The organism is Kitasatospora xanthocidica (assembly GCF_014656195.1).
Taxonomy (GTDB): domain Bacteria; phylum Actinomycetota; class Actinomycetes; order Streptomycetales; family Streptomycetaceae; genus Kitasatospora; species Kitasatospora xanthocidica.
In genome coordinates this window covers 1-57,671 of the sequence record NZ_BNBY01000029.1, presented here as the reverse complement: position 1 = coordinate 57,671, position 57,671 = coordinate 1, and the positions used below count along the sequence as shown (strand labels likewise).

The 57,671-nt window shown below is 73.3% G+C and carries 34 protein-coding genes (1 of these 34 running past the window's edge); 17 read left to right on the top strand and 17 right to left on the bottom strand.

Annotated elements, in window-relative coordinates:
• From IE332_RS33415 to IE332_RS33385, 7 genes are all read right to left on the bottom strand, one after another.
• Positions 1–542: the 5' end (the start) of a beta-ketoacyl synthase N-terminal-like domain-containing protein gene (locus IE332_RS33415; RefSeq protein ID WP_229929110.1), read on the bottom strand. Its footprint begins 568 nt before the window's first position; the window shows 542 of its 1,110 coding nt (coding positions 1–542); it begins with the start codon at positions 540–542; its stop codon lies beyond the left edge, outside the window.
• Positions 539–1,525, bottom strand: coding sequence for a hotdog family protein (locus IE332_RS33410; protein ID WP_189923877.1), 987 nt, complete (start codon positions 1,523–1,525; stop codon positions 539–541). The genes IE332_RS33415 and IE332_RS33410 overlap by 4 nt, the downstream gene beginning before the upstream one ends.
• A gap of 32 nt (positions 1,526–1,557) precedes the next feature.
• Complete coding sequence (locus IE332_RS33405) at positions 1,558–2,406, bottom strand: alpha/beta fold hydrolase (protein ID WP_229929109.1); 849 nt, start codon at positions 2,404–2,406, stop codon at positions 1,558–1,560.
• Positions 2,406–3,644 carry a beta-ketoacyl-[acyl-carrier-protein] synthase family protein gene (locus IE332_RS33400; RefSeq protein WP_189923874.1) on the bottom strand — a complete coding sequence of 413 codons (1,239 nt, stop codon included), beginning with the start codon at positions 3,642–3,644 and terminating at the stop codon, positions 2,406–2,408. The genes IE332_RS33405 and IE332_RS33400 overlap by 1 nt, the downstream gene beginning before the upstream one ends.
• A 35-nt stretch (positions 3,645–3,679) precedes the next feature.
• A complete protein-coding gene (locus IE332_RS33395) occupies positions 3,680–3,946 on the bottom strand; it encodes an acyl carrier protein (protein ID WP_189923872.1) in 267 nt (88 codons plus the stop codon).
• 266 nt (positions 3,947–4,212) lie between these two features.
• The gene (locus IE332_RS33390; RefSeq protein ID WP_189923870.1) at positions 4,213–5,553 is read right to left on the bottom strand and encodes an alpha/beta hydrolase; all 1,341 of its coding nucleotides are present in this window, start codon (positions 5,551–5,553) and stop codon (positions 4,213–4,215) included.
• Between the two features lie 190 nt (positions 5,554–5,743).
• On the bottom strand, positions 5,744–6,562 hold the full coding sequence (locus IE332_RS33385) for a PaaX family transcriptional regulator (RefSeq protein ID WP_268256658.1): 819 nt from the start codon (positions 6,560–6,562) through the stop codon (positions 5,744–5,746).
• A 154-nt stretch (positions 6,563–6,716) separates the two neighbouring features.
• On the opposite strand from IE332_RS33385, the gene IE332_RS33380 reads away from it, so the two are divergent.
• The 8 genes from IE332_RS33380 to IE332_RS33345 all read left to right on the top strand — a co-directional run bounded on the left by IE332_RS33380 (position 6,717) and on the right by IE332_RS33345 (position 13,479).
• Positions 6,717–7,619, top strand: a complete 903-nt coding sequence (locus tag IE332_RS33380; RefSeq protein WP_189923868.1) for an SDR family oxidoreductase — start codon at positions 6,717–6,719, stop codon at positions 7,617–7,619.
• A 41-nt stretch (positions 7,620–7,660) separates the two neighbouring features.
• Entirely contained in the window at positions 7,661–8,533 is an 873-nt protein-coding gene (locus IE332_RS33375) for an amidohydrolase family protein (protein ID WP_189923966.1), read from the top strand.
• Between the two features lie 22 nt (positions 8,534–8,555).
• Entirely contained in the window at positions 8,556–10,049 is a 1,494-nt protein-coding gene (locus IE332_RS33370) for an acyl-CoA synthetase (protein WP_189923866.1), read from the top strand.
• Positions 10,050–10,078: 29 nt separating this feature from the next.
• On the top strand, positions 10,079–10,534 hold the full coding sequence (locus tag IE332_RS33365; RefSeq protein ID WP_189923863.1) for a MaoC family dehydratase: 456 nt from the start codon (positions 10,079–10,081) through the stop codon (positions 10,532–10,534).
• Positions 10,531–11,286 carry an IclR family transcriptional regulator gene (locus IE332_RS33360; protein ID WP_189923861.1) on the top strand — a complete coding sequence of 252 codons (756 nt, stop codon included), beginning with the start codon at positions 10,531–10,533 and terminating at the stop codon, positions 11,284–11,286. Before IE332_RS33365 ends, IE332_RS33360 begins: the two co-directional genes overlap by 4 nt.
• 81 nt (positions 11,287–11,367) lie before the next feature.
• Positions 11,368–12,378: an aromatic ring-hydroxylating dioxygenase subunit alpha gene (locus IE332_RS33355; RefSeq protein WP_189923859.1), complete on the top strand. Its 1,011-nt coding sequence runs from the start codon at positions 11,368–11,370 to the stop codon at positions 12,376–12,378.
• Positions 12,375–12,548 carry a hypothetical protein gene (locus IE332_RS33350; protein ID WP_189923857.1) on the top strand — a complete coding sequence of 58 codons (174 nt, stop codon included), beginning with the start codon at positions 12,375–12,377 and terminating at the stop codon, positions 12,546–12,548. Before IE332_RS33355 ends, IE332_RS33350 begins: the two co-directional genes overlap by 4 nt.
• The gene (locus IE332_RS33345) at positions 12,541–13,479 is read left to right on the top strand and encodes a PDR/VanB family oxidoreductase (protein WP_189923855.1); all 939 of its coding nucleotides are present in this window, start codon (positions 12,541–12,543) and stop codon (positions 13,477–13,479) included. Before IE332_RS33350 ends, IE332_RS33345 begins: the two co-directional genes overlap by 8 nt.
• Before the next feature lie 109 nt (positions 13,480–13,588).
• Here IE332_RS33345 and IE332_RS33340 read toward each other — a convergent pair whose 3' ends face one another.
• From IE332_RS33340 to IE332_RS33310, 8 genes are all read right to left on the bottom strand, one after another.
• Positions 13,589–15,913: a glycoside hydrolase family 44 protein gene (locus IE332_RS33340; protein WP_189923853.1), complete on the bottom strand. Its 2,325-nt coding sequence runs from the start codon at positions 15,911–15,913 to the stop codon at positions 13,589–13,591.
• A 569-nt stretch (positions 15,914–16,482) separates the two neighbouring features.
• Entirely contained in the window at positions 16,483–17,667 is a 1,185-nt protein-coding gene (locus tag IE332_RS33335) for a 4-hydroxybenzoate 3-monooxygenase (RefSeq protein ID WP_189923851.1), read from the bottom strand.
• Complete coding sequence (pcaDC, locus tag IE332_RS33330; RefSeq protein ID WP_189923849.1) at positions 17,667–18,824, bottom strand: bifunctional 3-oxoadipate enol-lactonase/4-carboxymuconolactone decarboxylase PcaDC; 1,158 nt, start codon at positions 18,822–18,824, stop codon at positions 17,667–17,669. Before pcaDC ends, IE332_RS33335 begins: the two co-directional genes overlap by 1 nt.
• A complete protein-coding gene (gene pcaB, locus IE332_RS33325; protein ID WP_229929108.1) occupies positions 18,821–20,209 on the bottom strand; it encodes a 3-carboxy-cis,cis-muconate cycloisomerase in 1,389 nt (462 codons plus the stop codon). Before pcaB ends, pcaDC begins: the two co-directional genes overlap by 4 nt.
• Positions 20,196–20,750 (bottom strand): protocatechuate 3,4-dioxygenase subunit alpha, encoded by a 555-nt coding sequence (pcaG, locus tag IE332_RS41440; RefSeq protein WP_229929107.1) that lies wholly within the window; start codon positions 20,748–20,750, stop codon positions 20,196–20,198. The genes pcaB and pcaG overlap by 14 nt, the downstream gene beginning before the upstream one ends.
• Positions 20,750–21,502 (bottom strand): protocatechuate 3,4-dioxygenase subunit beta, encoded by a 753-nt coding sequence (gene pcaH, locus IE332_RS33320; protein WP_189923845.1) that lies wholly within the window; start codon positions 21,500–21,502, stop codon positions 20,750–20,752. The genes pcaG and pcaH overlap by 1 nt, the downstream gene beginning before the upstream one ends.
• A gap of 9 nt (positions 21,503–21,511) precedes the next feature.
• Positions 21,512–22,204: a CoA transferase subunit B gene (locus IE332_RS33315; protein ID WP_308437645.1), complete on the bottom strand. Its 693-nt coding sequence runs from the start codon at positions 22,202–22,204 to the stop codon at positions 21,512–21,514.
• Positions 22,201–22,980, bottom strand: a complete 780-nt coding sequence (locus tag IE332_RS33310) for a CoA transferase subunit A (protein ID WP_189923843.1) — start codon at positions 22,978–22,980, stop codon at positions 22,201–22,203. Before IE332_RS33310 ends, IE332_RS33315 begins: the two co-directional genes overlap by 4 nt.
• Before the next feature lie 151 nt (positions 22,981–23,131).
• Between IE332_RS33310 and IE332_RS33305 the strand changes: the two genes are divergently transcribed.
• From IE332_RS33305 to IE332_RS33275, 7 genes are all read left to right on the top strand, one after another.
• Positions 23,132–24,835 (top strand): IclR family transcriptional regulator domain-containing protein, encoded by a 1,704-nt coding sequence (locus tag IE332_RS33305; protein ID WP_189923841.1) that lies wholly within the window; start codon positions 23,132–23,134, stop codon positions 24,833–24,835.
• A gap of 308 nt (positions 24,836–25,143) precedes the next feature.
• The gene (locus IE332_RS33300) at positions 25,144–26,715 is read left to right on the top strand and encodes a circularly permuted type 2 ATP-grasp protein (RefSeq protein WP_189923839.1); all 1,572 of its coding nucleotides are present in this window, start codon (positions 25,144–25,146) and stop codon (positions 26,713–26,715) included.
• Entirely contained in the window at positions 26,712–27,680 is a 969-nt protein-coding gene (locus tag IE332_RS33295; RefSeq protein ID WP_229929106.1) for an alpha-E domain-containing protein, read from the top strand. The genes IE332_RS33300 and IE332_RS33295 overlap by 4 nt, the downstream gene beginning before the upstream one ends.
• 5 nt (positions 27,681–27,685) lie before the next feature.
• Positions 27,686–28,528 carry a transglutaminase family protein gene (locus IE332_RS33290; RefSeq protein ID WP_189923837.1) on the top strand — a complete coding sequence of 281 codons (843 nt, stop codon included), beginning with the start codon at positions 27,686–27,688 and terminating at the stop codon, positions 28,526–28,528.
• A gap of 673 nt (positions 28,529–29,201) precedes the next feature.
• Entirely contained in the window at positions 29,202–31,847 is a 2,646-nt protein-coding gene (locus IE332_RS33285) for a LuxR C-terminal-related transcriptional regulator (protein WP_189923835.1), read from the top strand.
• A gap of 191 nt (positions 31,848–32,038) precedes the next feature.
• Entirely contained in the window at positions 32,039–36,739 is a 4,701-nt protein-coding gene (locus IE332_RS33280) for a type I polyketide synthase (protein WP_189923833.1), read from the top strand.
• 27 nt (positions 36,740–36,766) lie between these two features.
• The gene (locus IE332_RS33275; RefSeq protein WP_189923831.1) at positions 36,767–52,756 is read left to right on the top strand and encodes a type I polyketide synthase; all 15,990 of its coding nucleotides are present in this window, start codon (positions 36,767–36,769) and stop codon (positions 52,754–52,756) included.
• 219 nt (positions 52,757–52,975) lie between these two features.
• Here IE332_RS33275 and IE332_RS33270 read toward each other — a convergent pair whose 3' ends face one another.
• Positions 52,976–53,872 (bottom strand): sugar phosphate isomerase/epimerase family protein, encoded by an 897-nt coding sequence (locus IE332_RS33270; RefSeq protein WP_229929104.1) that lies wholly within the window; start codon positions 53,870–53,872, stop codon positions 52,976–52,978.
• Positions 53,869–54,531: an O-methyltransferase gene (locus IE332_RS33265; protein ID WP_189923822.1), complete on the bottom strand. Its 663-nt coding sequence runs from the start codon at positions 54,529–54,531 to the stop codon at positions 53,869–53,871. The genes IE332_RS33270 and IE332_RS33265 overlap by 4 nt, the downstream gene beginning before the upstream one ends.
• 278 nt (positions 54,532–54,809) lie before the next feature.
• On the opposite strand from IE332_RS33265, the gene IE332_RS33260 reads away from it, so the two are divergent.
• Together IE332_RS33260 and IE332_RS33255 are read left to right on the top strand one after the other, a co-directional pair.
• The gene (locus tag IE332_RS33260; RefSeq protein ID WP_373313906.1) at positions 54,810–55,718 is read left to right on the top strand and encodes a proline iminopeptidase-family hydrolase; all 909 of its coding nucleotides are present in this window, start codon (positions 54,810–54,812) and stop codon (positions 55,716–55,718) included.
• Positions 55,719–55,779: 61 nt separating this feature from the next.
• Positions 55,780–57,671: type I polyketide synthase (locus IE332_RS33255; protein ID WP_373313905.1), on the top strand; the 1,892-nt coding region annotated here is incomplete at its 3' end.

Genomic DNA, 57,671 nt, shown 5'->3' with positions numbered 1-57,671 from the left:
CCGGTCAGCCGGCCGCCGGCGATGGTGCTGTTGGGCCCCTTGATGCCGTGCCAGATGGCGCTCTGCCCGGCGGCCCGGTTCATCACCGTGTTGGGGAAGCGGGCCGGGTCGACGTGGTACGGCTTCTCCCCGGTCAGCGAGTCCCGGGTGAAGTCCATGATGCTCTGCACGCTGCCGTGCCCGGTGCCCAGCACCAGGCCGACCCGCTCCGGCCGCTCCAGCAGCCCGGGGCCGCACTCGGCGATGAGCCGGTCCACGGCGGTCACGGCCAGCGCCGTGACCCGGTCCATGGTCCTGGTCCCCTTGCGGCCGAGCGCCTCCGCCGCGCTGAACCCGGGCACCAGCCCGGCCCGCGCGTACGGGCCCGGGTACTGCTCGCGGTCCAGCTCGCCGACCGCGGTGCGGCCGGCCAGCACGCCGGCGCCGAACTCCGCGCGGTCCAGTCCGAAGGGTGTGACCGCCGACCAGGCGGTGAGCACCAGCTCGTCCCCCGCGGCCCCGACCGGGCCCGCCCCCGTGGTCGCGGGTGCCGCGGTCGTCACGCCGACCCCCGCCCGCTGATCCGGCCCGCCTTGCCGTTGATGCCGTTGAGGAGGCGGTCGTCGAAGTCCACCAGGGTCCAGTCGCGCCGGTTCTCGATCACGGCCCAGCCGTGGGTGATCTTCCCGGTGGCGGTCTTCACCAGCTCGCCGTCGCGCAGCACGTAGCAGTCCATCCGCGCGGTGTAGGTGAACCGCTTGAAGACGTTCTCGACGGTGTAGACGGTGTAGAGGGTCTCCTCCATCCGCGCCTCGTCGAGGATCTCGATGACGGAGTGCGGGACGACCGGGATCCAGTCCTGCTCGTCGAGCAGGGTCTTGATGGAGACGCCGCGGTCCTCCAGGAAGAGGTCCACGACCTCCTCCATCTGGCGCAGGTAGCCGGACATCTGCACGCGCTCGGTGAAGTGGCAGTAGAAGTAGGGCATCCGCCAGGCCCAGCCGAAGGAGTTGCTGCCGGCCGTCAGCGCGGCCAGCGGGTCCCCGTCGGCGTCGACCGTGACCGGCTCGACGGCCGCGGCCGTGGCCTTGGCACCGGCCGTGGCGCCGAGCCGGTCGACGACGAACGGCGCCAGCGCGGCGGGCGCCGGCTCGACGGCGTGGCCGCGCGGGTCCAGGCGCAGCTGGACGGCCACCTTGGAGACGACCGCCCGGACCGTCTCGCCGTCCCGCTCGACGGTCAGCTCGACGGTGAAACCGGCGCCGCGCTCGGTCACGCCGGTCGGGCGCACGGTGGCGGTGGCGAGGTCGTCGATGTGGAAGGCGGTGAGGATCTTGGTGTCGATCCGGGTGATGTCGGTGCCCAGGCCGAAGCGCTCGTAGAGCTCGCCGGCCGGGTGGCCCTGCTGGCGGAAGTGGTCGTACACCGCCTCCTCGACCATGTAGTTGACGTGCTTGAAGCCGATCCAGGTGCAGATGTTGGACCCCTCGTAGCGGGGCCGGATCTCGGTCCGGGTGACGGCGTCGGTGGTTGCGGGCTGGCTCATGTCGGCTCCGGGGCTCAAGGGGCTTGAGGGGCTCAAGAGGTGTGAAGGACGTCGGTGTCGCGCAGGACACCGGTGTCGTGCAGGAAGTCGGCGACCAACCGGGCGATCCGGTCCGGCTGTTCGACCATGGGGAAGTGCCGGCCGCCCTCGACCAGGTGGTAGCGCCCGTCGGGCAGCCGGTCGGCGAGCAGCCTGCCGTCCTCGGCGGGCGCGGCGATGTCCCGCTCACCGGACACCACCAGAACGGGGGCGCGGACGGCGTCGAGGTCCAGGAACGGCGAGCGCAGATAGGTCTCGAAGAACCTCATCCAGCCGTACGGGCCCACCTGGTCGCGCAGTTTGGCGGCCAGCCAGTCCCGGTGCGCCCGGGAGAACCGGCCGGTGTCGCCGACCTCCAGGGCCTCGGCGAAGGTCCGGTGGAACTCGTTGAGGCAGTAGCTGATGGTCCGCCAGTCGAAGTCGTCCGGGTTCGGCCGGTGGAAGGGGTTCATCAGGACGGTGGGCCGGGGGCGGATCCGCCCCCGGGCGAAGGCCTCGACCAGCAGGCAGGCCGAGAAGGAGTGGGCCACCAGGACGTCGAAGCGCTCGTCCACCGCCTCGTCCACGGCCTCGGCCAGCAGCTCCACCGGGTCCGCCCGGTGGCTCCAGCCGGCGTCCGCCATCGCGAGCCACGGCAGTTCCACGTCCCAGAGTTCCAGCCGGCCGGCCGCCTCGGTCAGCGGGCCGGCGAACCGGTCCCAGACCGAGGGCCGGCCGCCCAGTCCGTGCAGCAGCAGCGCCCGGACCGGGCCGCCGGAGCGGGCGGGGCCCGCCGGCTCCGCCGGTCCGCGCGGGCGCGGCCGGCCGGACCCGGTCGCCGCGCCCGTCGTCGCACCGGCCATCACTCCGGCCCGTAGCGACCGAGGATCAGCACGGCGTTGTTGCCGCCGAAGGCGAGGGCGTTGTTCTGCACCACCCGCACGTCGGCCGTGCGGGCGTGGTTGGGCACCGGGTCGAGGCCGCACTCCTCGTCGGTCTCCCGGTGGTTCACCGTCGGCGGGATGAAGCCCTCGGTGATGGCCAGCGCGCAGGCCGCCGAGGCGAGCGCACTGGCCGCGCCCATGGTGTGCCCGAGCATGCCCTTGACCGAGACGGTCGGCGGCGGCTCGGCGAAGACCTGACGGATCGCGCCCGCCTCCGTCACGTCGTTGGCCTTGGTGCCGGTGCCGTGCGCGGAGATGAAGTCGACCTGCCCGGGCTCCACCCCGGCGTTGCGGTGAGCCAGTTCGATGCACCGGGCCAGTGAGTCCCGGTCCGGCGCCACCGGGTGGTGCGCGTCGCAGTTGAGCCCGTACCCCAGCACCTCGGCGTAGATCCGGGCCCCGCGCCGCAGCGCCGACTCCAGGCTCTCCATCAGCAGGATCCCGGCGCCCTCACCGGTGAGGATGCCCTTGCGGTCCCGGTCGAAGGGCTGGCAGACCTCCGGGGCGATGGTGCCCAGGCGGTAGAACCCGGTGAAGGTCTTGCGGCAGATCGCGTCGGCACCGCCGGCCAGCACCACCTCGACCTCACCGGCCCGGATGGCGTCGTACCCGGAGCCGATCGCGTAGTTGCCGGCCGCGCAGGCGGTCGGAATGGTGACCGCCTCCGCGTCGACCAGCTCCAGCTCCCGGACCACGCTGGCGGACAGCAGCCCGGCCGTCGCCCGGCGGGCCACCACCGGGTCCAACGCCTCGGGCCCTTCGGCGAGCTGACGTTCGATCAGTTCGTCCAGGTCGCGCGACTCCCCGTCGGTGGTGCCCACCGACACCAGCACCCGGCGGTCCCGCAGGTCCGCGGGCGCCAGCCCGGCGTCGGCGGCGGCCATCCGCGCCGCCGCCACCGAGAACTGGGCGGCCCGGCCCAGCTCCTGCGGATCCACCGTCTTGATCCAGTCGGCGGGGTCGAAGTCCTCGATCCCGCAGCCGTTGGAGTACGCGAAGCCGGCCGTGTCGAAAGCGGTGATCGGCTTGACGGCGCTGCGGCCGGAACGCAGCCCCGCCAGGAACTCCGGCACCCCGATGCCGATGCTGGTGACCACCCCGAGCCCGGTGATCACCACCCGGTGCGGCGCCCTGCGCGCCTCGTCTACCTCGTCCACCCTGTGCCCCTCCGTCCGCGCCAGGCTTCCGTCGGTTACTTGGACGCGTCCTCGACCACGGCGACCACACCGTCCAGGTTGACCATGCGGGTCAGCTGCGACTGGTCGATCTCCACGTCGAAGGTGCGCTCCAGGGAGGAGAGGATCTCGATCGAGCCGAGCGAGTCGGCACCGTGCGCCTCCTTGAAGAGGCTGGTGTCGGTCATCTCCTCGGGCTCGATCTCCAGGATCTCGCAGACGATGTCCTTGATCTGCGCGCGCTGCTCGGCGGTGAGCTTCACGGCGCCGTCGGTGCTGGGCATGTCGCCTCCAGAAGGTGTTCGGTCAGCTTGTGCCAGCGATTCTGGCCACCCCTCCTGACGCCGTACTGACGCCCGGCTGACAGTGCCCCCCGACGGGGCGCCGCCAAGCGGCAGGAGCTCTTCGCCGCCGCCGGATCCTGCGGCCCTTCCGGCAGCTCGGCCGGGCGGTGCGAGTGACCAGCGGGGCTCGCCGCCGCGCGGGGCGCGTGTCTGGCGGGGAGGTGCGGGGGGGCACGACCGCCCCCCGGGAAACAGCGAGGCGAGCGTCAGCGGGTGACGAGCCGCGCGGGGCGGTAGTCGACGAAGGCCGTGGTGCCGGCGGGCCGGTCGGCGGTCAGAGCCGCGGCGCTGGTGTCGCCCCAGTGCCCGGTGTCGATCCGGCGGACCACGGCGTGCAGGCCGGCCAGGACCTCGTCGGGGGTGAAGTCGCAGTGCCCCTGGCGGGCGACGTAGGCCTGGCGCAGCAGCGCGCCGTCACCGGCGGCGCGGACCCGGGCCGCGAAGGCGTTCTCCTGCTCGACGGGGACCAGCTGGTCGGCGGTGGTGTGAATGTCGAGCAGCGGCACGTCCAGGCCCTGGCCCGCGGTGGAGGTCCGCTCCATCCAGCGGGTCGCGGCCGGGTCGGCCTGATGGGCGGGGGCGGCGTGGAGGGTGGAAAGGTCCTCGTCGAGGTCGAGACCGGCGGCCCGGTAGAGCGCGCGGACCTCGCCGTGGTGGGGTGAACTCGCCAGCAGGGACTTCCAGTTCAGTCCGGCGGTGGAACCGCTGTCACCGCCGGCGGCCTGCTCGATCGAGTAGCGGCCGGTGATGATGAAATTGAGCTGCCCGGAGGCCAGCCAGTCGTACTGCTGCGCCTCCTGGCCGGCCGGGTCGTCGGGGGCGGGCGGGTTCTTCCCCGGGGCCCAGGCCGGCAGGTTGAGGTAGGCCGCCGCCAGGGCGATGCGGGCGCGGCCTTGCGGGGTGGCCTGCGCGGCCTTGACGGCATCGGTGAGGGTGGTGGCGGTGGCGGCCGCCGCGGCCTGGCTGGGGTAGTCGGTGAGGCGCAGCCGGTCACCGGGCGCGAGCAGGGTGGCGAGGGCGGTCTCGCCGGCGAGCTGGTAGTTGTTCAGGTCGGCACCGCCCGCGACCAGTCCGCAGAGCCCGAGCGAGCCGGCCACCCGTCCGTGCGAGTCGCGGGCGATCTGGGCGTTGACCAGGCCGCCCATGGACAGGCCGACGGAGATCGTCCGGGTGGGGCGGCCGACGGCGGCGGTGAAGGCGTCGACGGTCTGGAACTGGTCGCGTTCCGCGCTGTCGAGGGCCCACCAGGACCCGTTCGGGTCGTAGGAGGAGCCGACGAGCGCGTAGCCCTCGGCGAGCAGTGCGGTGGCGGCGGCCGCGCTGGGGGCGTTCCCGGCCTGGGTGGGGCCGAAGCCGTGGCTGTACAGCAGCAGGGTGCCGTTCCAGTCGGCCGGGACGTCGGCGACCCAGGTGGCGCCGTCGGCGAGCGTGCCGGTGCGGTGGACGGGCGCGGTGTCGGCGTGGGCCACGACCGCGGGGGCGGCGGCGAGGGTGAGGGCGAGAGCGGTGCAGCCGGCGGCGAGCCGGCGCGAGAGGCGTGTGCCCATGGTGAGGTGATCCTTCTCGGGGGTGGGTTCGGAAGGAGCGGGGGAGGTGTGCCTCGGCGGGAGCGCCGGCGCGGGCCGAGGACTCGTTGAATGTAGGGCGATTTTTTGGCGACGGTCAAGACAGTGCCCAATCTTCGCCGACGGCGATCCCGTGCTTCGACATCACGGGAGAGCCCTCACGGGAGAGCCGTCACTGCGCCGGGATCGCGTCCAGGACCCGCTGGGCCTCCCCCCGCGCGGCGGCCGCACAGCGCTGGGCCAGGGCGTGGAACAGCTCCTCGGCGCGGATCGCCGGCCAGTCGGCGGGCAGGTGCTCCGCGGGCAGGTGCGGGTCCCGGCGGACCAGCTCCAGCCAGTCGGTGTGCAGCAGCAGCTGCCCGCCCAGCGGGTCGGGCCCGCCGGCCTCGGGCCCGCTCCAGCGCTCCAGGAAGGCGCGGTACTCGGCGGCGATCGCCGTGGTGTCGAAGGCCGACTCCACCACCTGCGCCACCTCCGTCGGTTCGAGGACCGTGCCGCGGAAGACCCGGAGGTGGGCGGCGAGGGAGAGGTCCTCCAGCAGCGCGGTGACGTCCACGACGCCCGGCGCGACCCAGAGGCCGCTCTGCAGCGGACCGAATCCGCCCCAGGTCAGCCGGGAGCGCAGATCGTGCCGCTCACGCCGCCAGGCTTCCGGCAGGGAGAAGCCGACCAGCGTCCACTGGCCGTCCCAGTCGCGGTTGACCGCGCCGGTGCGCCAGATCCGGTCGTGCCCGTCCTGCAGCACGGCGACGGCGCGGGGGGTCAGCGCGAAGTACATCTTCCGGCCCTGGCGGTGCCGCTCCAGCAGTCCGCGGTTGACCATGCGGGTGAGGGTCGAGCGAACGGCTTCCTCGGTGACGCCGATCCGCGCGAACACGTCGATCACACAGGCGGAGGACAGGGCGATGTCCCGGCCGAGCACATGGATGCCGAAGAAGCTGAGCATCAGCGACTGGGGACGCGGGGCGAGATCGGGACTGGTCACCGGCACAGCGTAGGGCGCTCCGGCGACCGGGGCGCGAATGGGTCCGAATATTCGGCAGTTCCATTGACGGCCGACATGAATCTGCCTAAGTTGAGCGCACCGACAGCCACACCCCAGCACATCCCGACACACCCCGACACCCCAGCCAAGGAGCAGTCGCATGGATCTGACCGGCAAGGTCGCCGTCGTCACCGGCAGCGGTCGCGGCCTCGGGCTCGCCTACGCCAAGGCCCTCGCCGCCGCGGGCGCGGCCGTCGTGGTCGACGACGTCGACGCGGACGCGGCGGCCACCGCGGTCAAGGAGATCGAGACGGCCGGCGGCCGGGCCGTCGCCGAGGTCGCCGCCGTCGGCACCGCCGAAGCCGCCGATGCCCTGGTCGCCCGCGCCGTCGAGGCCTTCGGGCGGCTGGACGTCATGGTCACCAACGCGGGCGTGCTGCGCGACCGGGTGCTGTGGAAGATGACCGACGAGGACTTCGACACCGTCGTCCAGGTCCATCTGCGCGGCACCTTCACCTGCGTCCGGGCCGCCGTGGAGCGGATGCGCGAGCAGGGCGAGGGCGGGCGGATCATCGTGGCCGGCTCCCCCGCCGGGCAGCGCGGCAACTTCGGCCAGACCAACTACGCCGCCGCCAAGGCGGGCATCGCCGCGATGGTCCGCACCTGGGCGATGGAGCTGGCCAAGGCCGGCATCACCGCCAACGCCGTGATCCCCGTCGCGGCCACGGCGATGACCAGGACCATCCCCGCCTTCGCCCCGCACATCGACGCCCTCGAGCAGCACGGCACCCCGCTGCCGGACGGCCTGCGCAAGGGCGAGGGCTTCGGCACCGCCGCGGACGTCGCCCCGCTGGTCACCTTCCTCGCCTCCGAGGCCTCCGCCGGGATCACCGGGCAGTGCATCGGCATCGGCGGCGACAAGCTGGCCCTGTGGTCGCACCCGCAGGAGGTCTCCGTCGCCTACGCCGACGGCGGCTGGAGCGCGGACGCCATCGCCGCCGCCTGGCCGGTCTCGGTCGGGCGCGTACCGGAGACGTACGGCATCCCGGCGCCCCGGGTCTGAAGGGAGTGCGCCCGATGAACGATGAACCGGGGTTCCGCCCGATGAACATCGACGAACTCGTCGCCGTCGACATGCACACCCACGCCGAGGTGGACTCACGCGGCCAGGGTTCGCTCTCGGAAGAGCTGGACACCGCCGCCGGGGCGTACTTCAAGGCGGAGCACCGCCGCCCGACCCTCCCGGAGATCGCCGCGTACTACCGCGAGCGACGGATGGCCTGCGTGGTCTTCACCGTGGACGCCGAGGCGGCCACCGGCACCCCGGCCGTCCCCAACGAGGAGGTCGCGGAGGCCGCGCGGGAGAACCCCGATGTGATCATCCCCTTCGCGAGCGTCGACCCGTACAAGGGGAAGATGGCCGTACGGCAGATCCGCAGGCTGGTCGGTGAGTTCGGAGTCAGGGGCTTCAAGTTCCACCCCAACGTCCAGGCCTTCCACCCCAATGACCGGATGGCCTACCCGCTGTACGAGGCCATCGAGGAGGCCGGCGCGATCGCCGTCTTCCACACGGGCCAGACCGGGATCGGCGCGGGGGCGCCGGGCGGGGGCGGCATCCGGCTGAAGTACTCCAACCCGATGCTGGTCGACGACGTCGCCGCCGACTTCCCCGGGATGCCGATCATCCTCGCCCATCCCTCGTTCCCCTGGCAGGACGAGGCGTTGGCGGTGGCCACCCACAAGCCGCAGGTGTACATCGACCTCTCGGGCTGGTCGCCGAAGTACTTCCCGCCGCAGCTGGTCCAGTACGCCAACAGCCTGCTCAAGGACAAGGTGCTGTTCGGCTCCGACTACCCGCTGATCAGCCCGGACCGCTGGCTCGCCGACTTCGCCGAGCTCCCGATCAAGGACGAGGTCCGACCGAAGATCCTCAAGGAGAACGCCGCCAGGCTGCTCGGCCTCGACAAGCAGCAGTGACGCCAGACAAGGGAGTCCCGCGTTGCAGAACCAAGGCATCGGATCCTGGCCCGCCCGCCGGGCCCGCAAGACCCCGCACCGCACCGCCCTGCTCCACGAAGAACGCGCCACCGGCTACGCCGAGTTGTACGACCGGACCACCCGCCTGGCCCACCTGCTGCGCGCCCGCGGCGTGCGGCCCGGCGACCGGGTGGCCTTCCTGGGGCCGAACCACCCCGCGTTCCTGGAGGCCCTGTTCGCCGCCGGACAGCTCGGCGCGGTCTTCGTCCCGCTCAACACCCGCCTCGCCGTGCCGGAACTGCGCCACCAGCTCCAGGACTCGGGCAGCAGACTGCTGCTGACGGTACGTCACTCCGATGCCGTCGAACTCGCCGGGGACGTCGAGCTGTTGGAGGCCGAGGGCGAAGCCTACGAGGCGCTGCTGGCCGAGGCCCCGGCCGAGCCGCTCGACGTGCCGGTCGGCCCGGACGACCTGTGCATGATCATGTACACCTCGGGGACCACCGGCTCCCCCAAGGGCGCGATGCTCACCCACGGCAACATCCTGTGGAACAGCCTCAACGTCCTGGTCGACGTGGACCTTTCGACCGACGAGGTCACCCTGGTCAGCGCGCCGCTGTTCCACACCGCCGCCCTCAACATGACCTGCCTGCCCACACTGCTCAAGGGCGGCACGGCCGTGCTGGAGTCCGCCTTCGACCCCGCCCGCGCCCTGGAGCTGATCGAACGCCACCGGGTCACCTGCCTGTTCGGCGTCCCCGCGATGTACGACGCGGTGGCCGCCGCGCCCGGCTGGGCGGAAGCGGACCTCGGCAGCCTGCGCAACCTGCTCTGCGGGGGCGCCCCCGTCCCGGCCCGGATCATCCGCCGCTACCTCGACCGGGGCCTGGCCTTCGTCCAGGGCTACGGGATGACCGAGGCCTCCCCCGGCGTCCTGCTGCTGGACCGGCAGGACGCGCTGACCCGCGCCGGCACGGCGGGCGTACCGCACTTCTTCACGGACGTACGGCTGGTGGACCCGGCCGGCGAACCGGCCGGGGTGGACGAGCCGGGCGAGGTGCTGGTCGCCGGGCCCAATGTCACGCCCGGCTACTGGGGCCGTCCCGAGGAGAGCGCCGACGCCTTCCGGGACGGCTCCTGGTTCCGCTCCGGCGACATCGCCGCGGTGGACGCCGAGGGCTACGTCCGGCTGGTCGACCGGCTGAAGGACATGTTCATCTCCGGCGGCGAGAACGTCTACCCGGCCGAGGTCGAGAACGCCCTGCTGGAGCACCCGGCCGTCGCCGAGTGCGCCGTCTTCGGTGTCCCGGACGAGAAGTGGGGCGAGGTCGGCCGCGCCGTCGTCGTCCTGCGGCCGGGCGCCGCGGCCGGCGTCGAGGAACTGACCGCCCACCTGGACGGACGGCTCGCCCGCTACAAGATCCCCAAGTCGGTGCTCCTCGCCGACACCCTCCCGCGCAGCGGCGCGGGCAAGCTGCTCAAGGGCCCGCTCCGGGCCGCCTACGGGCAGCGCTGACCCCTGGACCACTCAGAGAGGCTTCCCCCATGTCCCGTACCGTCAACGGCATCGCCGGACTGCTCGAACTCGGCGGCACCGACCTCGGCCGCAGCGAGTGGCTGGAGATCACCCAGGAGCGGGTGGACACCTTCGCCGACGCCACCGACGACCACCAGTGGATCCACGTCGACGCCGAGCGCGCCAAGACCGGCCCCTTCGGCGGCACCATCGCCCACGGCTACCTGAGCCTCTCGCTGCTCATCCCGCTGTGGAGCGAGCTGCTGGAGGTCCAGGGCGTCGGCATGGCCGTCAACTACGGCCTCAACAAGGTCCGTTTCCCCTCCCCCGTCCTGGTCGGCGCCAAGATCCGCGCCCACGGCGCGATCGCCTCGGTCACCGAGGTCAAGGGCGGCGCGGAGGTCACCGTCGACCTGACCGTCGAGATCGACGGCCGGCCCAAGCCCGCCGCCGTCGCCCAGGCCGTCTACCGCTTCTACGCGTGACCGACCCGGCCCCCCGTTCGGCCGCCGACCGGCTGCTCGCCGTGCTGGCGGCCTTCGGGCACGCCGGCCCGGCCCTGTCGCTGACCGAGATCGGGCGGCGCGCCGGGCTCACCCTGCCGACCGCGCACCGCCTCGTCGGGCTGCTGACGGCATGGGGCGCGCTCGAACGCGACCGGGAGGGCGTCTACCACATCGGCCTGCGGCTGTGGGAGCTCGGTTCCCTCGCCCCGCGCGGCCTCGCACTGCGCGAGGCCGCGATGCCGTTCCTGGAGGACCTGTACGAGGCCACCCATGAGAACGTGCAACTCGCGGTGCGGGACGGCCTGGAGGTCGTCTACATCGAGCGGATCTCGGGCCGCTCGGCCGTGGGGGTGCGGACCGAGGTCGGCGCGCGGTGGCCGCTGCACGCGACCGGCGTCGGTCTGGTGCTGCTCGCCCACAGCACCCCTGAGGTCAAGGAGCATTGCCTGGCCCAGGAGTTGGCCGCGTTCACGCCGCACACGGTGACCGATCCGGTGCGGCTGCGGCGGCTGCTCGCCGAGGTGCGCCGGTCGGGCTTCGCGGTGAGTGACCGTCAGATCACCGAGGACGCACTGTCGGTGGCGGCACCGGTGCGCGGGCCGCGGGGAGAGGTGGTGGCCTCCGTGTCCGTCGTGGTGCCGGTCGAGGGTGCCGCGCCGAGCGCCCTGGCTCCCGCCGTCCGGGTCGCCGGGCTGGGCATCTCCCGCGCCCTCGGGCGGACTTCCACCTGACGGAAGTCCCGTTGTGAGCGGCACCGCGCCCCTGCGAACCTCGTCGCACCCACCCCCACCCCTCAGCGACGGGAGTGCCCCATGGCCACCGCCTTCGCCCGCAACCAGTGGTACGTCGCCGCCTACGGCAGCGAGATCGGCCGCGAGCTGCTCGGCCGGACGATCCTCGGCGAACCGATCGTCCTCTACCGCACCGAGGCGGACGGGCGCGTCGTCGCCCTCGCCGACCGCTGCGTGCACCGCCGCTACCCGCTCTCGGCGAGCCGCCTGGACGGCGACCGGATCGTCTGCGGCTACCACGGCTTCACCTACGACACCGCCGGCGCCTGCGTCTCCGTCCCCGGCCAGCAGCGCATCCCCCGCACCGCCCGGGTCGCCGCCTATCCGGCGGTCGAGCTCGACTCCTTCGTCTGGGTCTGGATCGGCGACCCGGCGACGGCCGACGAGAAGCTGATCCCGCGCGCCCCGCACCTGGCGGACCCGGACCTGGTCACCGTCCGCGGCATGGAGCCGATCGACGGCGACTACGGGCTGCTGGTCGACAACCTGATGGACCTCTCCCACGAGACCTACCTGCACGGCGGCTACATCGGCACCCCCGAGGTCGCCGAGACCCCCATCACCACCGAGGTCGACGAGGACGCCGGCATCGTCCGGGTCTCCCGCCACATGACGGACGCCGAGTGCCCGCCCTTCTACGCCCGCTCGACGGGCATCGAGGGCCGGATCACCCGCCTGCAGGACATCGAGTACGTCGCCCCCTGCCTCTACCTGCTGCACAGCCGGATCATGCCGGCCGGGCAGGACGCCCCGGTGTTCCGCACCGAGATCACCTACGCCATCACCCCTTCCGCACCCGGCAAGGTCTACGACTTCTGGGCCGTCTCCCGCGACTTCGCGACGGACGACGACGAAGTCACCGCGTTCCTGCGGGACTTCAACCACCAGGTGGTGATGCAGGACGTCGACGCCCTGAACCTGCTTCAGCGCGCGCTCGACAGCGAGCCGGCCGGCTACCAGGAGCTCAGCATCAACATCGACACCGGCGGCCTCGCCGCCCGCCGCATCCTCGCGAAGCTGGCCGCCGGATGACCGGCCCGACCAGCGCGGTGGTCAACCGCGTCGACTGGCAGCCCGGCACCGATCTGCTGCACGGCACCTGCCACTGCGGCGCGCGGCACACGGCCGACGAACCGGTCGCGATGTGGGCCTGGCTGCTGGCCCACCCGGACGGACACCCGAGCGAGGCACCGAGTGACTGAGAACCTCCACACCGTCGTCGTGACCGACCGCCGCCAGGAGGCCGACGGCGTCGTCTCCCTGGCCCTCCGCGGCAGCGGGCTTCCCTCCTGGGAGCCGGGCGCCCACCTCGACCTCCTGCTCGCCGACGGACTGGAGCGTCAGTACTCGCTCTGCGGGGACCCGGCGGAGCGGGACGTCTGGCGGATCGCCGTGCTGCGCGAGCCCGAGGGGCGCGGAGGATCGGCCTTCGTGCACGAGCGGCTACGGGTCGGCGAGACCGTACGGGCCCGGGGGCCGCGCAACAACTTCCCGCTGAGGCCCGCCGGTCGGTACCTCTTCATCGCCGGAGGCATCGGCATCACCCCCGTCCTGCCGATGGTGCGGGCGGTGGACGCGGCCGGCGCCGACTGGTCCCTGCTCTACGGCGGGCGCACGCGCGGCTCCATGGCCTTCCTCGACGAGCTGACCGGCCGCCACGGCGAGCGGGTGGCCGTCCGGCCGCAGGACGAGACCGGCCTGCTGGACCTGGCCTCCTACCTGGGCGCACCGGAACCGGACACCGCCGTCTACTGCTGCGGGCCCGGCCCGCTCCTCGACGCCGTCGAGCAGTACAGCGCGGCGACCGGCCGGCCGGAGCCCCACCTGGAACGCTTCCGCCCGCGCACCCCGGCCGCCTCCCCCGACACCCCGTTCCAACTCGTCCTGGCCCGCTCCGGCCTGACCCTGACCGTCCCCGAGCACACCTCCGTCCTGGACACCGTCCGCGCAGCCGGCGTCGAGGCCCTCTACTCCTGCACCGAGGGCACCTGCGGCACCTGCGAGACGGACGTCCTGGAGGGCGTCCCCGACCACCGCGATTCACTGCTCACGGCGGAGGAGCGGGCGGCCGGGGCCACCATGCTGATCTGCGTCTCCCGCTGCCTGGGGAACCGGCTGGTCCTGGACCTCTGACCTCCGAGCCGGGGGTCCCCAGCTGATGCCTCGTCAGGGACCGCCGAGACGCGACGGCACATGGCCGACCCCTTCGTACTCGGGATCGGCCGTGCGCGGGCGGAGCGGATCAGCCAAGCGCGGTGGTGCAGGTGGTGCCGTTGAGGGTGAAGCCGCCGGGTGCGGGGTTGGTGCCGGAGTAGGCGCCGTTGAAGCCGATCGTGGTGGAACCCCCGGTGGGCAGGGACGCGTTCCAGCCGGCGTCCTTGACGGTGACCGTGGCGCCGGTCTGCGCCCAGGTGCCGTTCCAGCCCTGGGTGACCGTCTGGTTGCCGGTGAAGGTGAATCCGAGGTTCCAGCCGGTGACCGGTGCCGCCAGGTTGGTGATCTTCACGCTCGCGGTGAAGCCGCTGCCCCAGTCGTTGCCGACCTGGTAGGCGACGGTGCAGCCGCTCGTCGCGGCCGGGCCGGTGGTGACCTGCAGCGGAGCCGACGGCGGTGAGCTGCGGCCGCCGGTGTCGGTGGCCACCACGCGGAACGTGTAGGCGGTGACCGGGGTCAGGCCGGTGACGGTGGCGCTGGTGGCCGACGCGGAGACGGTGACCAGCGGCGCCGTGGTGGCCGGGTCACCGGCGTACACGCGGTAGTCCGCCAGAGGGGAGGTCCCGGCTGTGGCGGCCGGCCAGGTCAGCGTCACGCGGTCGGGGCCGGTCGCGGAGGCCGTGGGAGTGCCGGGTGCCGAGGGCGGGGTGGCCTGGGCCGAGCCGGCGGGAATGACGTACTCGGTGATGGAGTACGCCGGGAAGGTCGCGGTGAAGGCGCCGCCGTTCAGCGGCTGACCGGCCGGGCGCTGGATCACGGCGGGGTCGCCCTGGCCGTAGCGGTAGACCTGCGCCGTTGCCGGGAGCGCGGTGCTGCCGGTCACCGACACGGGTGCGGTGAGGTCGCCGGTGGTCTTGTTGATCACCATGACCGTGGTGGCGTGGTCGCTGCTGCGCTCGGCTGCGTACACCGACAGCTTGTCCTGGTCGGCGCTCGCGGCCTTGACGGAGGTGTCGCCGAAGGTGCCGCCCTGGCCGTCGTAGTTCAGGAACATGCGGAAGGCGTACGCTCCGGGGTCGGTCGGCTTCGGGGGTGACCACAGGGTGGCCAGGTCCAGCCCCTGACGTCCGAAGATCCCCAGCACGTCGGCCTGGGCCAAGCCGCCGTCGATGTGGTCCAGCGCGCCCCAGTTGTACTCCGAGATGGCCAGCTTGGTCCCCGGGTAGTTCTGGTCGACCAGCGAGCGCATCCGGGGGACGAACTGGATCGGCTGGTTGATCCAGCTCTCGTCGACGTAGGACGGATCCCACAGCTGCCGGGTGGAACGCAGTCGCAGGGCCTGCGTCGTCGCGTCGTCCGCGGTGCCGGACACCCCGGACTGCTGCGGGTAGATGTGCTCGTCGAAGTAGTCCAGGATCCGGCGCCCGTGCGCCTGCTCGTACTCCTTCATCTTCTGCAGGTACCACGGGGCGAACTGCAGGCCGCCGTGCGCGGCGGCGTCCGGCGGCTTCGACCAGCAACTGCCACCCTGCTGGCCGCACACCTGCTGGTCCAGGCCGGAGTAGATCAGCGAGTTGAAACCCCAGCCGACCGGGCCGAGGGTCTGCGCGGCCGGGTCGGCGTCCTTGACGGCTGCGGCGACGGCGTAGGTGCTGTCGCGCATCTCGTCGTAGCCCGGCCCGGCCGGGTGGACGTCGCGGTGCGTTCCGGACCACAGGTCCGGTTCGTTGTCGAGGTTGTAGAAGCGCACCCCGCCGCTGTTCGCGGTGCCGTAGGTGTTGGCGAGGTACTGCACCCAGCCCTTGACGAAGTCCGGCCCCGCGGGCGTGCTGGTCTCGGTCGGAGCGTTGCCCGTGATCAGGGTGTCGTCAGGCTTCCTGCCGTTGCCGCAGTCCGGCCGCCACTGGGCGTCGGTCTGCTGCTGAGGACCGTACTTGGCGACACTGAACCCGCAGCCGCTGTCGCGGCCGGCCGCCGTCCAGCCGATCATCGGCACGGTCATCAGCGTGTCGGTGCCGGTCCTGCGGTTCTGCTCGACGAACTTGTCGGCCTGCGATCCTGCGGGCAGTGCCGCGGTGTCGTTGTTGTAGTGCAGGTCCTCGAAGTACCAGTCGGACCCGGCGTTGTAGGCGTCGAGTTTGTAGTTGTAACGACTGGTGGCGTTGCCGCCCCAACGGCCCATCGGCAGGCGCAGCTCCTTGGCCAGCGCCTCGTCGGGGAAGTTCATGCCGTAGATGTGGGGGTCGATGGCGTGCCGTCCGCTGGTGGCGTCCACGGTGATCGCCGGGCCCGCGGTGGCGGCGGCCGCCGGCACCGCCCGCCCGGGCGCGGTGCCGGCGGCCTGCGCCGCTCCGGTACCGGCCAGCAGTACGGCGACTGCCGCCAGGGCGGCCGCCTTGCGTGTCGTACGCATGGTCTCCTTCTCAGCAGCCGACAGCGCGGGGGGACGGTCCGCCACGCCCGAAGCGTGCGATCGACACGTACCGTCGGCAGCGCCGCGGCCTTGGGTGGGGGATGGAAACGACCGCGCTGCGGGAACCCTGACACTCAACTCGACGCCCAGCTAGGTGAGTTCACGCATGGGAGCGCTCCCATTCAGGAGTCTGGAGCGCCCGGACCGGGGTGTCAACACGTATGCACGGAGCACTGGCCTGACAGTGAGGACGTGCAGTGGCTTCTCCGCCGGGTCCGCCGCACGCGCCGTAGTCCGGCGCGAGCTGGGGCACCGAACCGGACCCGGTCCTGGGGCGGCCGCACCGGCGGCTGCTGACGGGCCGACAGCATTCGGGGCCTGCCCGGTGCAGAACGACTCCGCCGGACAGGCCCCGTGGGACGACTCAGGGGCAGGGCGCCTGGGTACGGTCCTTGCGTGGCATCGGGGGCGGCTGCGCACTGCGTTCGCGGTCACCCGTTCCGGCACCGGCCGACGGCGGCGCCGCAGCAGCTGGGCCTGCTCACGCAGTCTTTCGCGGCACAGCCGGGTCAGTCCCGGATCGGAGAGCCGACGTAGTTGGCTGCCAACTCCGCCGCCGCGTGCGGGGAGGCGGCGATGCGCGCCAGCTGGGAGAGCTGCAAGCGGGTGTCGAAGGCGGACTGCTCCGGGTCGGCGTGCAAGGCGGTGGTCATGAAGTACGAGAAGTGCTCGGCCCGCCAGACGCGTTCGAGGCAGGTCTCGGAGTAGGCGTCGAGCAGTGCGGTGGACCCGGTCCGGTACAGCTCCGTGAACGCCCGGGCGAGGACGATGACGTCGGTGGCGGCGAGGTTGAGGCCCTTGGCACCGGTCGGGGGGACGATGTGGGCCGCGTCACCGGCCAGGAACACCCGTTCATGGCGCATCGGTTCGGTGACGTGGCTGCGCATCGGCAGCACCGACTTGGCGGTGATCGGGCCGCGCGCCAGCTTCCAGCCCGGCTCCTGGCGGGTGGCGAGACGGGCATCGAGCTCGTCCCAGATCCGCTCGTCGGACCAGTCGGCGGCGTCGGTGCCGTTGGGCACCTGGAGGTAGAGGCGGCTGACGGAGGGCGACCGCATGGAGGCGAGGGCGAAGCCGCGCTGGGAGTGGGCGTAGATCAGCTCGTCGTAGACCGGGGGCGCCTCGGCGAGGATGCCGAGCCAGGAGTACGGGTAGGTGCGCTCGTAGGTCCGCCGGGCGGCCGCCGGGATGGCGTTCCCGGTCACGCCGTGGAAGCCGTCGCACCCGACGACGTAGTCGCAGGTGAGGGTCTGCTCGCCGCCCTCGTGGGTGTAGCGGACGGTCGGGCGGCCGCCGTTCGCCTGCTCGACGGAGTGGACCCGGGCCTCGAAGAGCAGCGGGCCGCCCTCGGCGAGCTGGAGGGCGATCAGGTCCTTGACCACCTCGGTCTGGGCGTACACCATGACGCTCCGCCCGCCGGTCAGCTCGGGGAGGTCGACGCGGTGGGCGCGACCGTCGAAGCGGAGTTCGATGCCGTCGTGGATCAGACCTTCGCGGTCCATCCGCTCCCCCGCGCCGACCGCCCGCAGCGTGTCCACGGTGGTCTGCTCCAGGATGCCGGCCCGCTGGCGGTGTTCGAGGTAGGAGCGGTCCCTGGCCTCCAGGACGACGCTGTCGATGCCGGCCCGGTGCAGCAGACGGGCGAGCAGCAGGCCGGCGGGGCCGGCGCCGATGATGCCGACGGTCGTGTCCATCAGTGGTCGTCCTCCGTGTTCAAGACGCGATTAGCCGTGGCGAAGCCCGCGTTGGCGGCGGGGACGCCGCAGTAGACGGCGGTCTGGAGCAGTACCTCGCCGATCTCCTCGGGGGTGAGGCCGTTGGTGAGAGCGGCGCGGACGTGCATCGCGAGTTCCTCGTGGTGGCCGCCCGCGACCAGGGCGGTGAGGGTGATGCAGCTGCGGGTGCGGCGGTCCAGGCCGGGGCGGGTCCAGATCTCGCCCCAGGCGTAGCGGGTGATGAAGTCCTGGAAGCCGGCGGTGAATTCGGTGGTGCCGGCGACGGCCCGGTCGACGTGGGCGTCGCCGAGGACGGCGCGGCGGACGGTCATGCCGGCGGCGCGGCGGCTCTCGTCGTCCTGGGGCCCGGGGGTGAAGTGGCTCCGCAGGGCGTCGAGGACGGCCTGGGGCCGTTCGACCGGCGCGAGGTGGGCGGCGCCGGGGAGCTCGACCAGCGCGGATCGGGGGATGCCGTCGGCGAGTTGGCGGGCGTGGGCGGGCGGGGTGGCGAGGTCGTCCCGGCCGGCGAGGACGAGGGTGGGGGCCGTGATGCGGTGCAGTTCGGCGCGCAGGTCGTAGGAGGCCAGGGCGTCGCAGCAGGCCGCGTAGCCGGCCGGGTCGGCGGCGCGCTGGTCGGCGACCAGGCCGACGGCCAGGGCGTCGGCCCCGGGGGTCCCGACGAAGGTGGGGGTGAACCAGCGTGCGGGTGCGGTCTCGGCCAGCGGTGCCGTGCCCGCTCGCCGGACGAGTGCGGCGCGCTCGCGCCAGGCTTCGGGTTCACCGAAGCGGGCCGAGGAGCAGACCAGGGCGAGCGAGGAGATCCGCTCGGGGTGGTGGACGGCGAGGTGGGTGCCGACGGCGCCGCCGAGGGAGATGCCCGCATAGGCGAAGCGGGCCAGACCGAGCCGGTCGGCGACGGCCAGCACCAGATCGGCGAGGTCGGCGACGGTGGCGCCCTCGGAGAGGAGCCCGGCCGGGGAGCGGCCGTGGCCGGGCAGGTCCCAGCGGACCACCCGGTGGTGCCGGGCGAGGGCCGGGGCCTGTGCGTCCCAGACGGCGAGCGAGGTGCCGAGCGAGGGGCCGAGGATCAACGCCGGGGCGTCCGGCGGTCCTTCGGTGGTGAAGTGGAGCGTCACGGGAGGTTCCTCCGCTGCGGGGACGGTGGCGGGGTGCGCCGCAGGGCACGGTCGACCAGCGCGGCGGCCGATCCCAGGTACCCGGCCGGGTCGGTGAGTTGGCGCAGCCGCTCGGTGCCGATCCGGTCCTTCAGGTCGGGCTCGTCCGCCAGGACGTCCTGAAGGTCGAGGTCCTCGGCGACGGCTCGGCGGGCGGCTGCGGTGAGCAGTTCCCCGGCCGCCCGACGGCCGAGCGGTTCGCCGAGTTCGGCGGTGAGGCGCTCGCTGACCACCAGGCCCCGGGTGAGGTCGAGGTTGTCGCGCATCCGGTGCGCGAACACCTGGAGGCCGTCGGCGAGTTCGCTCGCGGCGCGGGCGGCCCCGCCGGTGAGGCGGAGCAGTTCCCGCAGGGTCTGCCATTCGGCGTGCCAGGCGCCGGCGGCGCGTTCGTCCTCGGCGGCTAGCGAGCCGAGCAGGACGGCGGCGAGGGCGGGTGCCTGCCGGGCGGCGGCGGCGATCAGGGTGGCGCGGACCGGGTTCGCCTTGTGGGGCATGGCCGAGGAGCCGCCGCCGCTGCCCTCCGCGACCTCGCCGATCTCGGTACGGGAGAGCACGAGCACGTCGGCCGCCGCCTTGCCGAGGGCCACGGCGGTGAAGGCGAGCGCGGCGGCCAGGTCGGCGACCGGGGTGCGCAGGGTGTGCCAGGGCAGGACGGGTGCGTCCAGGCCCAGGTCCCGGGCGTAGGCCTCGACCAGCCCGGGGCCGCTGCCAGGTGCCCGCGCCAGGGTCTCGAAGGCGGCCAGGGTCCCTGCGGCGCCGCCGAGTTGGGCGGGCAGGCGGACGGCGGACAGCCGGTCGGCGGCGTCCAGGACGAGGCTGCGCCAGCCTGCCGCCTTGAGGCCGAAGGTGGTCGGGACGGCGTGCTGGGTCAGGGTACGGCCGGGCATCGGGGTGTCGCGGTGCCCGGCCGCCAGGAGTGCGAGGGCCTCGGCGGTCCGGTGCAGGTCCGCGAGGATCGGCGGCCTGCTGCGGGCGGCGACCAGCATGGCGGCGGTGTCCAGGATGTCCTGGCTGGTCGCGCCCCGGTGCACGAAGGGTGCGGCGTCGTCGGGCACGGCGGCGGTCAGATCGGCGACCAGCGGGATGACGGGGTTGCCGCCGGCCCGGGCGCGCAGCGCGAGGTCGCGCACATCGAACCGCTCGGCGCGGGCTGCCGCGTCGACGGCGGCGGCGGCCGAGGCCGGAGCGTGCCCGAGGCGGGCCTGGGCCCGGGTGAGGGCGGCCTCGGCGTCGAGCATGGCCTGGAGGAAGGCGACGTCGCCGGTGGCCGTCTCGACGGCGGATCCCGCCCGGACCGGGGAGAGCAGGCCGACGTCGGCCACCGGAGTCCGATCAGTTGAAGTCAAGGAAGACCGTCTCCTCGGGCCCCTGCAGTCGCAGGTCGAAGCGGTAGGTGCCCGGGGCCTCCTCGGCCGCGAGCAGGGTGCCACGGCGGCCCGGCTCCAGCGAGGCGAGCAGCGGGTCGGCCGCGAGGTCCGCGCCGGGCAGGTAGATCCGGGTGAACAGGTGGTGGAGCAGTCCGCGGGCGAAGAGGCAGACCGACAGGTACGGCACACCGCCCGGGGCGAGGGTGCGCAGGCTGTAGTGGCCGTCGGCATCGGTGGCCACCCGGCCGAAGCCGGTGAAGGTGACGCCGTCACGGCCCGCGAATCCGCCGGTGACCGGGTCCCGGCGCAGCGAGCCCGGGGCGCCGGTGCGCGAGCCGTCCGGGGCGGGCTGCCAGACCTCCAGCAGCGCGTCGGGGATCGCTTCGCCGGCACCGTCCAGGACGCGGCCGTGGACGGCGACGGTGTCGCGGTGGCCGGCCGGGGCGATCTCGCCTCCGCCGGGGAAGGGCAGGGCGTAGCCGTAGAACGGGCCGACGGTCTGCGAAGGGGTGGGGAGCATCAGCGGCCTTCCTCGATCCAGGTGGCGGCCGGGCCGTCGAGGACGATGTCCCAGCGGTAGCCGAGGGACTGTTCGGGGACGGACAGGTCGTGGTCGTAGGTGGCGACCAGGCGGGCCCGGGCGGCGTCGTCGGTGACGGACTGCAGGATGGGGTCGTAGGGGAGGAGCGGGTCGCCGGGGAAGTACATCTGGGTGACCAGGCGCTGGGTGAAGGCCGTGCCGAACAGCGAGAAGTGGATGTGGGCGGGCCGCCAGGCGTTGGTGTGGTTGCGCCAGGGGTAGGCGCCGGGCTTGACGGTGGTGAAGCGGTAGGTGCCCTGGTCGTCCGTCAGTTGGCGGCCCGCGCCGGTGAAGTTGGGGTCGAGCGGCGCCGGGTGCTGATCGCGCTGGTGGGCGTACCGGCCGGAGGCGTTGGCCTGCCAGATCTCCACCAGCTGGCCGCGGACCGGGCGGCCGGCCCGGTCGAGCACCCGGCCGGTGACGACGATCCGTTCGCCGAGCGGTTCGCCGGTGTGCCGGCGGGTCAGGTCGCCGTCGAGTTCGGTGACGTCGGTGACGCCGAAGGCGGGGCCGGAGAGTTCGACGGCCTCCGGGTCCCGGACGGCGACCAGTGGCTGCCGCGGGTGGCGGAGCAGGCTGCTGCGGTAGGGGGCGTAGCCCCGGTCGGGGTGGTGCCGGACGGAGCCGGCGCGGGCGTACGCCTCGTGCTCCCGGGCGATCTCCTCGGAGATGGACTGCTGGGTGGGCGGCATGGCGGTCGGTCACCTTTCCGGGGAGAGGACGGGACCCTGGCCGACGGGGGCCGGGCCCCGGCCGACGGGGACGGCGATCCGCACGGGCGCGGCCGTGCGCCGGACGATCTCTTCGGGGGTCACGCCGGGGGCGGTCTCGACCAGCACCAGCCCGTCGCCGGTGACGTCGAGGACGCCCAGATCGGTGATGACGCGGTGGACGCAGCGCCGGCCGGTCAGCGGGAGCGAGCACTCGGCGACGACCTTCGGGGTGCCGTCCTTGGCGGTGTGCTCCATCACCACGATGACCCGGCGGGCGCCGTGGACCAGGTCCATCGCGCCGCCCATGCCCTTGACCATCTTTCCGGGGACCATCCAGTTGGCCAGGTCGCCGCGGGCGGAGACCTGCATGGCGCCGAGGATCGCGGCGTCGATGTGGCCGCCGCGGATCATCCCGAAGGAGAGGGCGGAGTCGAAGAACGCCGCACCCGGGAGCACGGTCACGGTCTCCTTGCCAGCGTTGATCAGGTCGGGGTCGACCTCGGTCTCGGTCGGGTACGGGCCGACGCCGAGCAGGCCGTTCTCCGACTGGAGGACGACGTCGACGCCCTCGGGGAGGTGGTTGGGCACCAGCGTGGGCAGCCCGATGCCGAGGTTGACGTAGCTGCCGTCGGCCAGCTCCCGGGCGGCCCGGGCGGCCATCTCCTGCCTGGTCCAGCTCACCGCGCCGCCCCTCGTGCCGGAGGCGCGGAGACCGTCCGCCGCTCGATGCCCTTGTCGGCGGCCTGTTCCGGGGTCAGCGCGACCACGCGCTGCACGAACACACCGGGCAGGTGCACCTCGTCCGGGTCCAACTCGCCCGGTTCGACGAGCTCTTCGACCTCGGCGACGGTGATCCGGCCCGCCATCGCCGCCAGCGGGTTGAAGTTGCGCGCGGCCTTGTTGAAGACCAGGTTCCCGTGGCGGTCGCCCCTGGCCGCTCGGACCAGGGCGAAGTCGGTGGTGATGCCGCGTTCGAGGACGTGGTCGCGCCCGTCGTACGCGCGGATCTCCTTGGGCGGCGAGGCGACCGCCACGCTGCCGTCCGGGCCGTGGCGCCAGGGCAGCCCGCCGTCGGCGACCTGGGTGCCGACGCCCGCCGGGGTGAAGAACGCCGGGATGCCGCAGCCGCCCGCCCGCAGCCGCTCGGCCAGCGTCCCTTGCGGGACCAGCTCCAACTCCAGTTCGCCGCCGAGGTACTGGCGGGCGAACTCCTTGTTCTCGCCGACGTAGCTGCCGGTGACCCGGCTGATCCGGCCGACGGCCAGCAGCAGGCCGAGGCCGCCGCCGTCCACGCCGCAGTTGTTGGAGACCACGCTGAGGCCGGTGGATCCGCGCCCGTACAGCGCCTGGATCAGGACGTTCGGCACGCCGCTGAGGCCGAACCCCCCGACGGCCAGCGAGGAGCCGTCGCCGATGTCCGCGACCGCTTCCTCGGCGGTCGCAACCACTTTGTCCATGTGTTGACCCATTCGTCGAGCCATTCCGTCGAGCCATGGCGTTCGCCTGGTGAACGATCGTGCATAATGGCGGGGCCAGAGTGTGCGCCGCCGTACCGGCCGTGTCAATGCCCCGCCACTACCTCCGCGCCACCGATCAGGAGGGTCCGAGATGACCGCCTCTTCCCCGGATGAACCGGTCTCCCCGGATGCGGTTTCGCCGGACGCGGTCTCCCCGGATGAATCGGTCCGGCCACTGGAGCGCGGCCTGGCGGTGCTCCGCGCCATGGCGGCCGACCCGAGTCCGCGGCAGCGCGCCGGCGACCTCGCCCGCGAGACCGGACTCGCCCGCTCGACCGTCGACCGGGTCGCGACCACGCTCACCCGCCTCGGCCATCTGCGCTCCGACGGACGCGACCTGCTGCTCACCCCCCGGCTGATGGAGTTCGGCAACGCCTACCTGGCCTCCTGCGGACTGCCCGAGGCGCTCGCGCCGCACGCGTCCGCACTCGCCGACCGGCTGGACGAGTCCGTGTCGATCGCCGTACCCGACGAGGACGGCGTGCGGTTCATCACCCAGGCCCCGCGGCGGCGGACGATGGCCGTCTCGTTCCGGATCGGCGACCTGCTGCCGGCCGAGCGCTGCGCGCCCGGGGCCCTGTTCGCCGCCCGGTGGACCGAGGCCGAGCGCGAGCGCTGGCTGACCCGGCGCCGGACGGATCCGCTCGACAGCCGCTTCCCCGCCGTCCCGAAGCGGACCGGAGCCGACGACGGCCGGCAGGTCGAGGCGGACTTCGAGGACCGGGTGCGGGCGGCCCGCGAGACCGGCTCGTCGCTGGACGACCAACTGATCGAACCGGGGCTGGTCGCCGTGGCCCTGCCCGTCCGCGACCCCTCGGGCACCACGGTCTGCGCCGTCAGCGTCGTCAGCCACACGAGCCGCCACACCGCCCCGTCATTGGCCGAGCACGCCCTCCCCCGGCTGCGCTCCACCGTCGGCGCCATGGAACACACGCTGCGCTCCCAGGCCCCGGCCCCTCCACCGCCCGCGGACGCCCTCGCGGCCTTCGACAGCTCGCTGAAGGAGGAGCTGGGCTCAGGATTCCTGCAGTCACTGGCGCGCGGACTCGACGTCCTGCGCGCCCTCGGGTCGCGGCGCGGACCCATGAGCCTGGCCGACACGGCGCGCGCCACCGCACTCCCCCGCGCCACGGCACGCCGGGCCCTGCTCACCCTCCAGCACCTCGGCTACGCCACCGCCGAACCCGACGGCTACCGGCTGCTCCCCCGCGTCATGGACCTCGGCTTCCCCCGGCTGTCCCAGCTGACGTTCGCCCAGATCGCCAGGCCCCATCTGGCCGCCCTGGTGGAACAGGTCCACGAATCGGCGTCCGTCGCCGTCCTCGACGGCGACGACATCCGCTACCTCGCCCGCGTCGCCGCCTCCCGCATCATGCGGGTCGACATCACCGTGGGCACCCGGTTCCCCGCGTACGCCACCTCGATGGGCCGGGTGCTCCTGGCGGCACTGCCCGAGCAGGAACGTCTCGATCACCTCAGCCGGGTGACGCCCCGCCAGTTCACCCCGCGCACCAGGACGACCGTCCCGGCGCTCTCGCGTGCCCTGGCCACGGCGGCGCGGGAGGGCTGGGCGCTGGTCGACCAGGAGCTGGAGGAGGGGCTGTGCTCCCTCGCCGTCCCCGTCACCGACGACCTCGGACGGGTCATCGCCGCCGCCAACGTCGCCCTCCACGCCAGCCGTGGCACCGCCGACCAGATCCGCGACACCGTCCTCCCCCCACTGCGGGAGGCCGCCCGCCGGATCGGGGAGGACCTGGCCGTCGTCTCACGCTTCACCGGATCCCGCATCCGATGAGGTGACACCGCGGCCGCCGACCGGTCATCCGCACAGCCCCCGCGGCCTTTGCCGTCCGTTGTCGCCGTCCGCTGTCGTCGTCCGCTGTCGCCGCCCTTCGACGCCGCCCGCCGACCGCGCGCGAGCCCTCTCCGCGCCGGGCAGCGGAGACATGACGATCCGTCGTGCCGCCGCGCCCGGCGTACCCCGCCGCGAGCAGGGCCTTCGCCGGTGGGTGCCGACGGCCACGGCACAGCTGAGCTGGGATGCGGTGCTTTCGGTAGTCCGGCCGTCACACGGTCGAAACCGACCGGCCATAGCGTCTCGCCATGGCCGACATATTCGACTCGTACACGACAGCGGACGCGTGGGACGAGATGTTCGAGCGCCCCGGAGTGGTGAGACCGGCCTACGAGGCCGTGTTCGCCGCCCTGAGCCCCCTGGACTCCCTCGAACTCCGGTACCGCACCGACCAGATGGCCCGTGCCTTCACGGATCGCGGCGTGACCTACTCCTACGGCGGCGAGGAACGCCCCTTCCCGCTCGACCTGGTGCCACGCCTGCTCGACGCCGTCGAATGGGACCGGCTGAGCCGGGGCGTCCGGCAACGGGTCCTCGCCCTGGAGGCCTTCCTCGCCGACGCCTACGGCAGGCAGCGGGTCTTCGCCGACGGTGTGGTGCCCTACCGGCTGCTGTACTCCTCGCCGCACTTCCACCGGGCGGCGCACGGCATAGAACCGCCGAACGGGGTCCGCGTCCACGTCTCCGGGATCGACCTGGTCCGGGACGAGGAGGGCCGGTTCCGGGTGCTGGAGGACAACGTCCGGGTGCCGTCCGGCGTCTCGTACGTGATCGAGAACCGCCGGGTGATGACCCGGACCTTCCCGGCCCTCTTCGCCGAGCAGCCCGTACGCCCGGTGGACGAGTACCCGCAGCGCCTGCTGGCCGCCCTCAAGGCCTGCGCTCCCGAGGGCGTGACCGATCCGGTGGTGGTCGTCCTCACCCCGGGCGTGGCCAACGCGGCCTACTTCGAACACGCCCTGCTGGCACGGCTGATGGGCGTCCAACTGGTCGAGGGCCGCGACCTGGTCTGTTCCGGCAACAAGGTCCGGATGCGCACCACCCGCGGGGAGACCCCGGTCCACGTGATCTACCGGCGGCTCGACGACGACTTCCTCGACCCGCTGCACTTCCGCCCGGACTCGCTGATCGGCGTCCCGGGCATCATGTCCGCCGCCCACGCCGGGAACGTCACCCTCGCCAACGCCGTGGGCAACGGCATCGCCGACGACAAGCTGCTCTACACCTACGTCCCCGACCTGATCCGCTACTACCTGGCGGAGGAGCCGCTGCTGCCGAACGTGGAGACCATCCGCCCGGAGGAGCCGGGCCGGCTGGAGGAGGTACTGGACCAGCTGGACCGGCTGGTCCTGAAGCCGGTCGACGGCGCCGGCGGCAAGGGCATCGTGATCGGCCCGCGGGCGGAGCGGGACGCGCTCGACCGCCTGGCCGAGGAGGTGAAGGCGGACCCGCGCGGCTGGATCGCCCAGCGTCCGGTGGCGCTGTCCACCTCGCCGACCCTGAGCCGTCGCGGCGACGGCCAGGACGGGCTCGCCCCCCGCCACATCGACCTGCGGCCGTTCGCCGTCCACGACGGCAGCGACGTCTGGCTGGTCCCCGGCGGGCTGACCCGGGTGGCCCTCGGAGAGGGCAACCTGATCGTCAACTCCAGCCAGGGCGGCGGATCCAAGGACACCTGGGTGCTGGCGCCCGACGCCCCGCCGAGCCGGACCACCGGCGAGCGGTCCACCGCGGTGAGCGAAGTGAGCCCGCGCCAGTTCGGCCCCGGCGGCACGAGCACGCCCGGCGGCCCGGCCCAGGAGGAGGCACAGCAGCAGTGATCACCACCGACACCATGCTCTCCCGGATCGCCGAATCCCTCTTCTGGGTCGGCCGCTACGTGGAACGCGCCGACGACACCGCCCGCATCCTGGACGCCTACCTGCACCGGCTGCTGGAAGACCCGTGGAGCGACGAGGACGCCGCCTGCCGCTCGCTGCACGCCATCCTCGGCGTGGCCGTCCCGGGCGAACAGCACTGCGACATGGACTCGGTCCTGGCCCGGCTCGCCTTCGACGCGGCCAGCCCCGGCTCCATCGAGGGCGCGCTCAGGGCGGCCCGGCAGAACGCGCTGACCGCACGCGACGTGGTCTCCACCGAGATGTGGGAGACCCTCAACTCCACCTGGCACCAGCTCGCCGAGCACCAGCGCGCCGCGCGCCGCACCGGACCGGACGCCTACCTCGGGCTGGTCCGCCGCCGCGCCGCCCTGTTCTTCGGGCTCGCCGACTCCACCATGAGCCGTGACGACGGCTGGCGCTTCGTCGTCCTCGGGCGGAGCCTGGAGCGGGTCGACATGATCGCCCGGCTGCTCGCCGTCCGGGTGCTCGCAGCCGTCCACGCGCCCGACTGGCCCACGCTGCTCAGCGCCAGCGGCGCCGAGGAGGCCTTCGTCCGCGCCCGCGGGGCCGGCAGCGACCCGGGCGAGGTGGCGGCCTTCCTGCTGCTCGACCGGGGATTCCCGCGCTCCGTCCTTCACGCCCTGAGCGCCGCCGAGGAGTGCCTCGTCGAACTCGGCGGCGGCACGTCCGCCTGGCAGCGGCCCGAACCCGCGCGGCTGGCCGTGGGCCGGATGCGCACCAGGCTGGAGTACCTGGACTCCGCCGAGCTGGAGCAACTGCCCGCACTGCTGAGCGAACTCCAGCTCGCCTGCGGCGAGGCCACCCGGGCCGTGGCCGAGCGCTACTTCCCCTACGACGGCCCGATCGAGTGGTCCCACCAGTCCGTGACGCGAGAGGGAGCGTGAAAGCGATGGCCGGCCGACTGCGGATACGACACGAGACCCGGGTGGGATACCCGAGCCCGGCCGGCTCCTCGTACAACGAGGTGCGGATGAGCCCGCTCACTCTGCCCACCCAGACCGTCCTGGACTCCCGGCTGGACGTGGCCCCGGCCGCCTCGCTGTGGACCTACTGGGACTACTGGGGCACCCAGGTCACCGTGTTCGACCTGACCGACTCGCACACCAGCCTCTCGCTGACGGCGACCAGCCTGGTCGAGACCGCCCCGCCGACCCCGCTGCCCACACCGCTCGACCGCGCCGAGATCGCCGCGCGGTCGGCCGACTCCCGGCTGACCGAGTACCTCTCCGCGACACCGCGCACCACGGTGAGCCCGGACCTCGCCGCCCAGGCCTGTGCGGCCGCCGACGGCCTGGACGCCCACCAGACCGCGGCCGCGCTGACCGACCTGGTCAGGGAGCGCGTCTCCTACACCCAGGGAACCACCGGCGTACACAGCGGAGCACAGGACGCCTGGGACCAACGGGCGGGTGTCTGCCAGGACTTCGCCCACCTCACCGCGGCCCTGCTCCGCGCGGCCGGCATCCCGACCCGGTACGTGTCCGGCTACCTGCACCCCTCCCCCGACGCCGAACTCGACCGGCCGGTGGCCGGCGAGAGCCATGCCTGGGTCGAGTACTGGGCGGGCGAGTGGATCGGCCAGGACCCGACCAACGGCACCCGCCCCGGCGAGTCCCACGTCATCGTCGCACGCGGGCGCGAGTACGGCGACGTGCCCCCGCACAAGGGCGTCTACCGCGGCGCGCCCGGCGAACTGCCCCAGGTGCGAGTGGAATTCACCCGCCTCGCCTGACCCGAACACATCACGCGGCGGAGCGGCCCCCAGGCTCCGCCGCCTCGGATCAGATGCGCGACGACGATCCCGCCCCGGCTCGTCAGGCAGGTCTCGAAGGGACGCGGACGGTGCCGGTGAGCGGGTGAGGTCGAGTCCGGCGGCCGAAACCCCGCCCGGGGTCTCGCCCCTCTTCTCTTCGTCCGCCGCCACCGTCTCCATCTTCACCTCCACGATGGAACCCCACCCCACTCCCCCCTCGGCGGCAACCCCTACGACCCCCTGGCGACCGGCCCGGTCGCGCCCCCGCGCGGCCTCGGCACCCCCCGTCCGCCGATTCCGCGCCACCGGGACATCGCCGGGTTCACGAACTGCGTCGATATGCCCACATCGCCCGTCCCTTGCACCGTCATCGCCGTATTACGACATGACCTATCTCTCGGTCTCGCCAGCCGAACGAACTTGACCGGAAGCACCCTGCATGCCTAGCCTTTGGTATGTAAACAGTTAGAGCGCCGCCATGTTTCCCCATTGTTTTCAAAAGGATTGGCAAAGTTCCGACTGTGAATTGATTTTGCTCGCCCGAAAACCGAGGTCACCAGGGGTGCAGGTGACTTGTTTCCAGTCGAGCGGATCTCAAAACCGGGGGGTTTGAGCCTTGTTGTTGGTGGAGCACGCGGCCGCTGCGAGACAAATGGATGAGCTCGCCGCAGAGGCCTTCAGTGGAAACAGTGTCGTGGCCGTCATCAGCGGCACCACGGCGACCGGGAAAACCACGATGCTGCGGGACCTCAAAACGCGGGCCGGAGCGGCCGGGGCCACCGTGCTCAGCGCGTCCTGCTCGCGCGACGAACGGGACGTCCCGTTCGGAATCCTCGATCAGCTGGTGATGCGGGAGCGGCTGGAGGACCGCGCCCGGATCGCCGACGACGCGCACCGCGCGGTGGTGCGCCTGGCCGACCACGGGCCGGTGCTGATCATCGTCGACGACATCCAGTTCGCGGACGCGGAGAGCCTGCGGTCGCTCCGCTACCTCACCCGGCGGATGCTCTTCGCGCCGGTCCTGATCGCGGTGACCTGGGCCCCCGGTGTGGAGGACCGGCCGCTGCCGGCCGTGGACGAGTTCATCTACGGATCGAACGTCCGGCGGATCCAGCTCAAGCCGCTCACCCGCGACGGCATCCGGCAGCTGTGCTCCGACAGCCCCGGGGCCTGGCCCACGCCGCACTGGGCCACCCGCCTCCACGAGCTGAGCGGCGGCAACCCCGTCCTGGTCAGGGCACTGCTCGACGACCGCGACCGGGTGGAGCCGGATGCCGACTCCGGGATCGCCGTGGGCCGCGGCTACCAGCACGCCGTGGTGGCCTGCGTCCGCGCCCTGGGGCCGCTGGGGGTTCGTATCGCCCGCGCCGTCGCGGTCCTGGGCACCGCGACCGACCTCCACCTGGTCAGCCGGCTGAGCGAGGTCGACGCCGGCACCGGACAGCGGGGCGTCGACCTGCTCACCGCCTCCGGGATCCTGCGCGACGGCGGGTTCCCGCACCGGGTCACCCAGGCCGCGATCCTCGCGGACGTACCGGCGGGCGAGCACGTCGAGATCCGTTCCCGGGCCGCCGGGCTGCTGTACGACGACGGCGCGCCGGTCACCACCATCGCCGAGCAGCTCCTCGCGGTCGGGCCCGTCCAGCACGACTGGGCCCTGCCCATCCTGCGCGAGGCGGCCCGGCGGGCCCAGGCGGGCAACGACCTCGCCCGCGCCATCGCCTGCCTCAAGCTCGCCCACGACTGCTGCACCAACGAGGCCTCGCGGTACGAGTTGCGGGCCCAGATCACCCAGCTGAGGTGGCTCCAGGAGCCGAGCGCCAGCTCCCGCTTCCTCACCCTCAAGGGGCCGATGCTGGCCGGCAAGATCTGCTCCGACAGCGTGCTCGCCTCGGCGACGGCCCTGCTGTGGAACCTCCAGCACGACGACGCGCTGGAGATGATCGGCTACCTCGACGGCATCCCGGAGGTCGCGGAGGAACTCCACATCACCCGGCTGCTGATGTCCTCCATCTACCCCGGCGTGTCCGCGCGGCTGGACCGCCCGCTGAACGGCGACGAGCTCGACACCACGGCCCCGCGGCACTCCACGTCACCGCACCTGCGGCTGGCCTCCGCCCTGTCCGCCGTGCTCCGCAACGTCGCGGACGACCACACGATCGCCCAGGTCGAGCAGATCCTGCAGGACGAGGGGCTGGAGAACGGCCCGCTCGGCTGCGCCGTCCCGGCACTCCTGAGCCTGATCTACGCCGAACGCCTGGAATCCGCGGACGCCTGGTGCGAGCGCCTGCTGACCCAGGCGCGGCAGCACCAGACACCGACCACCCGGCTGATGCTGCTCGGGTTCCGGTCGATGATCGCCTTCCGCCAGGGCGACCTGGGCGCCGCCTCCGAGTTCGCCTCGGACGCGCTGGGCCACGTCCCCGAGCACGAGCTGAACATCAGCCTCGGGCACGCGATCGCCGCCCTGGCCGAGGCCAGCACCGCGATGGGCGACTACGAGACCGCCGCCGCCTGCTTCGCCCAGCCCGTCCCGCGCTCGCTGTTCCAGACCATCGCCGGTCTGCACTACCTCTACGCGCGCGGACGGCACCACCTGGCCAGCCAGCGGGCGCACGCCGCGCATGCCGACTTCATGGCCTGCGGCGAGCTGATGCGCAGCTGGAACATGGACCTGCCCGCCATGGCGCCCTGGCGCCTCGGCGCGGCCGAGGCGCTGCTGAGCCTCGACGAACCCAGGCAGGCCACCGCCCTGGTGGAGGAGCAGCTTCGGCTGACCAGGGCCCCGGGGCGGGTGCGCGGGATGGCCCTGCGGATCCTCGCCCAGGCGAAGCCGCTCTCCGAGCGCCCGGCGATCCTGGAGCGGGCCTTCGAGGAGCTCCAGCACAGCGCCTCCTACTACGAGGCCGCCTGTGCCCTCTCCGACCTGAGCCGGGTCATGCCCGACAAGGCGCAGGCCAGGATCACGGCCCGCCGCGCCTGGCGGATGGCCCGGAACTGCAAGGCCGAGAAGCTCTGCCAGACCCTGATGCCCAAGCATCCGACCAGTCAGGCGGCAGCCCCGGGCCCGGCGACCCCGGGCGAGGACGACACGCCGTACGCCCAGCTCAGCCAGTCCGAGCGGCGGGTGGCCGTGCTGGCCGCCCAGGGCTACGCCAACCGGGACATCGCCGACCGGCTGTTCGTCACCGTCAGCACGGTCGAACAGCACCTCACCCGGATCTACCGCAAGATGAACATCCGCAACCGCGACCAGCTCCCCACCGAGCTGCGCGTCGGTGCCGCCGAAGGCGTCTGACACCGCCGGCCCCGCCCCCTCCGAGCCCCTGCCGGGGTTCCCGGGACAGCAGGGGTCAGCCCGGCACCCCATCTGGGGTGGGGAGGGGTTGGGTCCGCCCGACCCCTCCCGTAGCGTTGGCCGCGTTATTCCGCCTGAATTTCGCAGCCCGTTGCCTGGCTGCCTTTTCCCAGGAAACGGTTGGTGCAGAGTTGGCGAATGACGACAAGCTCCGGGACTACCTCCGCAAAGCCACCGCCGAATTGCAGCAGACGCGGTGGCGGCTGAACCAGGCCGAGGCGCGGAGCCGGGAACCCATCGCCATCGTCGGCATGAGTTGCCGGTACCCCGGGGGGGTCCAGTCGCCCGCCGGCCTCTGGGAGCTGGTCGCCGCCGGCCGCGATGCCATCAGCGATTTCCCGGATAATCGGGGATGGAATAACGAAGCCCTCTACGACCCCGAACCCGCCGTCCCGGGCAAGACCTACTGCCGGGACGGCGGATTTCTGCACGATGCGGGCGATTTCGACGCCGAGCTGTTCCGCATCAGCCCCAAGGACGCCCTCACCATGGACCCCCAGCAGCGACTGCTGCTGGAGCTGACCTGGGAGGCCCTGGAGCGCAGCGGCTTCGACCCCACCTCCCTCAAGGGCACCGCCACCGGGGTGTTCGCCGGTCTCGTCTACCACGACTACGCGGGCAGCGCGAACGCCGGGAGCCTCGCCTCCGGCGTGGTCGCGTACAGCCTCGGGCTGGAGGGCCCGGCCGTGTCCGTCGACACCGCCTGCTCCTCCTCGCTGGTCGCCCTGCACTGGGCGATGCAGGCGCTGCGCTCCGGCGAGTGCACCCTCGCCCTGGCCGGCGGCGCCAACATCATGGCCACGCCCGAGACCTTCATCGACTTCAGCAACCAGCGGGGGCTCTCCCGCGACGGCCGCTGCAAGTCCTTCGCCGACGCCGCCGACGGCACCGGCTGGGGCGAGGGCGCCGGCATGCTCCTGCTGGAACGCCTCAGCGACGCCCAGGCCAACGGACACCGCGTCCTCGCCGTCGTCCGCGGCTCCGCCGTCAACCAGGACGGCGCCTCCAACGGCCTCACCGCACCCAACGGCCCCGCCCAGCAGCGGGTCATCCGCGCCGCGCTGGCCAACGCCCAGCTCACGGCAGCCGACGTCGACGTGGTCGAGGCGCACGGGACGGGCACCACGCTGGGCGACCCGATCGAGGCCCAGGCGCTGCTGGCCACCTACGGGCAGGACCGCGACGAGCCGCTCTGGCTGGGCTCGTTGAAGTCCAACATCGGACACTCGCAGGCGGCGGCCGGCGTCGGCGGCATCATCAAGATGGTCGAGGCCATGCGGCACGGCGTGCTGCCGAAGACGCTGCACGTCGACAAGCCGACGACCCACGTCGACTGGTCGGCCGGGCAGGTCGAACTCCTCACCGAGGCCCGGGAGTGGCCGAAGACCGGGCGCCCGCGCAGGGCCGGTGTCTCCTCCTTCGGCGTCAGCGGCACCAACGCCCACGTCATCCTGGAGGAAGCGCCGGAGGCCGAGGCGGGGCCGGAGCGGTCAGGGCCGGAGCAGTCGGACGAGATCCTGCTCGCCTGGCCGCTCTCCGGGCACACCGAGGCCGCCTTGCAGGCCCAGGCGGCCCGGCTGCTCGCCCACGTCGAGGCGACGGACGCCGACCCGCGCGACATCGCCCACTCCCTCACCACCACCCGCGCCCGACTCGACCACCGCGCCGTCGCCATCGGCACCGGACGCGACGAACTCCTCGACGGGCTCCGCGCACTGGCCGAGGGCAAGCGACTCGCCTCCGTCGTCACCGGCACGGCCACCGACGGGCAGCTGGCGTTCCTGTTCACCGGTCAGGGCGCGCAACGCCTCGGCATGGGACGGGAGTTGTACGAGGCGTTCCCGGTCTTCGCCTCCGCGCTGGACGACGTCCTCGCACGCTTCGACGCCCCCGTCCGGGAGGTGATGTGGGGCGAGGACCCGGACGCCCTCAACCAGACCGGCACCGCCCAACTCGCCCTCTTCGCCTTCGAAACCGCCCTCTACCGGCTCCTCGAATCACTCGGCGTACGCCCGGACTACCTCGCCGGGCACTCCCTCGGCGAGATCACCGCCGCCCACGCCTCCGGCATCCTCACCCTCGACGACGCCTGCACCCTCGTCTCCGCCCGCGCCCGCCTCATGCAATCCCTCCCCACCGGCGGAGCCATGGCCGCCCTGCGCGCCACCGAAGACGAAGTCATCCCGCTGCTCGGCGAGGACGTGACGATCGCAGCCGTCAACTCGGCTGACAGCGTGGTCATTTCGGGCGATGAGGCAGCCGTCGAGGCCGTGCTCGCCCACTTCGCCGACCGCAAGCACACCCGACTGAACGTCTCCCACGCCTTCCACTCCCCCCTCATGGACCCGATCCTCGAAGACTTCAGGACGGCCGCCAAGAGCATCACCCACAACGCCCCGACCATCCCGGTCATCTCCAACCTCACCGGGACACCGCTCACGGATGCCAACGCCAACTACTGGGTCAACCACCTCCGCGGCACCGTCCGCTACCACCACACCATCACCCACCTCGCCGAACAAGGCGTCACCACCCACCTCGAAATCGGCCCCGACGCCGCCCTCACCCCCCTCACCGACAACACCACCCCCACCACCCGACGCAACCACCCCGAGGTCCACCAGCTGGTCACCGCCCTCGCCACCCTCCACCTCACCCCCCTCAACCCCACCGCCCACACCATCCCCCTCCCCACCTACGCCTTCCAGCACCGGACGTACTGGGCCGTCCCGCCCGTTCCGGCCGGGAGTTCGGCCGACGCGGAGCTGTGGCAGGCCGTGGAGCAGGAGGACGTGTCGGCGCTCGCGGACCGCTGGCGCGTCACCCCGGAGGCGCTGGCCGAGGTGATCCCCGCGATGCGCGACTGGCGGGCCGCCGAGCACCGCCGGCGGACCGTCGACTCCTGGCGCTACCAGGTGAGGTGGCACCGGCTGGCCGAGTCCGACGGCACCGCGCCGGCCGGCCGGTGGCTGGTGCTCGCGCCCGCCGGACATCCGGTCGAACCGGTCGTCGAGGGCCTGCGGGCCGACGGCGTGGAGGTCGTACCCGTCGAGGTGTCCGACGCGTCGGCCGTGGAGCTGGCGCAGGCGCTGCGGACGCCCGGGATCACCGGGGTCGTGTCGCTGCTCCCGGTCGACCACCGGCCGCATCCCGATCATCCTGAGCTGGCGTGGGGTGAGGCGGCCACCGTGCTGCTGATCCAGGTCGCGGTGGAGGCCGGGCTCACCGTACCGGTCTGGTCGGTGACCTCCGGCGCCGTCGCGGTCGCCGCCGCCGAGGAGGTGGCGGATCCGCTGGGCGCGTCCGTCTGGGGCCTGGCGGCCGGTGCGGCGCTCGACCACCCCGGGGTGTGGCGCGGCGTGATCGACCTGCCCGCTTCTCCCGGGCCTGCGGACTACCGCCGGCTGGGCGCGGCGTTGGCGGGTACCGAGGACGAGGTGGCCGTCCGTGCGGACGGCCTGCACGCGCGTCGTCTGGTCCGGGCCCGGCCGGCCGCGTCGACCGGCCACCCCTGGCGGCCCACCGGCACGACCCTGGTCACCGGCGGAACCGGCGGATTCGGCGCCCACGTGGCGCGGTGGCTGGCGTCCTGCGGGGCCGAGCACCTGGTGCTCACCGGCCGGCGCGGCCTGGCCACCGAGGGCGTCGCCGAGTTGGCCGACGAACTCTTCGAGCTCGGCACCCGGGTGACCGTGGAGGCCTGCGACGTGACGGACCGGGCGGCGCTGTCCGCCCTGCTCGACGGCCTGCCGGACCTGCGCGCCGTGGTGCACGCCGCCGGTGTTCCGCAGCGCGACGCGCCGCTCGCCGACCTCTCGCTCGCGGAGTTCGCCGAGACCCGGCGGGCCAAGGTCGGCGGCGCCCTGCTGCTCGACGAGCTGCTGGGCGAGAAGGAGTTGGACGCCTTCGTGCTGTTCTCCTCCGGTTCCGCGGTGTGGGGCAGCGCCGGCCAGTCCGCGTACGGCAGCGCCAACGCCTTCCTGGACGCGCTCGCCCACCGGCGTCTGGCGCGCGGCCTGGCCGCGACCTCGATCGCCTGGGGTCCGCTGGACGCCGGGATGGTCGACGCCGAGGTCAAGGCGATCCTGCACCGGATCGGCGCGCCCGCGATGGCGCCCGCCGCGGCCCTCGGCGCGCTGGGCCAGGCGCTGGAGCTGGGGCTCGGGCACCTCGTGGTGGCCGACTTCGACTGGGCGCGCTTCGCCCCCACGTACACGCTCACCCGCCCGCGCCCGCTGCTCGACGGGGTGCCCGAGGTGCGGGACGTGCTGGCGGCGGAGGCGGCACCGGCCGGTGCCGAGCCCGGCGCCCGGCCCGAACTGCTGGACCGGCTGGCCGGGTCGTCGGAGGCCGAGCAGCGCAAGCTGCTGCTCGACCTGGTGCGCGCCGAGGTCGCCGTCCAGCTCGGGTACGACGCGGGGCAGGCCGTGGAGCCGCGCAAGCGGTTCACCGACCTCGGCTTCGACTCGGTCGCGGCGGTCGGCATCCGGACCCGGCTGAACGCGGTGACCGGCCGGACACTGCCCAGCACCCTGATCTTCGACCATGCGACACCCGCCGCGCTCGCGGACTACCTGCGCGCGGAACTCTGCCCGGACGAGGCCGCGGAGTCACCGGTCCTCACCGAACTGAGCCGCCTGGAGGAGGCCGTGGCGGTGCTCGACCCCGACACGGTCGACACCGCCCAGATCACCGGCCGGCTGCGGGCCCTCGTCGCCCGGCTCACCACACGCGACGGCGCGGACGAGGACACCGACCTCGGTGACCGGCTGCACGACGCCAGCGCGGACGACGTATTCGACTTCATTGACAGGGAACTCGGCCTGAGCTGAGCGGGTCCCGGAGGGTGTGAGGACCAGATGGCGAACGACGACAAGCTGCTCGACTACCTCAAGCGCGTCACGGCCGACCTGGCGCAGACGCGCCGTCGGCTGGAGGAGGCCGAGAGCACGGAACCCATTGCGATCATCGGCATGAGCTGCCGCTACCCCGGGGGCGTGACGTCCCCGGAGGACCTGTGGCGGCTCGTGTCCGAGGGGACCGATGCGGTCCGCGAGTTCCCGGCCGACCGCGGGTGGCCGTTGGACCGGCTGCTCAGCGAGTCCGGGGACGAGGCGGGCACCAGCTACGTCCGCCACGGCGGCTTCGTCGACGACGTCGCCGGCTTCGACCCCGGCTTCTTCGAGATCTCGCCGCGCGAGGCCGTCACCATGGACCCGCAGCAGCGCCTGATGCTGGAGGCCTCCTGGGAGGTCTTCGAGCGGGCCGGGCTCGACCCGCAGGGGATGCGCGGCAAGCCCGTCGGTGTGTTCGTCGGCTCCGGGATCCAGGACTACGACCAGCTGCTGCCGTCCTCCCCCGACGCCGAGACCTACATGACGACGGCGACCGCCGCCTCGGTCATCTCCGGCCGGGTCGCGTACTCGCTGGGCCTGGAGGGCCCGACGCTGACCGTCGACACGGCCTGCTCCTCCTCGCTGGTGGCCCTGCACCTGGCCTGCCAGTCCCTGCGCGACGACGAGTGCTCGCTCGCGCTGGTCGGCGGCGTCATGGTGATGTCCACCCCCGGCGCGTTCGTCGCCTTCTCCCGGCAGAAGGGCCTCGCGCCCGACGGCCGGTGCCGCTCCTTCTCCGACGACGCGGACGGCACCGGCTGGGCCGAGGGCTGCGGCGTGCTGCTCGTCGAGCGGCTCTCCGACGCGCAGCGCAACGGGCACCGGATCCTGGCCGTGGTGCGCGGGTCGGCGATCAACCAGGACGGCGCCTCCAACGGCCTCACCGCACCCAACGGCCCCGCCCAGCAGCGCGTCATCCGGGCCGCGCTGGCCAACGCCCGGCTGACCGCCGCCGAGGTCGACGCCGTCGAGGCGCACGGCACCGGCACCACCCTGGGTGACCCGATCGAGGCCCAGGCCCTGCTCGCCACCTACGGGCAGGAACGCGACGGCGACCCGCTCTGGCTCGGCTCCTTCAAGTCGAACATCGGGCACGCCCAGGCGGCGGCCGGGGTCGGCGGCATCATCAAGATGGTGCACGCGATGCAGCACGGGGTGCTGCCGAAGACCCTGCACGTCGACAAGCCGACCACCCATGTCGACTGGTCGACCGGGCAGGTCGAACTCCTCACCGAGGCAAGGGAATGGCCCGCGACCGGGCGTCCTCGCCGGGCCGCCGTCTCCTCCTTCGGCGTCAGCGGCACCAACGCCCACGTGATCGTGGAGCAGGCCCCGGACGCGGAGCCGGCCGCACCGCGCGCCGCTGCCCACCCGGCGGTGCCGCTGGCCTGGCCGCTGGCCGGGCACACCGAAGCCGCGCTGCGCGACCAGGCGGCCCGGCTGCTCGCGCACGTCGAGGCGACCGACGCCGACCCGCGCGACATCGCCCACTCCCTCACCACCACCCGGGCCCAGCTGGACCAGCGGGCCGTGGTCATCGGCAGCGGACGCGACGAACTCCTGGACGGGCTCCGCGCGTTGGCCGATGGTCAGAGCCACCCGGGGGTGGTCACCGGGCGGGCCGAGGACGGACAGCTGGCGTTCCTGTTCACCGGGCAGGGCGCGCAACGCCTCGGCATGGGCCGGGAGTTGTACGAGGCCTTCTCCGTCTTCGCCTCGGCGCTGGATGCCGTGCTGGAGCGCTTCGACGTCCCCGTGCGGGAGGTGATGTGGGGCGAGGACCCGGACGCGCTCAACCAGACCGGCACCGCCCAACTCGCCCTCTTCGCCTTCGAAACCGCGCTGTACCGGCTGCTGGAGTCACTGGGGGTGCGCCCGGACTACCTCGCCGGACACTCCCTCGGCGAGATCACCGCCGCCCACGCCTCCGGCATCCTCACGTTGGAGGACGCCTGCACCCTCGTCTCCGCCCGCGCCCGCCTCATGCAATCCCTGCCCACCGGCGGAGCCATGGCCGCCCTGCGCGCCACCGAAGACGAAGTCATCCCGCTGCTCGGCGAGGACGTGACGATCGCGGCCGTCAACTCGGCTGACAGTGTGGTCATTTCGGGCGATGAGGCAGCCGTCGAGGCCGTGCTCGCGCAGTTCGCCGACCGCAAGCACACCCGGCTGAAGGTCTCGCACGCCTTCCACTCACCGCTGATGGACCCGATCCTCGAAGACTTCCGGGCCGTCGCCAAGAGCATCACCCACCACACGCCGACCATCCCGGTCATCTCCAACCTCACCGGCCAGCCCCTCACCGAGGCCTCCGCCGACTACTGGGTCAACCACCTCCGCGGCACCGTCCGCTACCACGACGCCGTCACCCACCTCGCCGAACAGGGCGTCACCACCCACCTCGAAATCGGCCCCGACGCCGCCCTCACCCCCCTCACCGACAACACCACCCCCACCGGACACCGCAAGCGCCCCGAGCCGCTCCAGCTCACCATCGCGCTGGCCACCCTCCACACCAACGGTGTCCCCGGCACCCTCACCACCCCGGGCGGCCGCACGGTCGATCTGCCCACCTACGCCTTCCAGCGCGAGCAGTTCTGGCTGCCCGCCCCGCTCACCTCCGGCGACCCGGCGGCCCTGGGCCTCACTCCCCTGCCCCACCCCGTCCTCACCGCGCACCTCACCATCCCGGACAGCGACACCACCGTCCTCACCGGACGTCTCTCCACTGCGGCTCACCCCTGGCTCGCCCACCACGTGGTCGCGGGCACCATCGTCTTCCCCGGTACCGGCCTGATCGAGCTGGCCACCCAGGCCGGCGACCACACCGGGTGCCCGACCGTCGAAGAGCTCACGCTCCACACCCCGCTGACCGTCCCCGAGCAGGGCACCGTCCAGCTCCAGGCCGTCGTCACCGCACCGGACGCCACCGGACGCCGCACCCTCACCATCCACTCCCGCCGCCCCGATGAGCAGGACTGGACCCGCCACGCCGAGGGCACCCTCGCCCCCACCACCGACGCGACACCCGAACCACTCACCACCTGGCCCCCCACCGGCGCCGAACCGATCGCGCTCGACGGCCTCTACGAGCAACTGGCCACCGCCGGACTCTCCTACGGCCCGGTGTTCCAGGGCGTACACGCCGCCTGGCGCCTGGGCGAGGACGTCTACGCCGACATCGCCCTCCCCGAGGACGAGGACCCGACGCCGTACAACCTGCACCCGGCCCTGCTCGACGCCGCCCTGCACCCGATCGCCCTGACCAGCGCCACCTCGGAGAACGGCGCCCTCCCGTTCGCCTGGTCCGGCCTGCACCTGCACGCCACCGGCGCACAGGCACTGCGCGTGCTGATCACCCCGCTCGGCACCGGGCAGGCCCGGCTGCTGATCGCCGACACCGACGGTCGGCCCGTCGCCACCGTGGAATCGCTGGCGCTGCGCGAGTTCAGTTCCGAGCAGATCGCCGGGCAGTCGGGCACCAGCCCGTACCGGTCGCTGTACCAGCTCATCTGGCAGCCCGTGCCGGTCCCGTCACCGGTGCCCTCGGTGGATCCCGGTCTCGTCCACCTGGACCTGACCGATCCCGGCACCGACGTCCACGCCGCCACCCACCGCCTGCTGGCCGGCCTCCAGGACGCGCTGGCCGACACCACCGGCCCGGTCGTCGTCACCACCCGCACCACCACCAGTGACAGCGGCCACCCCACCGACCCGGTCACCGCCGCACTCTGGGGCCTCACCAACACCGCCCAGAACGAACAGCCCGGCCGCATCACCCTCGTCGACCTCGACGAGCCGGACGCACTCCCACTCGCCCTGGCCACCGGCGAACCGCACGTCCTGCTGCGCAACGGCACCCCGCACGCGCCCCGCCTCGCCCGCACCACCCCGCAGGACGCCACCGCCCCGGCCGCCTTCGACCCCGACGGCACCGTCCTGATCACCGGCGGCACCGGCGGCCTCGGCGCGCTCCTCGCCCGCCACCTGGTCACCGCACACGGCGTCCGCCACCTCCTCCTCACCAGCCGCCGCGGACCCGACGCACCCGGCGCCACCGAACTCACCACCGAACTCACCAAACTCGGCGCCACCGTCCACGTGGTGGCCTGCGACGCCACCGACCGCGACGCCCTCGCCACCGTCCTGCGCGAAGCCACGCCCGGCGTCCGCGCGATCGTCCACACCGCCGGCGTGCTCGACGACACCACCGTCACCGCCCTCACGCCCGAACGTCTGAGCTCCGTCCTTGCGCCCAAGGCCGACGCCGCCCAGCACCTCCACGAGCTCAGCCTCCAACTCGGCCTCGACCTCACCCACTTCGTCCTCTTCTCCTCCGCCTCCGGCACCATGGGCGCCCCCGGCCAGGCCAACTACGCCGCCGCCAACACCTACCTGGACGCCCTCGCCCACCACCGCCGCCACACCGGCCTGCCCGCCCACTCCCTCGCCTGGGGCCTGTGGGACCAGCCCGGCGGCATGGCCGGCACCCTCGATGCCACCGACCACCAGCGGCTCGCCCGCAACGGCGTCACCGCGCTCTCCCCGCAGGACGGGCTGGCGCTCTTCGACGCCGCCCTCACCCTGCCCCACCCGCATCTGCTCCCCGTCCACCTCGACCCCACCCACCTGGACCCGGCCGACACCCCGCCGCTGTTCCGCGCCCTGCTGCCCGCCACCCGCCGCGTCAGTGCCGCCGGCCGCACCGGCGGCGCCGACACCGGCGCCCTGCACCGGCAACTGGCCGCCCTCACCCCGGAACAGCGCACCGACCACCTGCTCGCCCTCGTCCAGGCCCACGCCGCCACCGTCCTCGGCTACTCGAGCCCGGCCGCGATCGACCCGCAGCGGGCCTTCCGCGACCTCGGCTTCGACTCGCTCACCGCGGTCGAGCTGCGCAACGCCCTCAACGCGGCCACCGGACTGCGCCTGCCCGCCACCCTGGTCTTCGACTACCCGGCACCGGAGGCCCTGGTCCGGCACCTGCTGGAGGAGCTGTCCGGCACGGTGGCCGCCGCCGGTCCGGCCCCGGCGGCCGGCCCGGTCGCGGCGGACGAGCCGATCGCCATCATCGGCATGGCCTGCCGCTACCCGGGCGGGGTGGACTCACCCGAGGAGCTGTGGCGGCTGGTCGCCGACGGCGTCGACGCGATCTCCGAGTTCCCCACCAACCGCGGCTGGGACATCGACGCGATCTACGACCCGGAGGGCCTGCGGCCCGACACCAGCTACGTCAACCAGGCCGGATTCCTGCACGACGCCGGGGAGTTCGACGCCGACTTCTTCGGCATCAGCCCGATCGAGGCGGCGGCGATCGACCCCCAGCAGCGGCTGCTGCTGGAGACCTCCTGGGAGGCGCTGGAACGGGCCGCCATCGACCCGGCCGCCCTCAAGGGCAGCGCGACCGGCGTGTTCGCCGGGATGATGTACCACGACTACACGTACAACAACAGCACCGGAGCGATCGCCTCGGGCCGGGTCTCCTACGCGATGGGCCTGGAGGGCCCCTCGGTCACGGTGGACACCGCCTGCTCCTCCTCGCTGGTCGCGCTGCACATGGCCGCCCAGTCGCTGCGCTCCGGCGAGTGCTCGCTGGCCCTGGCCGGCGGAGTCGCCGTGATGGCCACCCCGGACGTCTTCGTCGAGTTCAGCACCCAGAAGGGCCTCTCCCGCGACGGCCGCTGCAAGTCCTTCGCCGCGGCGACCGACGGCACCGGCTGGGGCGAGGGTGTCGGCATGCTCCTGCTGGAGCGGCTGAGCGACGCCAAGGCCAACGGACGACGGATCCTCGCCGTGGTGCGCGGCTCCGCCGTCAACCAGGACGGCGCCTCCAACGGCCTCACCGCGCCCAACGGCCCGTCCCAGCGGCGGGTCATCCAGGGCGCGCTGGCCAACGCCGGGCTGACCACCGCCGACGTGGACGCCGTCGAGGCGCACGGCACCGGCACCCTGCTCGGCGACCCGATCGAGGCTCAGGCCCTGCTCGCCACCTACGGTCGCGAGCGCGCCGGGGAGCCGCTCTGGCTCGGCTCGATCAAGTCCAACATCGGGCACACCCAGGCCGCCGCCGGCGTCGCCGGGATCATCAAGATGGTCGAGGCGATGCACCACGGCGTGCTGCCCAAGACCCTGCACGTGGACGCCCCCTCACCGCAGGTGGACTGGGAGGCCGGCGAGGTGCGGCTGCTCACCGAGGCGCGGGACTGGCCGGACCTCGGCCGTCCGCGCCGCGCCGCCGTCTCCTCCTTCGGCATCTCCGGCACCAACGCCCACGTCATCCTCGAACAGCCCGAGCCGGCCCCCGCGCCGCGGCCGACCGGACCGGCGGGACCCGCCCCGCTGGCGCCGTCCGCGCCGCTGCCCCTGGTGCTGTCCGCCCGCAGCGGCGAGGCGGTGGCCGGACAGGCCGCCCGGCTGGCCGCCTTCCTCCGCGCGGAGCCCGCCCCGGACCTGCCCGACACCGGCCTCTCGCTGGCCCTCACCCGCACCGCCTTCGACCACCGTGCCGTCGTCCTCGGCACCGACCGGGACGAACTCCTCGCCGGACTGGACGCGTTGGCGGCCGGCGAGGACGCGGCGACCGCGCTCCGGGGCACCGTGACCGGCGGCCGGACGGTGTTCGTCTTCCCCGGCCAGGGCTCGCAGTGGGCCGGCATGGGCCGTGAACTCGCCGCCGTCTCACCGGTGTTCGCCGAGAGGCTGGCCGCCTGCGGCCGGGCCCTCGCCCCGTACACCGACTGGGACCTGCTGGACGTCCTGAACGAGGCCCCGGGCGCGCCCGGACTGGACCGGGTCGACGTCGTCCAACCCGCCCTCTGGGCCGTCATGGTGTCGCTGGCCGAGCTGTGGCGCGCCTTCGGCGTGCGCCCGGCCGCCGTGATCGGCCACTCCCAGGGCGAGATCGCCGCCGCCTGCGTGGCCGGCGCCCTCTCCCTGGAGGACGCGGCCAAGGTGGTCGCGGTGCGCAGCCGCATCATCCGGGAGGACCTGGCCGGGCAGGGCGGCATGATGACCGTCGCACTGCCCGCCGCCGAGGTCGAGGCCCACCTCGCGGACCGTCCCGAGCTGACCGGCGCCGTGCAGATCGCCGCGGTCAACGGCCCCCGCTCGGTGGTCGTCTGCGGCGACACCGACGCCCTGGCGGGGCTGCGCGCGACCTGGGACGCCGCGGGCGTGCGGGTCCGGGTCATCCCGGTGGACTACGCCTCGCACTCGCACTTCGTCGAGGGCATCCGCGGGCGGGTCACCACCGAACTGGACGGGCTGCGGCCGCGCTCCACCGACGTGGCGTTCTACTCGACGGTGACCGGCGCCCTGCTGGACACCGCCGTCCTGGACGCCGAGTACTGGTACACCAACCTGCGCGGCACCGTCCGCTTCGAGCAGGCCACCCGGGCCGCGCTGGCCGACGGGCACGGCGTGTTCGTCGAGAGCAGCCCGCACCCCGGGCTGCTGATCGGCCTCGGCGAGGTCGTCGAGGACACCGGCGCCTCCGCCGCCCTGGTGGAGTCGCTGCGCCGCGACGACGGCGGTCCGCTGCGCTTCACCGCCTCGCTCGCCCGCGCCCACACGGCCGGCGCGCGGGTCGACTGGTCCCGCTCCTTCCCCGGGGCCGCGCTCACCGCCCTGCCCACCTACGCCTTCCAGCGGCAGCGCTACTGGCTGGACGCCCCCGTCCAGGGCGGCGACCTCACGGCCGTCGGCCTGCGCGCCGCCGACCACCCGCTGCTCGCCGCCGCGCTCGTGCCCGCCGGCACCGAGCAGCTGGTGCTCACCGGCCGGATCTCGCTGCGGACCCACCCCTGGCTGGCCGACCACGCCGTCTCCGGCACCGTGCTGCTCCCGGGCACCGCGTTCGTCGAGCTGGCCGTCAGGGCCGGCGACGAGGTCGGCTGCGCCCGGCTGGAGGAGCTGACCCTCCAGTCCCCGCTCGTCCTGCCCGAGACCGGCGGTGTGCAGCTCCAGGTCACCGTCGGCGCACCGGGCGCGGACGGGAGCCGGGTGCTCGGCATCCACTCGCGCGCCGAGAGCGCCGAGGAGTGGACCCGGCACGCCGAGGGCCTGCTCCTGCCCGCCACCGCCCGGGCCGCCGACGGCGACCCGGAGGCGCCGTGGCCGCCGGCCGGTGCCGCACCCGTCGACCTGACCGACGGCTACCGCGCGCTGGCCGCCGCCGGGCTGGAGTACGGGCCGCTGTTCCAGGGGCTCACCGCCGCCTGGACCGTCGGCGGAGAGGTGTACGCCGAAGTCGCCCTGCCCGACCGGAAGGACGCCGACGGCTTCGGCCTCCACCCCGCCCTGCTGGACGCCGCCCTGCACGCCATCGCGCTCGGCGGCGCCGCCACCGAGGGCGCGGCACTGCCGTTCTCCTGGGGCGGGGTCGAGCTGTTCGCCACCGGCGCCGACACCCTGCGGGTGCACCTGGTGCCGACCGGGCCGGGCGCCGTCCGGCTGACCGCCGACGACCCGTCCGGGCGTCCGGTCCTCGCCGTCGACTCGCTCACCGTACGCCCGCTCGACCCGCGGCAGCTCGCCACCGAGCCGGTCCGCTCGCTGTACCGGGTGCGGTGGCAGCCCGCGCCCGAGACCGCCGACGGCGCGAACTCCGTCCCGTCCTGGGGTCGTTGGGAGGACCTGGACGCCTCCACCGCCACCGTGCCCGAGGTCGTCGTGCTCGCGGCCGGCGGCGCGGTGGGCGCCGAGGACGCGCTCACCGAGAGCTGCCGGGTCCTCGCGGCCGTCCAGTCCTGGCTGGCCGAGAACCGGTTCGCGGACGCCACGCTGGTCGTCACGACCCGTGGCGCCGACGGGCCCGCCGGCCCGGTCGCCGTCGACCCGTCGGGCGCCGCGGTCTGGGGCCTGCTGCGCACCGCGCAGTCCGAGGAACCGGGCCGGATCGTCCTGGCCGACCTGGACGTCCCGGTCGAGGCCGGGCTGCTCGGCCGGGTCCTGGCCGTCGGCGAGCCCCAGGTCGCCGTCCGCGAGGACGCCGTGCTGGTGCCGCGCCTGGTCCGCCACCCGGCGGCACCGGCCACCCCGGACGCCCCGGCGGCTGCCGGGGACGAGGCGACGTTCCGCGGCCGCGTCCTGGTCACCGGCGGCACCGGCACCCTGGGCGCCCTGGTCGCCCGGCACCTGGTGACCGCACACGGCGTCCGCGAGCTGGTGCTCACCGGGCGGCGCGGCCCGGACGCCCCCGGCGCCCGCGAACTCGTCGCCGAACTCGCCGGGTTGGGAGCCCACGCCGAGGTCGTGGCCTGTGACATGGCCGACCGCGCGGCGGTCGCGGCCCTGCTCGCCGCCCACCCCGTCAACGGGATCGTGCACACCGCCGGCGTCCTCGACGACGGACTGCTCTCCGCGCAGACACCGGAGCGGATGCACCGGGTGTTCGCCCCCAAGGCGCTCGCCGCCTGGCACCTGCACGAGCTCACCGCCGGCACGGACCTGTCCGCCTTCGTGCTGTTCGCCTCCGCCTCCGGCGTCCTCGGCACCTCCGGCCAGGCCAACTACGCCGCCGCCAACGCCTACCTGACCGCCCTCGCCGAGCACCGCCGAGCACACGGACTGCCCGGCCACTCACTGGCCTGGGGCCTGTGGGAGCAGGCCAGCGGCATGACCGGAGCGCTCGACCACGAGGACCGGGCCCGGATCGCCCGCAGCGGCGTGCTGCCGCTCGACACCGAGGAGGGCCTCGCCCTGCTCGACACGGCGGTGGCCGCCGAGCCCGCCGCCCTCGTCCCGATCCGCCTGGAGCTCGCCGGCGCCGACCGGGCCGAACTGCCGCCCCTGCTGCACGCCCTGGTCCGCACGCCGGTGCGCCGGGCCACCGCCGAACGCTCGGCCGGCTCGCTGCGCGACCAGCTGCTCCGGCTCCCGCTGGGCGAGCGCGAGTCCGCCCTCCTGGACACCGTGCGCAGCCGGACGGCCGCCATCCTCGGCCACACCGGCGCCCAGGCCGTCGACGGGCGGCGCCAGTTCCGCGACCTCGGCTTCGACTCGCTCGCCGCCGTCAACCTGCGCAACGCCCTCCAGGAAGCGACCGGGCTGCGCCTGCCCGCCACGCTGGTCTTCGACTACCCGACGCCCCGGGACCTCGCCCGGCACCTGCTGAGCAGCATCCCGGGCCTGGCCCGGACGGTCGTCGAGGCCCCGGCCGTCGGCACACCGGCCGTCACCACGCCGAGCGGCTCCGACGAGCCGATCGCGATCATCGGCATGGCCTGCCGCTTCCCCGGCGGCGTCTCCTCGCCCGAGGACCTGTGGCGGCTGGTCGCCGACGGCGTCGACGCGGTCGGCGAGTTCCCCGCCGACCGCGGCTGGGACGTCGAGACGCTCTACGACCCGGACCCGGCCGCCGAGCACAAGACCTACACCCGCCACGGCGGATTCCTGTACGACGCGGGCCGGTTCGACCCGGAGTTCTTCGGCATCAGCCCGCGCGAGGCCCTGGTCACCGACCCCCAGCAGCGCCTGCTGCTGGAGACCGCCTGGGAGGCACTGGAGCGCGCCGGGATCGACCCGCGCTCGCTGGAGTCCACGCCGACCGGCGTGTTCGCGGGGGTCATGCACCACGACTACGCCTACAACAGCAGCGCCGGCAGCGTGGCCTCCGGCCGGATCGCGTACACCTTCGGGTTCGAGGGTCCGGCCGTCACCGTCGACACCGCCTGTTCGTCCTCCCTGGTCGCGCTGCACATGGCCGCCCAGTCACTGCGCAGCGGCGAGTCCACACTCGCCCTCGCGGGCGGGGTCTGCGTGATGGCCACCCCCGAACTGTTCGTCGAGTTCAGCCGCCAGCGCGGACTCGCCGCGGACGGGCGCTGCAAGGCCTTCTCCGACGCGGCGGACGGCACCGGCTGGGCCGAGGGCGTCGGCATGCTGCTCGTCGAACGGCTCTCCGACGCCCGACGCAACGGCCACCCGGTGCTCGCCGTCGTCCGCGGCACGGCCGTCAACCAGGACGGCGCCTCCAACGGCCTCACCGCCCCCAACGGCCCCGCCCAGCAACGCGTCATCCGCCAGGCCCTCGCCAACGCCCAACTGACGGCGGCCGACGTCGACGCGGTCGAGGCGCACGGGACGGGCACCACGCTCGGCGACCCCATCGAGGCCCAGGCCCTGCTCGCCACCTACGGACAGGACCGCCAAGCCCCGCTCTGGCTCGGCTCGTTGAAGTCCAACATCGGACACGCCCAGGCGGCGGCCGGTGTCGGCGGCATCATCAAAATGGTCGAGGCCATGCGCCACGGCGTCCTGCCGAAGACCCTCCACGTCGACACACCGTCCAGCCATGTCGACTGGGAGACCGGCAAGGTCGAACTCCTCACCCAGGCCCAGGACTGGCCGCAGACCGGGCGCCCGCGCCGGGCCGCTGTCTCATCCTTCGGCATCTCCGGCACCAACGCCCACGTCATCATCGAACAGGCCCCCGAACCGGCAGCCATCGAACCGGCCGCCGAGCAGAACAACGCCCTCCCGCTGGTCTGGCCGCTGTCCGGCCGCACCCCGGAGGCCGTCCGGGCCCAGGCGGCCCGCCTGCTCGCCCACGTCGAGGCGACGGACGCCGACCCGCGCGACATCGCCCACTCCCTCACCACCACCCGCGCCCAGCTGGACCAGCGGGCCGTCGTCATCGGCACCGGACGCGACGAACTCCTCGACGCGCTCCGCGCACTGGCCTATGGCACGGCCGGATCGGCCGAGATCCGGCGGGCCCACCCGGCTGCCCGCCTCGCCTTCCTCTTCACCGGCCAGGGCGCCCAACACCTCGGCATGGGCCGTGAGCTGTACGAGGCGTTCCCCGTCTTCGCCTCGGCGCTGGACGACGTGCTGGAGCGCTTCGACGTCCCCGTCCGGGAGGTCATGTGGGGCGAGGACCCGGACGCCCTCAACCAGACCGGCACCGCCCAACTCGCCCTCTTCGCCTTCGAAACCGCCCTCTACCGACTCCTCGAATCATTCGGCGTCCGCCCGGACTACCTCGCCGGACACTCCCTCGGCGAGATCACCGCCGCCCACGCCTCCGGCATCCTCACCCTCGACGACGCCTGCACCCTCGTCTCCGCCCGCGCCCGCCTCATGCAATCCCTCCCCACCGGCGGAGCCATGGCCGCCCTGCGCGCCACCGAAGACGAAATCCAGCCCCACCTGAGTGACGACGTCACCATCGCCGCCGTCAACTCCGCCGACAGCGTCGTCATTTCGGGCACCGAAGCCGCCGTCGAAGCCGTGCTCGCACAGTTCGCGGACCGCAAGCACACCCGCCTGAAGGTCTCCCACGCCTTCCACTCCCCCCTCATGGACCCGATCCTCGAAGACTTCAGGACGGCCGCCAAGAGCATCACCCACCACGCGCCGACCATCCCGGTCATCTCCAACCTCACCGGCCAGCCCCTCACCGAGGTCTCCGCCGACTACTGGGTCAACCACCTGCGCGGCACCGTCCGCTACCACGACGCCGTCACCCACCTCGCCCAACAGGGCGTCACCACCCACCTCGAAATCGGCCCCGACGCCGCCCTCACCCCCCTCACCGACAACACCACCCCCACCGGACACCGCAAGCACCCCGAGGTCCACCAGCTCACCACCGCCCTCGCCACCCTCCACACCAACGGCGTCCCGGTCGGCTTCGGCTCGACCGGCCGCACGGTCGATCTGCCCACCTACGCCTTCCAGCACCGGCGCTACTGGCTCGCGGCTCCGCTCAGCCCCGACAGCGCTGAGCACCCGCTGCTCGGCACGGTGGTCGAAACCCCGGACGGGACGGCTCACTTCACCTCCCGGCTCGGCCTGGACACCCTGCCCTGGCTGGTCGATCACCAGATCGCGGACACCGTCCTGCTCCCCGGCACGGCTTTCCTCGAACTGGCCACCCAGGCCGGCGATCACACCGGCTCCCCGGTGGTCGAGGAGCTGACCCTGCACGCGCCCTTGGTCGTTCGCGAGCAGGGCACGGTCCTGTTGCAGACCACCGTGACCGCCGCCGATGCCGACGGCCGCCGCACCCTCACCATCCACTCCCGCCGTCCCGACGAGCAGGACTGGACCCGCCACGCCGAGGGCACGCTGGTCCCCGCCAGTGACGTGGCACCCGAGCCGGTGACCACCTGGCCGCCCGCCGGCGCCGAACCGATCGCGCTCGACGGCCTCTACGAGCAACTGGCCACCGCCGGACTCTCCTACGGCCCGGTGTTCCAGGGCGTACACGCCGCCTGGCGCCTCGGCGAGGACGTCTACGCCGACGTCACCCTCCCCGAGGACGAGGACGCGTCCCCGTACAACCTGCACCCGGCCCTGCTCGACGCCGCCCTGCACCCGATCGCCCTGACCAGCGCCACCTCGGAGAACGGCGCCCTGCCGTTCGCCTGGTCCGGCCTGCACCTGCACGCCACCGGCGCACAGGCACTGCGCGTGCGGATCACCCCGCGCCGCACCGGCGAGGTCGCGCTCACCGCGGCCGACACCACCGGCCGGCCGGTCGTGACCGTCGACTCGCTCACCCTGCGCGAGTTCGATCCGGCCCAGATCGGTGGAACCGGCCATCACCGGCACCTCTACCGGCTGGTCTGGCAGTCCGCGCCGGTCCCGTCGGCCGTGCCCGCGACCGACTCAGCTCTCGTCCACCTGGACCTGACCGATCCCGGCACCGACGTCCACGCCGCCACCCACCGCCTGCTGGCCGGCCTCCAGGACGCGCTGACGGACAGCACCGGCCCGGTCGTCGTCACCACCCGCACCACCACCGGTGACAGCGGCCACCCCACCGATCCGGTCACCGGCGCGCTCTGGGGTCTGATCCGCACCGCCCAGAACGAACAGCCCGGCCGCATCACCCTCGTCGACCTCGACGAGCCGGACGCACTCCCGCTCGCCCTGGCCACCGGCGAACCGCACGTGCTGGTCCGGGGCAACACCCTCCAGGTGCCCCGGCTGACCCGCACCGCCCCGCAGGACGCCACCGCCCCGGCCGCCTTCGACCCCGACGGTACGGTCCTGATCACCGGCGGCACCGGCGCCCTGGGCGCCCTGGTCGCCCGCCACCTGGTCACCGCACACGGCGTCCGCCACCTCCTCCTCACCAGCCGCCGAGGACCGGACGCCCCCGGCGCCACCGAACTCACCACCGAACTCACCGAACTCGGCGCCACCGTCCGCGTCGTGGCCTGCGACGCCACCGACCGCGACGCCCTCACCACCGTCCTGCGCGAGGCCACCCCCACCGTCCGCGCGATCGTCCACACCGCCGGCATCACCGACGACACCACCGTCACCGCCCTCACGCCCGAGCGTGTCGACGGTGTCCTGGCGCCCAAGGCCGACGCCGCCCAGCACCTCCACGAGCTCAGCCTCCAACTCGGCCTCGACCTCACCCACTTCCTCCTCTTCTCCTCCGCCTCCGGCACCTTGGGCGCCCCCGGCCAGGCCAACTACGCCGCCGCCAACGCCTACCTCGACGCCCTCGCCCACCGGCGCCGCGCCATCGGCCTGCCCGCCCACTCCCTCGGCTGGGGCCTGTGGGACCAGCCCGGCGGCATGGCCGGCACCCTCGATGCCACTGACCACCAGCGGCTCGCCCGCAGCGGCGTCGCGGCCCTGAGCGCTCAGGACGGTCTGGCGCTGTTCGATGCCGCCCTGGCCCTGCCCGACCCTCACCTGATCCCCGTCCACCTCGACCCGGCCCGTCTGGATCCGGCCGACACCCCGCCGCTGTTCCGTACCCTGCTGCCCGCCACCCGCCGTACCAGTGCCGCCGGCCGCACCGGCGGCGCCGACACCGGCGCCCTGCACCGGCAACTGGCCGCACTCACCCCGGAACAGCGCACCGACCACCTGCTCGCCCTCGTCCAGGCCCACGCCGCCACCGTCCTCGGCCATGCCGATGCGCAGGCCGTGGACCCGCTGCGCGGGTTCCTGGAGACCGGGTTCGACTCGCTCACCGCGGTCGAGCTGCGCAACGCCCTCAACGCGGCCACCGGACTGCGCCTGCCCGCGATGGCGGTGTTCGACAGCGAGAACCCGACCCGCCTGGCCGCGCTGCTCCACGAGCAGCTGGCCGAGACCCCGGGGCCGGACGCCTCGGCCCCGGCGGTCGTCCGGCAGCCCGAGGAGGACGACACCCTCAGCGGTCTGTTCCGGACGGCGGTGCTCGCCGGGCGCGGCGCCCAGGCCTTCGCGATGCTGCGGGCGGTCGCCGAGCTGCGCCCGGTCTTCAGCGGTCCGGAGGAGCTCGGGCAGCTGCCGAGCCCGCTCACCCTGGCGGACGGCCCGCGGGCTCCTCGCCTGATCTGCCTGGCCACCCCGATGGCCGGCGGCGGTGTGCACCAGCACGCCCGGCTGGCCGGGGCGTTCCGCGGCGAGCGGCCGGTGACGGCCCTGCCGCTGCCGGGCTTCGCCCCCGGGGAGCCGCTGCCGGACTCGGCCCGGGCAGCCGTCCGGGTGCTGGCGGACAGCGTGCTGGCCACCGCCGGGGACGAGCCCTTCGTCCTGGTCGGCTACTCCTCGGGCGGTGTCACCGCGTACGCGACGGCCCGCCACCTGGAGAACGTGCACGGCGTCCGGCCCGCCGGGGTGGTCCTGCTGGACACCTACCGGATCACCGCGCACGAACAGGCCAGCGGCTTCGAGCACATGACCCAGCAGATGCTCGGCCTGGAGGCGGAGTTCGGCCGGTTCGACAGCGCCAAGCTCTCCGCGATGAGCCGCTACCTGCACCTGCTGCCGGACTTCGACCTGGGCAGCGTCTCGGCGCCGGTCCTGTTCGTCTCCGCCGGGCGGTCGTACGTGCTGGGAGCGGACGGCACCTCGGAGGAGGGCGACTTCCAGCAGGCCCGGCCGTGGGACGCCGCCCACACCCACCGGGTGGCGGAGGCCAACCACTACGACCTGATCCGCGAGTCGGCCGACGGCACGGCCGCGATCGTCAGGGAGTGGCTGGAGGGCCTGCGGTAGGGCCGGTCCGCCAAGCGGCGAGAGGGGGCGGTGCCCGGTCGGGCACCGCCCCCTCTCGCCGTTCCCAGCTGGGCCGCACGTCAGCACGGCAGCTGGGCCGCACGGCAGCAGGGCAGCAGGGCAGCAGGGCAGCAGGGCAGCAGCACAACGGCAACACGAGGAGGAGGGCGGCCCCCCGTCCCGGGACCGCCCTCCTCAGTTCCTTCCGCCGACCGCCGGCTAGGCGGAGCGCGCCGCCTTAAGCAGCGAGCGCACCGCCGTCAGGCTGCGGGCCACGTTCTCGCTCGGCGAGAGCTCCCGCATCTCGGCGGAGAGGACCTCCACCGCCAGCTGCACCTTCGTCCCCTTGGCGTCCAGGGTGCGCAGCAGACCGACGAGGTCGAAGCCGCCGGCGCCCGGCAGCAGCCGGCCGTTGACGCACTCGTCGTTCAACGAAACGGTCAACTCGGCAGGAGCGTCCGACAGTTCGACGCCGATGACGTGCCGGCCGGCGATCTTCGCCAGCGCCTCCGGGCCCGTGGGGTCACGGAAGAGGTGCCAGGCGTCGATCAGCAGACCGCCGTTGGGGCGGTCCGCCAGGGTGACCACGTCGGCCGCCACCGCGTAGGTGAAACCGGGGTTGATCGCGATGGACTCCAGGGCGACCTGGAGTCCGCGATCGGCCGCCCGGTCGCACAGCGCGGCGAACCGCTCGGCCAGGTACTCGACCGGCGGCAGTTCGACGCCGGTCGGGTAGTAGCAACTGGCCTTGAAGCGCCGGGCGCCGGCCTGCTCGGCCAGCGCGAGCAGGCCGTGCTCCATGGCGTCGGCCTTCTCCTTCAGCTCCGCCGGAGCGTCCCAGCCGAACAGGATCTCCAGCTCGCCGATCCGGACGCCGTGGCCGTCCAGGACCGCCCGCAGCTCGGCCGCCCCACGGGTCTCCAGCAGCTGGGCCAGTTCCTCCTGGCCCATGCCGGTCGCGGTGCAGCCGTGCTCGGCCAGCGCCGCGACCCGGCTCTCGAAGGAGTCCCGCACCGGCTCGTCCCATCGGGAGCCGGTCAGGTGGAGGTGGGTGAAGAAGACGTCGTCCTGGTCGAGGAGGTCCACGGCGGCGGGAGCCGCGTGGTCCGTGCTCACTCGCCCAGCCAGGTGGAGATCTCCATGCCGTCGCCGATCGGCACGGTCGCGGTGTGGTACTTGCCGCTGGTACGCACGTACTCGAGGTACGGCACGTGGATCTGCGGCGAGTGGTCGGTGTCGTCGACGATGACCAGCGCGCCGGGGGCGAGCTTGGACTCGACCAGCTTCAGGATCGGAAGGTTGAGGTCCTTCCAGGCGTCCAGCAGCAGCAGGTCGATCGGGCCCTCGACATCGGCCAGGGTCTCGCGGGCGTCGCCCTCGCGCAGGTCGAGGAGCCCGTCCAGGCCGGCCTCCTCCAGGTTCTTGCGGGCGACCGCGGCCTTCGCCGGGACGGCCTCGGTGCCGATCACCACGCCGCCGCCGTTGTCCTGTACGGCCGAGGCGAGGAAGATCGTCGAGATGCCGAAGGAGGTGCCGAACTCGACGACGCGCTTGGCCTTGATGCCGCGGGTCAGCACGTACAGGAAGTCGCCGACCTGGCGGTCGACCGGCAGGTACGCCTCGGAGAAGAGCTCGTTCAGCTCCTGGTGCGAGTAGTCCTCCAGGGGGCGGTTGTGCGAGATGTGGGTCTCGATCGCCGGCGGGTCCTTCACCTGCTCATCGGCGTAGAGCCGGTCGAGGAGTTCGCGCACGCGCTGGGTGGTGATGGTGGTCATCGGGTGCCTTTCCCGCTGAAGGGTGGAACTCCGGAGGCAAGAACTCCGAAGGAGCGTGGGATCCCCAAGTCGCTTCGCGGCGACCGGCCTTCCCTTCTTCGCGGCATCAGTCTCGGCGCCGGGTGGGGGGCTGTAAACCCCAGCACAGGGCCCGACAACCCCTAGCGGCGCCCCCCGGAGCAGCGGCGGTAGGGGTCCGCGCGGCCCTATTCAGGGGGTTCCAGCGCCTGGTTTCCGGGCTAGCGTCACGCTCAGCGTCATTGTCGACATGAGCTGGGGTGGTGGCCGTGCCGGGAATTCCGGTCGTCAAGGGGAGCGTCCCGTTCGGGAATTACCGGACCTGGTACCGGATGGACGGCCGGCCCGGACCGGACCGCCCCACCCTCGTCGTCGTCCACGGCGGTCCGGGCAGCACCCACGACTACCTGACCTCCCTCGCCGAACTCGCCGAGCAGGGCTTCCCGGTGGTGCTCTACGACCAGCTCGGCAACGGCGGCTCCACCCATCTGCCCGACCGCGGTGCGGATTTCTGGACCGTCCAGCTCTTCCTCGACGAACTCGACAACCTGCTGCGCGAGTTGGGGATCCAGGACAACTACGTCCTGTTCGGCCACTCCTGGGGCGGAATGCTGAGCGCCGCGCACGCCGCCGCCAGGCCGGCCGGCCTGCGCGGGCTGGTCATCGCCAACTCGCCGGCCTCGTACGTGCTGTGGCGCCAGGAGATGAAGGTGCTGCGGGAGCAGCTCCCGCCCGGTGTCGACGAGACACTGCGCCGCCACGAGGCCGCCGGCACCACGGACTCCCCCGAGTACTTCGAGGCGATGACCGTCTTCTACCGCAAGCACGTCTGCCGGGCCGACCCGTGGCCGCGCGAGTTCATGGCCACGACGATGGAGGTCTTCAACAACCCCACCGTCTACTACGCGATGAACGGCCCGAGCGAGTTCCACGTCGTCGGATCGCTCAAGGACTGGTCGGTGGAGCCCGTCCTGCCCGACATCGCGGTCCCCACGCTGGTGATCTCCGGCCGCCACGACGAGGCGACCCCGGTCACCGTCCAGCCGTACCAGGACCTCATCCCCGACGTCCGGTGGCACATCTTCGAGGACTCCAGCCACGGCCCGCACCTGGAGGAGAAGGAAGCCTTCGCCACCGTGCTGACGGAGTACCTGCACGGCCTCGGCTGACCGGCCGCCCACCCGCGAGATCGCGCCCGCCCGTAGACACCCCAGTGAACAGAGGTTGATGGTGACCGTGGACCAGTCGGTCGACAAGATCGTCGAAGCGCTGCGCAGCTCCCTCGTGCAGAACGAGCGGCTGCGCCAGCAGAACGCCAAGCTGACCGCGGCAGCGACCGAACCGATCGCGATCATCGGCATGGCCTGCCGCTTCCCCGGCGGCGTCTCCTCCTCCGAGGACCTGTGGCAGCTGGTCGTCGACGGCGTCGACGCGGTCTCGGACTTCCCCACCGACCGCGGCTGGGACCTCGCCAACCTCTACGACCCGGAGCCCGGTACGCCCGGCCGCACGTACACCAAGGTCGGCGGCTTCCTCCACGAAGCGGGCCGCTTCGACGCGGACCTCTTCGGCGTCAGCCCCAACGAGGCCCTGATCATGGACCCGCAGCAGCGGGTGTTCCTGGAGGCCTCCTGGGAGGCGCTGGAGCGCGCCGGCGTCGACCCGACGGCACTCAAGGGCAGCGCGACCGGCGTCTTCTCCGGCGTCAACTACCACGACTACGGGATCGGCACCGACGGCGACAGCACCAGCAACGGCTGCTTCGTCTCGGGCCGGGTCGCCTACACCCTCGGCCTGGAGGGCCCGGCCGTGTCCGTCGACACCGCCTGCTCCTCCTCGCTGGTAGCGCTGCACATGGCCGCCCAGTCGCTGCGCAGCGGCGAGTGCTCCCTCGCCCTGGCCGGCGGGGTGACCGTCATGGCCACCGCACACACCTTCGTCGAGTTCGCCGCCCAGCGCGGGCTGTCGGCGGACGGGCGGTGCAAGGCCTTCGCCGACGCGGCGGACGGCACCGGCTGGGCGGAGGGCGTCGGCGTCCTGCTGGTGGAACGGCTGACCGACGCGGTGCGCAACGGCCGCCGGATCCTGGCCGTCGTCCGCGGCTCCGCCGTCAACCAGGACGGCGCCAGCAACGGCATCACCGCCCCCAACGGGCCCGCACAGCGCCGGGTCATCCGCGCCGCGCTGGCCAGCGCCCAGCTCACCGCGGCGGACGTCGACGCCGTCGAGGCGCACGGGACGGGCACCACGCTGGGCGACCCGATCGAGGCCCAGGCGCTACTGGCCACCTACGGCCAGAACCGCGAAGAGCCGCTCTGGCTGGGCTCGTTGAAGTCCAACATCAGCCACACCCAGGCGGCGGCCGGCGTCGGCGGCATCATCAAGATGGTCGAGGCCATGCGCCACGGCGTGCTGCCGAAGACCCTGCACGTCGACCAGCCGTCCACGCACGTCGACTGGGAGGCCGGCAAGGTCCGGCTCCTCACCGAGGCCAGGGAATGGCCCGCGACCGGGCGTCCGCGCCGGGCCGCCGTCTCCTCCTTCGGCGTCAGCGGCACCAACGCCCACGTCATCATCGAACAGGCACCGGAGGCCGAGGCGGAGCCGGAGACACCCCGCACGGACCACCACCCCGCGGTGCCGCTGGCCTGGCCGCTGTCCGGCCGCACCCCGGAGGCCGTCCGGGCCCAGGCGGCCCGCCTGCTCGCGCACGTGGAGACGACGGACGCCGACCCGCGCGACGTCGCCCACTCCCTCACCACCACCCGGGCCCAGCTGGACCAGCGGGCCGTCGTCATCGGCAGCGGACGCGACGAACTCCTCGACGGGCTCCGCGCACTGGCCGAGGGTACGGCCGGATCGGCCGAGATCCGCCGAGCCCGCCCGGGTGCCCGGCTCGCGTTCCTGTTCACCGGCCAGGGGGCCCAACGGCTTAACATGGGCCGGGAGTTGTACGAGGCGTTCCCCGTCTTCGCCTCGGCCCTGGACGACGTGCTGGAGCGCTTCGACGTCCCCGTCCGGGAGGTGATGTGGGGCGAGGACCCGGACGCCCTCAACCAAACCGGCACCGCCCAACTCGCCCTCTTCGCCTTCGAAACCGCCCTCTACCGACTCCTCGAATC

Bases quoted from the DNA above. Each gene is read 5' to 3' on its own strand.
- IE332_RS33410 (WP_189923877.1), bottom strand. From the start codon at position 1,525: ATGAGCCAGCCCGCAACCACCGACGCCGTCACCCGGACCGAGATCCGG.
- IE332_RS33390 (WP_189923870.1), bottom strand. From the start codon at position 5,553: ATGGGCACACGCCTCTCGCGCCGGCTCGCCGCCGGCTGCACCGCTCTC.
- IE332_RS33340 (WP_189923853.1), bottom strand. From the start codon at position 15,913: ATGCGTACGACACGCAAGGCGGCCGCCCTGGCGGCAGTCGCCGTACTG.
- IE332_RS33275 (WP_189923831.1), top strand. From the start codon at position 36,767: ATGGCGAACGACGACAAGCTGCTCGACTACCTCAAGCGCGTCACGGCC.
- IE332_RS33365 (WP_189923863.1), top strand. From the start codon at position 10,079: ATGTCCCGTACCGTCAACGGCATCGCCGGACTGCTCGAACTCGGCGGC.
- IE332_RS33375 (WP_189923966.1), top strand. From the start codon at position 7,661: ATGAACATCGACGAACTCGTCGCCGTCGACATGCACACCCACGCCGAG.
- IE332_RS33355 (WP_189923859.1), top strand. From the start codon at position 11,368: ATGGCCACCGCCTTCGCCCGCAACCAGTGGTACGTCGCCGCCTACGGC.
- IE332_RS33350 (WP_189923857.1), top strand. From the start codon at position 12,375: ATGACCGGCCCGACCAGCGCGGTGGTCAACCGCGTCGACTGGCAGCCC.
- IE332_RS33285 (WP_189923835.1), top strand. From the start codon at position 29,202: ATGGATGAGCTCGCCGCAGAGGCCTTCAGTGGAAACAGTGTCGTGGCC.
- IE332_RS33300 (WP_189923839.1), top strand. From the start codon at position 25,144: ATGGCCGACATATTCGACTCGTACACGACAGCGGACGCGTGGGACGAG.
- IE332_RS33310 (WP_189923843.1), bottom strand. From the start codon at position 22,980: ATGGACAAAGTGGTTGCGACCGCCGAGGAAGCGGTCGCGGACATCGGC.
- IE332_RS33290 (WP_189923837.1), top strand. From the start codon at position 27,686: ATGGCCGGCCGACTGCGGATACGACACGAGACCCGGGTGGGATACCCG.
- IE332_RS33265 (WP_189923822.1), bottom strand. From the start codon at position 54,531: ATGACCACCATCACCACCCAGCGCGTGCGCGAACTCCTCGACCGGCTC.
- IE332_RS33380 (WP_189923868.1), top strand. From the start codon at position 6,717: ATGGATCTGACCGGCAAGGTCGCCGTCGTCACCGGCAGCGGTCGCGGC.
- IE332_RS33335 (WP_189923851.1), bottom strand. From the start codon at position 17,667: ATGGACACGACCGTCGGCATCATCGGCGCCGGCCCCGCCGGCCTGCTG.
- IE332_RS33405 (WP_229929109.1), bottom strand. From the start codon at position 2,406: ATGGCCGGTGCGACGACGGGCGCGGCGACCGGGTCCGGCCGGCCGCGC.
- IE332_RS33395 (WP_189923872.1), bottom strand. From the start codon at position 3,946: ATGCCCAGCACCGACGGCGCCGTGAAGCTCACCGCCGAGCAGCGCGCG.
- IE332_RS33305 (WP_189923841.1), top strand. From the start codon at position 23,132: ATGACCGCCTCTTCCCCGGATGAACCGGTCTCCCCGGATGCGGTTTCG.
- pcaH (WP_189923845.1), bottom strand. From the start codon at position 21,502: ATGCCGCCCACCCAGCAGTCCATCTCCGAGGAGATCGCCCGGGAGCAC.
- pcaG (WP_229929107.1), bottom strand. From the start codon at position 20,750: ATGCTCCCCACCCCTTCGCAGACCGTCGGCCCGTTCTACGGCTACGCC.